Source organism: Bradyrhizobium sp. SUTN9-2 (assembly GCF_003122645.1).
In the GTDB taxonomy this organism is placed as follows: domain Bacteria; phylum Pseudomonadota; class Alphaproteobacteria; order Rhizobiales; family Xanthobacteraceae; genus Bradyrhizobium; species Bradyrhizobium yuanmingense.
Genome location: NZ_LAXE01000001.1, coordinates 2503281 through 2558725 on the forward strand (window position 1 = coordinate 2503281; position 55445 = coordinate 2558725).

At 57.6% G+C, this 55445-nt stretch carries 33 protein-coding genes and 2 pseudogenes; 22 read left to right on the top strand and 13 right to left on the bottom strand.

The window, feature by feature from the left end; all coding sequences use genetic code 11:
* Positions 1–269, bottom strand: a 269-nt coding sequence (gene tnpA, locus XF30_RS11490; protein ID WP_146207792.1) for an IS66-like element accessory protein TnpA, incomplete at its 3' end; no start/stop codon positions are given.
* Positions 270–622: 353 nt separating this feature from the next.
* Positions 623–2452 (bottom strand): NEL-type E3 ubiquitin ligase domain-containing protein, encoded by a 1830-nt coding sequence (locus tag XF30_RS11495; protein ID WP_109142755.1) that lies wholly within the window; start codon positions 2450–2452, stop codon positions 623–625.
* 2077 nt (positions 2453–4529) lie between these two features.
* Here XF30_RS11495 and XF30_RS11505 point away from each other — a divergent pair.
* Positions 4530–6785 (top strand): hypothetical protein, encoded by a 2256-nt coding sequence (locus tag XF30_RS11505; RefSeq protein ID WP_244608923.1) that lies wholly within the window; start codon positions 4530–4532, stop codon positions 6783–6785.
* 486 nt (positions 6786–7271) lie between these two features.
* On the opposite strand, the gene XF30_RS11510 is transcribed toward XF30_RS11505, so the two are convergent.
* The 3 genes from XF30_RS11510 to XF30_RS11520 form a co-directional block, all read right to left on the bottom strand.
* Positions 7272–8870, bottom strand: a complete 1599-nt coding sequence (locus XF30_RS11510; protein WP_244608924.1) for a carbohydrate porin — start codon at positions 8868–8870, stop codon at positions 7272–7274.
* A 1032-nt stretch (positions 8871–9902) separates the two neighbouring features.
* Entirely contained in the window at positions 9903–11240 is a 1338-nt protein-coding gene (gene hemN, locus XF30_RS11515; protein WP_109142758.1) for an oxygen-independent coproporphyrinogen III oxidase, read from the bottom strand.
* A gap of 79 nt (positions 11241–11319) precedes the next feature.
* Entirely contained in the window at positions 11320–11613 is a 294-nt protein-coding gene (locus XF30_RS11520; protein ID WP_349644140.1) for a LexA family transcriptional regulator, read from the bottom strand.
* Between the two features lie 38 nt (positions 11614–11651).
* On the opposite strand from XF30_RS11520, the pseudogene XF30_RS11525 reads away from it, so the two are divergent.
* From XF30_RS11525 to XF30_RS39795, 4 genes and pseudogenes are all read left to right on the top strand, one after another.
* Positions 11652–12707 (top strand): annotated as a pseudogene (locus XF30_RS11525) (IS630 family transposase).
* A 73-nt stretch (positions 12708–12780) separates the two neighbouring features.
* A pseudogene (locus XF30_RS11530) lies at positions 12781–13861 on the top strand (IS3 family transposase); the annotation flags it as partial.
* A gap of 1617 nt (positions 13862–15478) precedes the next feature.
* Entirely contained in the window at positions 15479–15829 is a 351-nt protein-coding gene (locus tag XF30_RS39230; protein WP_283811210.1) for an autoinducer binding domain-containing protein, read from the top strand.
* A complete protein-coding gene (locus XF30_RS39795; RefSeq protein WP_283811132.1) occupies positions 15730–16203 on the top strand; it encodes a helix-turn-helix transcriptional regulator in 474 nt (157 codons plus the stop codon). The genes XF30_RS39230 and XF30_RS39795 overlap by 100 nt, the downstream gene beginning before the upstream one ends.
* Before the next feature lie 260 nt (positions 16204–16463).
* On the opposite strand, the gene XF30_RS11540 is transcribed toward XF30_RS39795, so the two are convergent.
* From XF30_RS11540 to nodD1, 6 genes are all read right to left on the bottom strand, one after another.
* Positions 16464–16745 (bottom strand): hypothetical protein, encoded by a 282-nt coding sequence (locus XF30_RS11540; protein ID WP_109142759.1) that lies wholly within the window; start codon positions 16743–16745, stop codon positions 16464–16466.
* A 680-nt stretch (positions 16746–17425) separates the two neighbouring features.
* Positions 17426–17788, bottom strand: a complete 363-nt coding sequence (locus XF30_RS11545; RefSeq protein ID WP_109142760.1) for a NolY — start codon at positions 17786–17788, stop codon at positions 17426–17428.
* A gap of 1465 nt (positions 17789–19253) precedes the next feature.
* Entirely contained in the window at positions 19254–20264 is a 1011-nt protein-coding gene (locus tag XF30_RS11550) for a branched-chain amino acid ABC transporter substrate-binding protein (protein WP_244608925.1), read from the bottom strand.
* A 399-nt stretch (positions 20265–20663) separates the two neighbouring features.
* The gene (locus XF30_RS11555) at positions 20664–21377 is read right to left on the bottom strand and encodes a MerR family transcriptional regulator (protein WP_192893400.1); all 714 of its coding nucleotides are present in this window, start codon (positions 21375–21377) and stop codon (positions 20664–20666) included.
* Between the two features lie 900 nt (positions 21378–22277).
* Entirely contained in the window at positions 22278–23267 is a 990-nt protein-coding gene (gene nodD2 / locus XF30_RS11565; protein ID WP_109142761.1) for a transcriptional regulator NodD2, read from the bottom strand.
* A 642-nt stretch (positions 23268–23909) separates the two neighbouring features.
* The gene (gene nodD1 / locus XF30_RS11570) at positions 23910–24854 is read right to left on the bottom strand and encodes a transcriptional regulator NodD1 (RefSeq protein ID WP_109142762.1); all 945 of its coding nucleotides are present in this window, start codon (positions 24852–24854) and stop codon (positions 23910–23912) included.
* A gap of 821 nt (positions 24855–25675) precedes the next feature.
* Here nodD1 and XF30_RS11575 point away from each other — a divergent pair.
* From XF30_RS11575 to XF30_RS11650, 14 genes are all read left to right on the top strand, one after another.
* Positions 25676–26308, top strand: coding sequence for a NodA family N-acyltransferase (locus XF30_RS11575; RefSeq protein ID WP_109142763.1), 633 nt, complete (start codon positions 25676–25678; stop codon positions 26306–26308).
* Positions 26305–26964, top strand: coding sequence for a chitooligosaccharide deacetylase NodB (gene nodB / locus XF30_RS11580; RefSeq protein ID WP_109142764.1), 660 nt, complete (start codon positions 26305–26307; stop codon positions 26962–26964). The genes XF30_RS11575 and nodB overlap by 4 nt, the downstream gene beginning before the upstream one ends.
* A gap of 17 nt (positions 26965–26981) precedes the next feature.
* On the top strand, positions 26982–28358 hold the full coding sequence (gene nodC / locus XF30_RS11585; RefSeq protein WP_109142765.1) for a chitooligosaccharide synthase NodC: 1377 nt from the start codon (positions 26982–26984) through the stop codon (positions 28356–28358).
* Between the two features lie 11 nt (positions 28359–28369).
* Positions 28370–28999, top strand: coding sequence for a nodulation methyltransferase NodS (gene nodS, locus XF30_RS11590; protein ID WP_109142766.1), 630 nt, complete (start codon positions 28370–28372; stop codon positions 28997–28999).
* A gap of 13 nt (positions 29000–29012) precedes the next feature.
* A complete protein-coding gene (nodU, locus tag XF30_RS11595; RefSeq protein WP_109142767.1) occupies positions 29013–30722 on the top strand; it encodes a nodulation protein NodU in 1710 nt (569 codons plus the stop codon).
* A 1-nt stretch (position 30723) separates the two neighbouring features.
* Positions 30724–31644: a nodulation factor ABC transporter ATP-binding protein NodI gene (gene nodI / locus XF30_RS11600; protein WP_109142768.1), complete on the top strand. Its 921-nt coding sequence runs from the start codon at positions 30724–30726 to the stop codon at positions 31642–31644.
* A gap of 3 nt (positions 31645–31647) precedes the next feature.
* Positions 31648–32436: an ABC transporter permease gene (locus tag XF30_RS11605; RefSeq protein WP_109142769.1), complete on the top strand. Its 789-nt coding sequence runs from the start codon at positions 31648–31650 to the stop codon at positions 32434–32436.
* A gap of 326 nt (positions 32437–32762) precedes the next feature.
* On the top strand, positions 32763–34781 hold the full coding sequence (locus XF30_RS11615) for a carbamoyltransferase family protein (protein ID WP_109142770.1): 2019 nt from the start codon (positions 32763–32765) through the stop codon (positions 34779–34781).
* Positions 34782–34945: 164 nt separating this feature from the next.
* Positions 34946–36058 carry a nodulation protein NodZ gene (locus tag XF30_RS11620; protein ID WP_109142771.1) on the top strand — a complete coding sequence of 371 codons (1113 nt, stop codon included), beginning with the start codon at positions 34946–34948 and terminating at the stop codon, positions 36056–36058.
* Between the two features lie 697 nt (positions 36059–36755).
* On the top strand, positions 36756–37592 hold the full coding sequence (locus tag XF30_RS11625; protein WP_109145674.1) for an SDR family NAD(P)-dependent oxidoreductase: 837 nt from the start codon (positions 36756–36758) through the stop codon (positions 37590–37592).
* A 165-nt stretch (positions 37593–37757) separates the two neighbouring features.
* Entirely contained in the window at positions 37758–39572 is a 1815-nt protein-coding gene (gene nifA, locus XF30_RS11630; protein ID WP_109142772.1) for a nif-specific transcriptional activator NifA, read from the top strand.
* A 501-nt stretch (positions 39573–40073) separates the two neighbouring features.
* The gene (locus tag XF30_RS11635; protein WP_109142773.1) at positions 40074–40940 is read left to right on the top strand and encodes an electron transfer flavoprotein subunit beta/FixA family protein; all 867 of its coding nucleotides are present in this window, start codon (positions 40074–40076) and stop codon (positions 40938–40940) included.
* A 1168-nt stretch (positions 40941–42108) separates the two neighbouring features.
* On the top strand, positions 42109–43332 hold the full coding sequence (locus tag XF30_RS11645; RefSeq protein WP_109142774.1) for a GFA family protein: 1224 nt from the start codon (positions 42109–42111) through the stop codon (positions 43330–43332).
* Positions 43317–43994 (top strand): 2OG-Fe(II) oxygenase, encoded by a 678-nt coding sequence (locus tag XF30_RS11650; protein WP_109142775.1) that lies wholly within the window; start codon positions 43317–43319, stop codon positions 43992–43994. The genes XF30_RS11645 and XF30_RS11650 overlap by 16 nt, the downstream gene beginning before the upstream one ends.
* A gap of 1072 nt (positions 43995–45066) precedes the next feature.
* On the opposite strand, the gene XF30_RS11655 is transcribed toward XF30_RS11650, so the two are convergent.
* Both XF30_RS11655 and trpD read right to left on the bottom strand, forming a co-directional pair.
* Positions 45067–46359: a preATP grasp domain-containing protein gene (locus tag XF30_RS11655; RefSeq protein ID WP_244608926.1), complete on the bottom strand. Its 1293-nt coding sequence runs from the start codon at positions 46357–46359 to the stop codon at positions 45067–45069.
* A 1075-nt stretch (positions 46360–47434) separates the two neighbouring features.
* Complete coding sequence (trpD, locus tag XF30_RS11665; protein ID WP_109142778.1) at positions 47435–48448, bottom strand: anthranilate phosphoribosyltransferase; 1014 nt, start codon at positions 48446–48448, stop codon at positions 47435–47437.
* 1909 nt (positions 48449–50357) lie between these two features.
* Between trpD and XF30_RS11675 the strand changes: the two genes are divergently transcribed.
* The 3 genes from XF30_RS11675 (at position 50358) to XF30_RS11685 (ending at position 54354) form a co-directional block, all read left to right on the top strand.
* Positions 50358–50564: a hypothetical protein gene (locus XF30_RS11675; protein WP_109142780.1), complete on the top strand. Its 207-nt coding sequence runs from the start codon at positions 50358–50360 to the stop codon at positions 50562–50564.
* A gap of 1941 nt (positions 50565–52505) precedes the next feature.
* Positions 52506–52838: a DUF7694 domain-containing protein gene (locus tag XF30_RS40095; RefSeq protein WP_502696163.1), complete on the top strand. Its 333-nt coding sequence runs from the start codon at positions 52506–52508 to the stop codon at positions 52836–52838.
* 823 nt (positions 52839–53661) lie between these two features.
* Positions 53662–54354 carry a YopT-type cysteine protease domain-containing protein gene (locus XF30_RS11685; protein WP_244609093.1) on the top strand — a complete coding sequence of 231 codons (693 nt, stop codon included), beginning with the start codon at positions 53662–53664 and terminating at the stop codon, positions 54352–54354.
* The last annotated feature ends 1091 nt before the right edge of the window (positions 54355–55445 follow it).

Here is a 55445-nt window from a genome sequence, read left to right on the forward strand (position 1 = left end):
ATCGTCAACGGCACTTCGGTCAGGTGCCGCGGCGGCACAGACGGTCCGATCTCGACTGGCACGAACGGCGCCATACTCGTCTCACCGCGCTTGCAAAACTCTTTGCGCCACCCGAACAGCTGGCTCACATGAAGGCCGGCCATGCGAGCCACCTCGGAAACAGTGGCTCCGGGCGCGAGCGATGCTGCAACCAGCCGTTCCTTCTCATCTCGCGACCACCGCCGCCGCCGCTCGACCGATGTGATCACCTCTGCCCGCGAAATCGTCATAGCGCTTCTCCTAGGATTACCCCTAGGACCTGCAGCGCTCGCTTCCGTCAAACAAGGCGGCCGTCAACGGGCGTCAACGGAGGCGTACTGATGGAGAGTGGTGTCCAGCAACCAAACTGCCGGGGGCGTGAGAGGGGCAGCGCTTCGGCTGTCACTCCACGCTTAGAGGAGCTCGTTAAGACGCTCCATCGCTCGCGGCGGGACGCACTACTCCAAGCGTCGACCTGACCTACATCAAGCGGCAGCATGATAGACAGCAGCAACGCCGGTTTCTCGATCGGCGCTCCGCTGCACTCGCTGTGCATTACGCATTCCTCTCGGCCACAACCAGCATCCTACGGCAAAGGGGGGCTTCAGAGCGCGAGGCCGCGCTCATTGAGCACCTTATCTCTTAGGGCACCCTTGATCTCACGGGCGATCTCTTTGCGAATTGCGGCACCTAACACTCGCTTGGCATCTTCGACGAGGCCAGCTTCAGCCCCGGTCAGGCCTTGATCGGCGAGCTGTTGCTCCATTCGGCTCTCGAACTCCTTTCCCATTGCACCAATGAGCTGGTCCTGCGTCTTGGCGTGCTCTTCAGGTGCGATGCGGCGAATCACATCGTCCCAAGGCTGCCAATCCATCGCCAAATAGTCGGCAAATTCGGCCGCCTCCCTCTCACGCACGGATGCCTCTGCGCTGTCAACATCAGAGTCGGTAACCCCGGAGACCTCAAAGAAGCGCATGTCCGGCGCGACGTGTTGGAGTCCCAGCCGCTCGCGCAGTCTGTTCTGATAGGCAAGAAAGACTTCAACGGCGTCGATGTCTTCTACGTTGTCAACCGAGGCGAGCGAGTGAGCCTTGTCGCGCGCGATCGCCTCGAGCGCGTCCATGCGGAACATGACGCGCCCTAATTCGACGAGATCGGCAAGCCGTGCCTTGTTGTCATAGACGCCGTTCTCGACTTCCGCGATGAGGCGCACGGTCTGCATGCCGTTCCAAGTTAATGTTCTGCGATCCTCGCAGCTCTGGTTGGCGTCGCATGCCAGTTGAAAGTACTGGGCACGAAATTGCGGGTTGTTTGCCGCCTGACGTAGATCATTGGCCACCGATTTCCGGAATCCTTCATTGTCCGAGTTGACGGACTCGAACAGTTTGCCGAGGAAAAGCCGGTATTCCGGAGCGCCCGGCTCTTCTGCAAAGTTCTGCCACGCGGCAAGCACCTCCCGATCACCCTCCTTTGGATTGCCCTTCAACCATTCTGCGACTGTTTCAGCAAGAGCGTCCGCCTGCTCATCGTCTGTCCCGGACGATTCACTTTCGTCGTCGTGCGACAGGTGAACAGTCGGGCCGACATAACCCTCCGCGCTCAGGATTGTACTCAGGTTCGCCAGGACCTGCTCAGACAGCGGATTGTCCGTCAGAACTAGGGTGCCACCATCGCCCGAGGCCGCCAGCAGGTCCTGGGGCAGACTCGTCAAATGGTTTTGGCTTACGTCGAGAAACCGGAGCGAAGCTGGGAGAGCCGGCGGCAGATCCGTCAGTTGATTTTGGCTTACGTCGAGATACTCAAGCGTAGCAGGGAGCTCCACCACTAGACTCGTTAGCTGATTGTGGCTGATATGGAGAAATTGGAGCGAAGCAGGGAGAGCTTCGGGTAGGTTCAGCAACCGATTGTGGTTGGCGCAAAGAAAGCGGAGCCCGGCAGGTAGAACGGCAGGTAGGCTCTCCAGCCGGTTCGAGTTCACGTCGAGGCCTCTGAGCCCGGACGGGAGCGCGGGCAGGCTGCTCAGCTGATTGCCACTAACATCAAGACGCTGGAGCGAAGCCGGAAGTTCGTCAGGCAGATTGGTAAGCCGGTTGAAGGGCACCTCGAGCACGACGATTTCGCTTGGAAGCCTGGGCAGGCTGGTAAGGGACAGCGATTGGAGATCGAGCATGGCGTCTTCACCCAGAGCATTGACCCGCCTTGCCGCTTCTTCCCGGTCCTCGAGGGGGCCCACGTGCTGTTCAGAAGCCCAATTCTCTAGCGTCTCGTCTTCTTCGGCCGCCGCATGGGTTGGATGCCGGGCGTTTGCTGCGAAACCGGTCACGAATGCATCCCACTGGGCCGTCCCCCGCGCGTCTTCCGCCCCCTCTTGTTGGGAAGATGCAGAAGGAATGCCTTCGTCGGGCCGAATCTGTCCCGCCTCAAAAGGATCCATTTCACCTCCCGTACCACACCGGGCGAACTCAGCCCGCGACAACACCGTCTAGGACCTAGGACAACTTCTCTTTCGACAAGCTGACGGTTCTATTCGCAGTTACCGCAGCGATGGCATCGAACAGGCATGATTTCGGTGCAACGATTTGGAACAGTGAATCCATTGCGGCCCGTTGTCTCTGCCTACGCGTGTCCGCACCGACGCAGCCGCGGCTTAAACATGAAGCCCTGGGCGCGGCAACGGTGCGTTACCTCGGTGCCAGGCAAAAATCTCTTTTCGGCCGAGTGCCCGAAAAACAAAGAGCGGCAGGCGCTCGAACACTCGCCTCCGCGGCCGTCCCTTCACATGCCCAAGGCGATCGGTGCAACGCTGGTCTTTGCTAGCGGCGGCAAACCGAGTGACTTGGGCGTTTTGCAGCGCGACTCGTCAGCTGATCGACAGGTGGCCGTGCTAGCGGCAGCACGTTAGCGGTCCTCTGGATCTGTCGGTGAACGGAATGGCAGCAAACGTTGCAGCAGCATCGATCCATTCGCCGCCTCCAACTCATCTGAAGCTGAACCGCCTTCGGCCAGGACGGGCCGCCGCGGGCCCACGTGCGTCCGCTCGAATGATTGCGCCAGCCGCGCAAACTCCTGCTCCGCGGCCATGCGCAGCGGTACACGTATTTCTTAGTTTCTGAAGAGGGAGATAAGATGATGGACACAGGACAGGCACAGCGAAGCGCAGGTTTTGTCCCGGATATTTTTGAAGAAGGGGAGCAGGAAAGTTACCTCCGCGGCTTCAACCTGCGTTGACAAATTTGGTCGAAAGCTTGACAGGGTATCGGACCCCCAGCTCCGCGCGCGCGCGGATCTTGGACGAGTGGGTTGGCGAACAGGGGCAGGGCTCAGCGGAGAACCGCGGACAGGGGCGCTCACGAATGAGGGCTGCGGACCACATGCGCTCGCACTTGGTCGATTTGTCATCCCTGTCCTTAACCGCTTTGCCCAACGCCCTGCCGCCGGGACTGCTGAACCTCCGCGCCATGCACAACGAGTTAGGTAATCTGCCCGCTAGCCTCCCGTCCGGTCTCCGCGAACTATTTATTTGCCACAATCGGTTGACCAGTTTGCCGGACGCTCTTCCGGCGAGCCTCTATCGCTTAGAGGTCAGCGATAACAGGTTGACGAGTCTCCCAGCTAGCCTCCCGGCAGAGCTGGGGATTCTGAACGCAAATAACAACCGACTGAGTAGTCTGCCCGACGCTCTCCCGAGCAGCCTCACCTCACTCGCGGTTAGTGGCAATCAGCTGACCGAACTCCCCGGGTCCCTCCCGGGCGGTCTCGTTGAACTCGATGTCAGCAGAAATCAATTGGCCAATCTCCCTGAAACCCTTCCGAGCTGGCTGGAATCGATCGATGTCAGCGGTAACCGGCTGACCAGCCTGCCTGAGGACCTGCTACCGGGAAGTTTGAGCCGTCCGCTGCAGAACGTGGGCAGCCCTATGTGATCCACGTTTTCCCGGAAACGGTGGATGCTCAGTAAGCCTTGGAAAGGGACGTTTCTGCATTCGGGCGAAGTACCGGACCTGGTAAACCGCAGTAGGCCAATTCGGTCCCTCCCTCATAAGCGCAGTCGAAAGCAACAAATGGAAGCCCAGGTCACCAGAACGCGCCCGGTCTGCGTCAAGGAGAGGTCGCTGTCCGTCATTGAAGAGCACCCGCAGGATAAGCTCAGCGCCAAAGTTGCGGAGAAGATGCTCGTCACGCATGACCTTAGACATTGTTAGCGGCCGAGGAATTCCGGCCTGATGCTTTGAATTCCTCGCACAATCGATAGGACGATCCATGGGTATCGTCGGTTTACAAATTCGTTGACTGGAACAGGCTGGGCGAAGAGGTGCGAAAAATTGGAGCGACAGCGTCCTGTCGCCGGACGGCGGCCGATGCGAGTCCGTCAATCACGCAGCAATGCCCTGATCTCGTCAGCTTTTCGAAAGGTTGCGGCTACAACAATGGACAATGTGTTTCTTGCTAGACGATCTGCTAGCAGGCCGTACCGATTGCTGTAGGGCCTATGCAAACGTGAGGAGAGCAGGGTGGATCCGGTTGACCCATTCTTCGATTCAGGAGCCTGGATGCGGGAGTACGCCGCCCTGCAAGAGCGGACCGCGCAGAGAGGAGACAACCCAAGGGAGCACGCTGGTTTTGAACGGCAGCTGGAGGATTTGAGTCTTGATCCTTCTGATGAAAGCAACTCAAGTTCGCCCAATCGGGCTCCTGCGGAAGGGGGGCGAGCAGTCGGGCGGGAGGATTTCGGCGGTTCGATGCGGGTGCCGACGGACTTCGCTTTTAGGGAGAGTGCGCTGGGCGGCTCGCGCCGGAGCGTAGACATTCCCGGCTTCCAGCTGCCCGCTTCGGCTCAAGTGCCGCATTCCAGCTTGCGAGATGATCTGTTCAGCAGCGCGCGCTACAGCTTTCCGGACGCAGAGTCTAACGCGTCAGCCAAGAGCGGAAAAAGCGCCGGATTATGGTCACGCTTCAGGTCGGGAATCGGCAAGGTTTTTGGCGGGAGCAGCAGCGAAAAGTCCTCGCGCGACGCGGGACAGGACGATGCCTTTTCCACGAACCTTCGCATTGACTATGCTCGGCAGCCGGGCCGGACGCGCGGGGGGCCTGTCCCTGAGGCGGACGAGGCGCTGATAAAAGATTTTAGAAACAACGCGGCAGGTAACCTCACCGACGGCACGATCAAGAATGCCGCAGCCGATCTGCGCCATTTGAGCGTGTGCCTGAGCGAGAACGGCAGGCCCTCAATCGCGGATCGAATTGGCCGGGAACGGGAAAACTCGCAGCTGGCAAATCCGCGCGTGGAAAACCACCAGCTCGAAGCTGAACTCGATGAGGATGTCGACACCTACGCAAAGGACCGCGGCACGCGCATCAAAGCCGCCTTGAAGAAGCTCCGTGAGGTCGGTGCCGGGAACGCCCTGGCGGCTGATCTCCGCCGACTGGCCCCTCACGGCGCGGACGCCACCCTCATCGACATGTGGGCGGCCGCGGAAAAGGCGACGCGCAGGGTCGAGCCGGAGACGATCGATAGGCAAGCTCGCCGCATGTATAGGCTGAGTGAGTGGCTGAAGACGCATGATCGGCCGCCAATCGCTGGCCGACTTTCCACTCCAACGCTTGACCGGGATGTAGAGAAGTACAGGCGCGAAACCAAGGACAGGAAGATCAAACCTGATCTGGTCAGACTTGGCCGATACGAACAAATCATGGAGGCGAACAGGGCGCTTGGATTGCGGCCTCCTGAGGATCCGGGCCAGCCTTCTTGGGAAGCTGCTCGACAGCCGCACTCACTGCAGGAGTCTCCTGCGACGCCAGCCACCCCGAGCGAGCGAGCCTGGGATTGGCTTGGCGAGCAGATCCACGGGCCCACCACATCGAAGCGAGCGCCTAGCGATTGGCAGGCCGGTTCGTCGCAACAGCTTCCCGCAGCCCCGGCAACGCCGAGCGCGGCAGCCCGGGATTGGCTTGCCGAGCAAATTCACGAACCCGCCTCACCAGTGCCAGCGCCGCACTGGGCCGCGCAAGCTCATCCGCCGCTCGAGCTTCCTGCTACTCCGGCCACCCCGAGCCAGGGAGCCTGGGCCTGGCTTGGGCAACAAATGCAAGAACCCGCATCGCCGTCATCGGTGAGGCCCCGATCGTCCAACATCTACGGCGGTCTCGACTCTTTCGTTGATCTGGAGCCACCCACACCGCACGACCTGCGTGACGATGCGCGCTCTGCGCCAGCACCTGAATTTGCAGCCCCCTCGTGGTTCGCAGGACTGCCGGGTGCGCCTCCGGAGCTGCGGGATATCGGAGCGATCGTTGGGGCCGACTGGCGCCACGGCTCCAGGGCGGCTTCCGACGTATTGTTCGATGTATTGAGCAACATCAATCTGCTGCCAAACCAGTTCGGGCCTAGTCAGTTTGCGATCAATGGGGAGCGCTATTCCGCGACATTCGGGCCGGAAGGCCGCATGGATGTTCGCCTGATCCATCACCCGCGCGCTGGCGGAATAAACGACGCTGGCCCATCCCAGCCCCTCTATCGTCCCCCGCAGATCGTCAGGGCCGCGCGACCCGACGAAGGTAGAGTCGATCTCGGGTATTTGATTCGGGGCGGATGGGAGCACCGCGAGCGATTCCTGCCAGATTACCTTGTACGCGTCCTTGTAGGCCAGCGCATCATGCCCGAGGTTGGGCGCCCGACCTATTTTGAGATCCGCGGAGTGCCTTATAGGGGCGAGTTGGTGGAAGGCGAGGGACGCCGGCGCGTTCGAGTTTATCCCGAACCTGGCTGAGGAGTCAAACTTGGCTGCATTTCTAAGTGCTGGGCGGGCAGTTCGCGCGCGGCATTCGCTCACGTCGCGCTTGATGGGCCATGCAATCAATGTATTTAGATTGCAGAGGTGAGGCGTGACTTCGGCGGTGGTGCTGGCGGCCGGGTTATCGTGCGACAACTCCACTGCTCGTACTCAGACCTGAGGTTGGATTCGAAGACGACTGTCTCTCGGCACCCCCATGCAGGACCGCACGCCGCACGAAGCTAATCGGCAAGAGAGGGCATCAGGCTGGACAACATAGTACGCGCGTACCGTCGGCTCTCCACTCCTGCGACGGAATATGGCAAGGTTATGAGCTTCAGCCACCGCCGGGTTACCGGCTTCCCGTCAAGCCGAGCAACAATGTTTGCCTAGCGCAGATGCGGCGGATCCTTTCAAGAAGAATAGCCAAGCTCAAGTCCCTTGGGTCACGAGGAGGTCGTAGCAGAATGGCGGTTGCGATGATCAGAAGAATATCAACGTAGATAGCAACAGATTGAGCGCGTCTTTGGTTTGGGGAGTATGCGTGATGCTTGTGGGGTTATGAATGTATGACAGTCCCACCCCTGCATATATTCCCGGAGCGAGATGGGCGGTATATGTTCCGGTGATTGCTGTTGTCTCGCGATGCGCAAGCTGCCCGTGGGCGAGGGCAGCATCCACCGCAAATTTGCTCCAGTTCGTGTTGCTAGCGACGAGTGCAATCAGATCACTGGGCCGACTGTCAAATGCTCCCCTCGCGTAAAGACGAAGCTCGCAATACCGGCTGATCCTGTTCAGGTCCGGCGGAGCTTCCATAATGGAGAAGCCGCCATAGATGCCGCGCGATGGGGTCCCATCGGGGTCGTTCTGCCAGAACTGCCTGTCCGCAGCGATGTAGTGGAAGTTATTCCCGCTTTCCCTCGGTTGCTTGGGATCCGTCAAACTCGCGTACCGGCTGGTATTGAAACCAACGCCCGCCCGCAGCCAGGTATCGGGTACGCCGGGAGCTGCCTTGCTCTTGTAGCCGGCTTCATCAATGAGAAGAATGCCTGCATGGGGCGTGCTCCAGTGCAAGCCCGTGGGATTCTCAGTTATCTGGACATAGGGACCATCTGGACTAATTGAGCGCTGGACGGAGACCTTGTTGTACAAGCCACGGTCAAAATTGTACTTCAGGTTGACCGCAGGCGTCGGTGCAGCATTGGTGCTCATGCCCCCCTGGAACAAGGCAGCCATGTTCGATCCTGTAATCCCTCCGAACAATGTACCGGTGAATTCGTTTTGGTTTCTGAGATAGCCAAGTTTGAGTTCTAGCGTCCGGTCGAAGAAAGTTTGATAGTAGGCGAGCGTATTGAGCCCCACTCGATCTGGTCCCTGGCGATCCCACGTCCAGTGTTGCTGCTCGGCCCCCAGTACAATTTGTCCGTCGGAAACGCCAAACCGGCTGAGATCGTAGGTGACGATCATGAAGTTTGCCGATGCGAAGGTCGGATTCTGGCCCATATAGAGCTGATTTTCGATAGTGCTTCTGGCGGCATTCGGCAGCACGTTGTTTGCAAAGCTGTTGTGTGTCCAGCCCATGTAGCCGATACCGGCATCTGCAAGCGCAGATCTAACGCCGCCCTTGTCCTGATCGATCGTGTCCGCGGCGCCAGGTATGTTAAACCACACCCCTTTTTCACGCAGATTATCGTACCGTGCGAAGGGATCGACTGTCTTTTGCATTTTTGTCTGAGTAGCCCTGTCCACACTCGCGCGCTTTTCGAAAGGCACGCCGGGACTTGCTACTGGCGCCGGGGAGTTGATTGCCAGGTTGATCCGGAGCTTTTCGGCCGGATCAGAAGCCTTTCGTCTTGTGCTGGCCTTATGCGCAGGGTGGCTACTAGGCTCAAACCGGCTGGCGGTTTGAGCCAGTACGGAATTGTCGACCAGATAAGCTGCGAGCGAAACTGCGATGACAAGCCAACCTTGCTTTCCCCTGCGCCTTAGATTGAAGGATAGTGCGTTGGCCGCCGGGTATCCTAAACTCGTATCAAGAAGGCAATCACGCACGCGCACCTTGTTTCCATCTCTGTCGGCCATGCATAGATTGCGCTGCGGCCTGATCGGCCAAGAGTAATCTCTCAGCATTTTCGCGTCCGGATAGAGAGACGAGCTAGATCTCGAGCTTTCTGACGAGAACCGCCGACGCTTTGTAAAGCTGTTAGCTCGCGACGCGATCATCTGCTTCGCAACCATGCCTATGAACGACGCCGGTGCACCGAGAGCTAGCCTCGAGCGTTGGTTCGTCAAGACGTTAAGGACGAGCGCGCAGCGCCGTGCTGTCATGGATACAAATGCGCTGCGAATGTACACCTTGCTCACCGTGAGTCAGCCGATTTCGCGGTGAGGCCAGGCTTCTCGCAACGCTTCGTCGGTATAGGTGTCACGGAAACACGCGACAATCGCCGAGCTTGCCCAAGGCGCCTTTGAATTTGCGCGTCCGGCAAACACACCACTAGGTCTAACCTGATGGCCCGGGAGGCCGGCCGAACCAGCCATACAGCAGCTCTGCCGGCAACCGGCGAGCAGGTTGATGGCTCTGTTACCGCCGTTGTCACGGCGAAATCTGTATTGCATCCGGTCCTTGAGGTGCGCGGCGTTCGTTGGTCCGCTTGCCATGTATCCGTGATCTCAAGCAACCTGCCGGAATTGGGAGTTGAACAGTTGCAATGATAACTGGTCCAATCGGCCATGGCGGCTCGGCCGCTCAACCGTTGCGCCTAGGTGGCGTGTCCCGGATGAAGTTTGTGACGTCGTCAAGGCCTGAGGCGAGGCTGCTCCATCCAACGCAATCAGGAAGGCATCGAGTGGGATTTCGCTGACGCGCCACTGCGATCGAGACCACTCCGGCGCAGCTAGCGGCCGAACCCTCCCGCGCAATAGAGCGCGCCGGAGCGGCGGAATCCGCTGCGCCTGTCTTTAATCAGCCTCGCTTCTGATTAGCCCCCGATTTGAGGCTATATCTAACACCGCCGCTCCATCCTCGAGATCTGGCCTGTCCGTCGGCGGGCGCCTTTTGGATCTTCCCTCGCGAAGAGCTGAGATGTTTTGGAATCTGCTCACATGCGTGGCCTAGCTAATAGGGGTACGGTCGAGATAAGTGTCGAATGCGGCAGCAACTGCACGAACGACAAATCGGTGCTCCTGCTTGACCCGGACTAAACCCTCTTCAATGTCCACTATCCCGTCTTCGGCAAGCATTCCGAGCCGGCCTGCAGACTTGAGAAGAGGAATCGGATCAAATCCGTGAGCAGCACACATCGCTGGTATGTCGGCCTGCAAATCGCACATTAGACGCTCGATGATTTCGGCGCGGAGGCGATCTTCAGCCGACAGACAATGGCCTTTCGAGATTGCCAGGCGGCCGGCTCGAACGTGTTCGTGGTAGCGAGTGGTTGCGATCTCGTTCTGCACATAACCATCTCGCAAACGGCCGATGGCGGACGGACCTAAGCCGATTACGGTTTTGCAGGTATCAGCCGAATAACCGAGGGAGTTGCGGCGCAGTCGACCAGCTTTCTGCGCCAGCGCGAGTTCGTCGTTGGGCAGGGCGAAATGGTCGAGCCCGACCTGCTGGTAGCCGGCCGAGATCAGGGTATTTGCAATGGCTGCGGCTTGCTCAGCGCGGGCAATATTGTCCGGCAGCGCAGTCTCATCGAGATGGCGCTGGCGTTTCATATAGGAGGGGACGTGAGCATAGCCGAAAACCGCAAGCCGATCTGGCCGCATGGCCAGAGCTGTCCGCGCGGAGTCCACGCAGGACCGTACCGTTTGATGCGGTAGTCCGAAGAGGAGGTCGAAATTGATGCGGCTGATCCCATGCTGGCGTAGACTTTCGACGATAGAAGCCGTTAGCATCTCGCTCTGCATGCGGTTGACCGACCTTTGAACCACCGGGTCGAAGCTTTGCACGCCGATGCTCGCGCGGCTGACCCCGGCCGCTTGCAAAGTTTCTACCATCTCAGCCGTGACCCCACGCGGATCGATTTCTACGGCGATGGTAGCCGATTTGCTGAACGCAAAGCAGTGGCGCAGGAGTTCCATCAAGGGAAGAAAATCGCTCGGTGCAATGGTGGTCGGCGTCCCGCCGCCGAAATGCACGTCGCTCACCGGCAGGGCGCGCGGCACTTGCTCTGCGACCAAGCCTATTTCGTCTCGCACTGCTGCCAAGTAATTGCGGACCGGTTGCTCGCTGCGAGTGAGGCTTGTAGGGAAGCCGCAATACCAACAGATGGAACGACAGAACGGAACGTGGATGTAGAGCGATACGGGCTCGTCGGGCGGCAGCCGTCTCAGCCATGTCTCGCAAGTCTTGGCACCGACCGTCGCGGAGAAATCCTGTACGGTTGGATAGATGGTGTACCAAGGCAGGCGAGCATCGCAATACTTGTTCAGAAGGGAGGTTTGCAAATCCTAGCTTTCCAATGGTCAGGCCAGCATAAAGCTCACGGATACCCTCTCTAATGTCTTTGCGATATGTCAAACCCGCCTAGTGGTTCATCACAGTGATTTTGACGTTTTGATACCGAGCCATTCGAGGATGGGCAGGTTTTCGGGTGGCAAGAGCATCTCGATGCTTCGGGGAACGCCTGGCTGACGGCGAATGAAACCGTTTCGTTCGTAGGGTAACAATCATCTGGTGGACCGACGGCGGGCTGACGCGGAAATGGCGCTGCATGTCGGTTTCGGCGGGTGGGCGACCGAACATGTGCGCATAGGTGTAGATAAAGGCCAGGTAGTGCCCCTGCTTCTCCGTGAAGTGCGTGCCTGATTTTTGACTCATCGCTGGATTCGTCCCGGCCTCCGACAAGGAGGCGAAGCATGAATGTACGTTATAGGGTCGAATTAAGCCAAGCCGAGCGAGAGGAACTGACGGCGATGTTCGGCGGCGGCAAGCATGCCGCCCGCAAGCTGAAGCGGGCGCAGATTTTGCTGGCGGCCGATGCCGGTAGTTGCGACGCGAAGATTGTCCGAGCCGTCCGGGTCAGCCTTTCCAGCGTCGGCCGGACCAAGCGCCGCTTCGTGGAAGGCAATCTGGAGCGGGCCTTGAGCGAGGAACCGCGTCCGGGCGCAGAGCGCAAGCTGACCGGCAAGGAGGAGGCTCTGCTGGTGGCGACCGCATGCACCAAGCCGCCCGCCGGCCGCAAACGCTAGACGCTGACATTACTGGCCGACACGATGGTCAAGCTCATCGATCACGACAGCCTGTCGGGCGAGACCGTGCGTCGCCGGATGGCCGAGAATGATCTCAAGCCGTGGCGCAGGGACATGTGGTGCATCCCCCATGTCGACGGCGAATACGTCGCCCGCATGGAGGACGTGCTCAACCTCTACGCCGAGGCGCCGGATCCCGTCCGGCCGCTGGTCTGCTTCGACGAGACCCCCGTCCAGCTCATCGGCGAGGTGCGTCAGCCGATTCCGGCCGAGCCGGGACAGCGCGAGCGCTACGATTACGAGTACCGCCGCAACGGCACCGTCAATCTCTTCGTTACCTTCGACCCGCATCGCGGCTGGCGCAACGTCAAGACTACAGACCGCCGCGCCGCCGTGGACTACGCCCATTGCATGCGCGAACTCGTCGACGTCCATTACCCCGATGCCACGTGCATCCGTGTCGTGCAGGACAATCTGTCGATCCATACCGCCGGTGCGCTGTATCAAACATTTGCGCCCGCCGAGGCCCGGCGCATCCTGCGCCGCCTCGAATTCCACTACACCCCGAAACACGCCAGTTGGCTCAACATGGTCGAGTGCGAGATCAGCGTGCTTCAGCGTCAGTGTCTCGGCCGTCGCATCGACGACCCCAAAGCGCTCCGAAACGAGATCGCGGCATGGCAACGGCAGCGAAATAAGGCGCGAGACCGCATCAAATGGTGAAGTGGACCCCGGATTGTGGACCGGCGGCTTAGGTGGTGCGGATGCCGTTCCGTTTTGATAAACGGAGCGGACCATGAAGAAGACGAGACGGAAGATCGATGCGGCACTGAAGGCAAAGATCGCCTTGGAGGCGCTGCGAGAACAATCAACGGTGACGGATCTGGCGCAGCGCTATCAGGTGCATGTGAACCAGATTTATGCGTGGAAGAAGCAGCTTCAGGATCAAGCGGTTCGGGCGTTCGACGCGGGCGCTGGTCGGGATGGCGAGGCGGCCCACGAACTGGAGCTCGAGAAGCTCCACGCCAAGATCGGCCGATTGACGGTCGAACGAGATTTCTTAGCCAGGAGGTCCGGAAGATGAGCGCGCCGGATCGCCGAGGATTGCTTCAGCGCGATCATGAGAGTCTGTCGATCCGCCGGCAATGCCAACTGCTGAGCGTTGCGCGATCGAGCGTCTATCGGCCGCCGCGGCCGGCCAATGACAACGAGCTTGAGCTGATGCGACGGATCGACCAGCTGTTCACGGCCTGGCCGTTCCTGGGCTCGCGGCGGATGACGGCGATGCTCAATGGCGAAGGCTGTCGCATCAATCGCAAGCGCGTGCAGCGGTTGATGCGCAAGATGGGCATCGCGGCGCTGGGACCAAAGCCCAGAACCACCACGTCGGCGCCGGGACACAAGATCTTCCCGTATCTCCTGCGCCAGATGGTGATCGACCGGCCGAATCAAGTGTGGGCGGCCGATATCACCTATGTGCCGATCGGCCAGGGCTTTCTGTACCTGGTGGCGATCATCGATTGGGCGAGCCGGGCGGTGCTGACCTGGCGCCTGTCGAACACGATGGACACATCGTTCTGCGTGTCCGCGCTCGAAGAGGCCTTGGCGCGCTTCCGCCGGCCTGAGATCAGGGCAGCCAGTTCACCAGCGCCGCCTTCACCGGCACGCTAGCCGCCGCCGGCGTCAGGATCTCGATGGACGGTCGGGGCCGCTGGATGGACAACGTGTTCATCGAGCGGCTGTGGCGCTCTCTCAAATACGAGGACATCTATCTCAAGGGTTATTCGGATGGCCACGAGGCCAAAGCCGGAATCGCCCGATGGATCGAGTTTTACAATTTCCAACGCCCTCATCAGGCGCTGGAAAACCGCGCGCCGATGGCGGTCTGGCGGGCCGGTGCCACCGGCGCATTCGGCGAAGAGGCTGTGGATATGACGCTTCTCGCAAGCGAGAAGCTTGGACAACGCTGCGCGTTGCCCACATCCCCACAGCCACAACAGCAGCAAGCAAGAGTAGCGTAAAGTATTGGGAAGAATGAACGGCAACAGCTCCACTTAGCAAACCGGCCCCAGTGGTCCTCAGCATAGGGTCCACTTCACACGGTTGAGCGGCCGACGTGCCGGCGAGCCTGCAAACATCAATTGCTCATCCGCTGGCAGGTCGTTTCGGCACTCCCTGATCCCAAGACGGACTTGTAGATCTCTTCAGGAGCAGCTGAGCTTCCTCCGGCGGATTTTCAAGCCGTGCTTTCGAAGCGCAGGCTGATTTGGTTGCTTCCAGAGTTCGATGGATGCCTCTCGTCCAAGGCCGACGTGCCACGGAAGATAAGTTGCTTGCTGCATGTGAGCGAGAGGAGGGCAATGCTACAACGTGACGCGACGTGCGATTCAAGTCCGTTGGCGCAGCCGACGGAAACTCGTTTTGATCTCTAGTATCGAACGCATAAGCCTCAATTCCGCCACGCTGCTTGTCTCATTGCCACAAGCATCATCACGGATGTACTGATGATGTTGGGGCGAACCCGGCGCACTTTCAGCCCCGGCGAAGTGCGTCGGGGCGCCTTGGTTCGGCGTGCTTCTCGTTCCTGTCTAATGCAGCTCACCAACTCACACCGACTGTGGAGGTTTTGCCGATGGCAAAGGGAATCCTGGCCAGATGCATCAGACTGACACTTATTATGTGCGACAATCTCTATTCTGCTTCATCAGCTGAGTTGTCTACGTTATTTGAGATCGCCTTCGGCTATCGATTGGTGCCAGATCGCGCATATCTAATCCGTTAGCTTTCATTGTCGTCGCATCGATGCGATGCACCTGCAGCTCTCAATTTCACATGGGCCGCCCAGTCGGGGCGTCGTTCTCAATGCTGTGAGCTGCAGCCGTCTATGCAGGACCCTGCTGGGAGATCTTGCGCCTTTTCACCGCATGAAAATGCGTTCTCATTCTGGTATTCCGCTCCATTCACAATGGACCGAGGAAGTTTGTGGTTCGATAGGCCAATCGAGCCTGGAGATCCTCTTGCGCGAATGAGAGCTGAGCTTAGCCCGGCATCGAGGAGATTGCCGCTTAGCTTGATCAGTTGAAAGTTGGCACCCCATCCGACCTCTGTTGCACAACGCCGAAGGCATCGAACTCACTCGGGGACCGGTAAAAGGATAGTTATTGTGGCGCGGCTCGCAAATGGTGCTGTCGCCTTCCCTACTAATGTCTTGAATGCTTCAAGGCGCTGGACTCGCAACGTCCGCCTTTGAAGCGCTTTCGTCACGTTTGATTTTGGCGAAATCAACAGTTGGTACGACACTTGCTACTCTGAACTGGTCCTACTGTGACGCGCATGCAAAGTGTCCAGACGACATCTAATAGCGGGCGAGCGCTCAGACTCCGCGAATAACAAAGCGTCGAGTTCAGCTCATGGACTGGAATGTGGCTCCGCCGGAAATAAGCGCAACCGAACACGATGACCGGGAGCTCGATCGTGGTACTGAGGCGCCCATTATGGACCTCTTCAGTTTTACTGAATGTGCGAACCAGAATCATTCACTCAGGGCGCTGTTCGAGCATCTTGTAGGCTGTGCCACCAAGGAAGGCTTCAGTGAAGTCGCCTACGGAGCTCTCAACTTCGTTGATCCGCTTCGGCTGGCGGAGTATTCACCTCCGACTGTCGCTGTAAAGTGGCCGCCAGCCTGGTGCGACCGATACTTCAAGCGCAAGTACCATACTATCGATCCGGTGTCAGGCGGACGCCGATGCTTTCGCGGACGTACTTGTGGGATCAACTCGCCGACTACTACCAACTTCAATCGGACGAGAGACGCGTACTGGACGAGGCGAGAGAGGCGGGCCTGAAGCATGGCATGAGCGTGCCGTTGTTTGGCCCGTTGGGTCGGGTGTCCGTGGTGTCGTTTGCATCCGCGTTCGACGATGCTGACCCTCAGCACCGCATCGGTCATCTCAACGCGCTGGCCTGTCTCTTTCACGCCGCCTATAACGAGATCGCTCGTCCTTGCAACGATGGATGCGAGAGAAAAGTGGCATTGTCGAATCGAGAGATTAGCTGCGTGCGGTGGGTGGCAGAGGGTAAATCGTCGTGGGAAATCGGAAGGATCCTGGGAATCAGCGAGAATACAGTCAACTTTCATGTCAAGACTTCGATGCGGAAGCTGGGTGCAACTAGCCGAATTCAAGCGGTCGCTATCGCTATTCGCCTCAATGTTCTTTGAATGTTGAGGAACGTGGCTCCCACTGCAGATCCGTTGACCCATTTTCTGGCATGTTGAATATGGCACCTTAGGAGAGCTCGCAGATGCGACGGGGGTAGGCGGTTTCCCGGCGAGCGATACTAGCGCGCTTGCCTCTTTCCTCGCCCATTGGCTCTGGTTCCAGCTTCCTGGTCTTGGGGCGCCAGAACAGCTGGAGGCAAAAAGTCTGCGCGACCACACTCTGGCCCGATTAAACTATCGATTAGGCCCGTTAAATGCGTTTACCAGGCCAGACGCTCCCAGCGCCGCGCGTGCAAGCGCTGCTCGGCCGCCGGCGCGAGTTCAGCGCGCAAGTTGCGTATCGCCTCGTTTGCCAGGTTCAGGGTATTCCGTTCGCCGTTTCTTATCGAGCACTCAAGGTAAGTGCGCAATCGGCTATGAAGGACGGCCTTGAGATTATGTGCAAGCAACGGATCCTTCTCGACAAAGCCCCAAGCCTTGTCAAATGCGACGGTCACGACAGCATCTGGCACCGGCACTTGGTCGGAAGAAAACTGATCCATGTCAAACACTCCTCGACATCCTGATACAAGGGAGCACCTTCCCAAAAGCTAACGGAGATTTCGTGACGTATCTTCGCAAGCAAGACAATGAGTGCGCAGACTCTCGATCGAGCTGCGCTCGGTGCTTTTGGAGAGTTTATAGATCTTTGTTGAAGGTCAGATGACCGAATGTCGTATTCACAAGTGCAGTCGAATAATTCTGAAACGAGTTAAACGAGCAGGGATTCTAGCGCGCTTCTTTACCGTAGTGGCTGTTGATTGGCGTCGACAATAAATTGTGGATCTTCTTCTTGCAATCGGAAGATCCGCGCCAGGCCGGTCACGACTAACCGGACGTGATGAAAATGGATTGCTCCGCTGCGTTATTCAATCTGGAGTCAGGAAGCGGCCAAGGCTGCAATAGTAGCCGACCTCGGAACGCTTGGTTGAGGGTCTCAGTACGGACAGCTGGTGCGCCGTAACTGTGTCGTCCGCGGCGCAAGATAAAGCGAGCCTGCTCTCGAACATCGTCGCGAGCATTTGCGACATAGAAAGCTAGCGGAAGTGCCCCGCTTATGGACGGGCAGCCCATAAGCCGAATACCCTCGATCCCTGGTGCGGACGACCTTGGCACGGTTGTCAGTCCAACGATCAACGTGCGGTCAGCGCCGTCAACGTCCAGAAAAAAGTCAAATGAAACGTCAGTCTGCCGCCGCACGTGAAAAAATCAGCTTGGCGATCGTCATTCGATTAACGGAAGTTCGTAGCGCTGTTGGTAATGCCGCCACAGTCTGATCGAAGAGGCGTCCTAAAAACTGAAGGTCCTCGGGGTGGTAAACGCCACGGTCTCGTGACAGTCGCATTCGTCCGTCGCCGGTGCTCGGATCGCCACGCTGACCGAGCTCCAGCTCCGCCGTAATCATTTGGCTTATGAGTGCATTGAGCAGTCGGATCGCTTCGAGCTCGTTGCCTTGTTCACGCATGAGCGCCGCCACGATGTCGAGTTGCAGGTCGATGCGATCCGCGAGATCCTGGATGCGAGAATTGGAAGGGTCAAGTTCCACGGTATTTCTCCAAAGTGGTGAAATGCAAGACAGGCGGAATAAAGGTGTTGTTTCCCGTTCGCCAGACGGCGGATGCGTCGCCGGAAGGCGGCACACATGTGCCGCGAAAGGATTGCAAAGGGGAAATGAGCGAATATGGAAAAGCCGACAAGCGTTCTGGATGGGCCGGAAGTCTATTGGAGCGAGCCGTCCAGCGCGTCGGACAATTGCAGTGGCTCGAGTCGGACCGACACAGGTGGTTGTACTTCCTTGCTTGGAGCTGCCGCGACACGTGCTGGATTGTTGACGCTATCGGTCTGGTCAGAGCGAAAAATCCGGCCCGCTCCCGTGCAAAGGACAGGTCACCTGCCCGAGTTCTATGCTGCGGACCCATTTACCTTCGCCGAACAGTGTGCGTGAGCTGTCTTCTTGGAGCCGCAAAGTGTCATTGCAGGGGCGAGAGACGACAACCTGATAGATTGCGCGCCCACCTGCGATTATTCATCGCACTGCATTGCTCCGCGTATTTCGCTGTCGGACATTGCGTGATGCAGTCACGACAGATGTGAGATGGGCTGCGACCAAGCTGCAAGGAGTCATTGTCACGAGACATTCGTGGACTGTTCTTTCCGTAATCCGGCGTCGACTTATGGGGTGTTTGGATTGAATTAGTAAAATCGAAAGTGTTGATGGGAAGCATCCAGTTCGTTGATAGCGCCCGCGAGCAGTCTCGCCGCCTTCTCGGAGCCGGTCGACCGGTTTTTCCCACGGTCTAGGCTCAGAGCATACGGGATGTCGGGCAGGGCTGCTGCTCCGTTGATCCGTGACGATGATTGACAAAGCAAAAAGTCGCATGACTGCACGTTTGCGAATATGTGCCCAAGAAGTTCTGCATTGGTCCCAAGCCGAACAGAGAGGCAGGCAATGTCGGCACCGACTATCCGCCAGCCGTGGTTACCCGCAGTACCCGGCAATGGCCTATGTGGTGGGTCCTGATTGATCCATGCCGTCACGCTCTCTCCTCCCTGGGTGGAATTCGAGCTTGCGCGATATGATCAGTACAGGAGAATGCGTTCAATGGCGGTCCGGCTATCAATTTGATCGAAGTAGCGAACGCGCCTCCAGCTGAGCCATTGCGTGACTATAAACTCGTTAGCTTTGCGTTCCTCGTCCTGGAACCTTCAATCACTTGGCGGCAGAAGGGTTTTGCCATGCCGTCAAACTCGCCAGAACTGCAATCGATCGCTTCAGAGGTCGTGTGCTGCCGAACGGATCAGGACAACTGGGCTGCTATTTGTCAATCATCGGACGTAGCACCTCCGTCAGCTCGACGTTGGCTAGCTCTGCGAGCGCCGCAGCGAACGCGAAAAACGCTCCGAAAGCAGCGAGTATAAAAGAGCTGGCGAGTATCGCTGCGACAACGTTCTGGGGAGGTCTCATCAATTCGTGATACTTTGCGTTTGCGCGCGCCGGCGGTGCGTAAGAATCAGTACTTCTTGAGACGTTCAACACGGCCGTCGCGCCAGCGGTAAACCAAAAATCCAGAGGCCGAGTTGTCTCCCTTTTTGTCGAACCGGACCGGGCCAATCACGGTTTCGATCGGCCGTGAACGGAGTGCGATGGCGACGCGCTTAGCGTGGAAGGAGCCGCTCCGGTTGACCGCCTCTGCCCAGACTTGCACAGCTGCATAGGCATATAGCGTGTAGCCTTCAGCGGACAGGCTGGAAGCTTTGAGTCCAGCGACCGCGCCGGCCTCGTTGGCATTCCCGGCGGGATTGGGCATGAAGGTAAACAATGTTTCATTCCCGGCGCTGCCGGTTATGGCCCAGAATTCGGAGGTCATCAGCGGATCGTTCGCCATGACTACAAAGTCTGCTTTTGCTTCTGCTGCTTGGCGTACAAACAATCCGATTTCGGTATGATAGCCGCCAATATAGGCGACGCGCACTCGATCCCTTTTCATTCTTAAGACCAACGCTCTGAAGTCCCGTTCACCTGCAACGTAGCTTTGCCGACTGACTTTTCGTCCGAATCGATGAAGCTGGGCTTCAACCACGTCGGCAATGCCCTTACCAGCAGTGCTCTTGTCATCGAGCACCGCGATGTTCTCGTTGGGATGGTTCGCGTGAATGTACTCGGCGGCAACGGCTCCCTGTTGGTCGTCGCGGCCGCAGATCCGAAAAACAGTCTCAAGGCCGCGCTCTGTTAGCTGAGGAGTCGAGGAGCCTGGTGACACCTGAACGATGCCTGCTTCGGCGTAGATGTCGGAGGCCGGGATCGACGAAGAGGAACAAAAGTGACCAACCACCAACAGGACTCGCTCTGTCGCGAGCTTATTCGCAACCGCGACAGCTTGCCTTGGGTCGCAGGCGTCGTCGGCGACACTTAATACAACCTTCGTGTTATCGGGAAGTAGGCTCGAAGCGTTCAAGACCTTGACCGCCGCAGCTGCACCATCGCGCATTTGCGCGCCGAACGCGGCGCTGCTCCCGGTCATCGGGCCAGCCACGGCGATCCTTACTTCAGAGCCGCGCGCGGCCGGGGCGGCAAGAGCGCAGAACAGAACCGCTGCACTTGCGACAGAAGCGCGCCTCCTATTTGCCATTGTGAAGCTTCCGATAAGTGAACCGTAAGCACATATGATCAGACATTCCTGCAGGTTGAGATCGCTCTGCGCCAAACGTGCGTTGTCGAGCCTCCAATTGTGCTCGAGCCTACAATTTGACGTTACGTGCGGATCAAGCCCTTTTGGGGAGTCAGAGGCGTGGATCGGGGCGGGCCATGACCATCTGTCCGCTTGAGCTCATAAAGCTCTGGCCGCATCTGAGAGCGGCCGATCAATCTAGCGTTTATCGGCTCACCCTCAGCCTACGTGGTGGTACCGGCCAAGAACGCGTCAGTACGGCTGATCCTCCAACCCGCCAAGAGCCAGATCGAGATATTGCATCAGGCACGGATCCCAGCCAGCCAGAGCGCGGGGGGCGCTTAATCGTGCAAGTACCTTCAGGATCATCGAAACGCGTGAATCGGCCCCGGCGATTTCGCTAATCAGCAAGCGCGCTGCAACGGCGACAGCCTTTGCGCGTTCACCGCAAGGGTGCTCGCCGCGGTCCATGCAATCGCGAAGATCGTCGCGGATCCTGCGCCACCGGTCCTCACGCTCCGTAGCTAAATTGCAGATGCATCGGGACGTTTGACCACGCGTCTCGACGCGCGACATGGCATTCAGAGTGGCAGGCAGCTCATCCACACTTACTTGCACCTCGACGTCGATTGTCATGGTTCGCAAACGGTCGCGCAACAGAGTTGCTCGAGCGACTTGAAGTTCTATGCGCTCCAAATGTTTGCGCAGCAGGTCCGTGAGAGAGGTCGTGCCCTCCATGGCTTTCCGGATCTCGACAAGTGAGAAGCCAAGCTCACGCAGCGCGCGAATCTGCTGAACCCGCTGCACGCTTTCGCGGTCATACATCCGGTGGCCGCCGTCAGTACGCTCTGTGGCTGCTAGGAGTCCTGTGTGCTCATAATGGTGCAGCGTGCGAACCGTTACACCGGTCGCCTCTGCAAGTTCGCCAATGCGCCATCGACGCCTTCTTGGTGTAGGTCTGTTCATGTTGTTCAATTTTGAAGCCTACAACCTGACGTCACGTATGATTCAAGCTGCTTTCTAAGCTTCAGCCTGAATCGCCTTCCATTCTCCAGCGCGAAAGTGGTGACTATCCTTAGAATGGCGGCGGATCAACCCTGAGGGGAAAGGGTGATCAACAAGTTCGCTAGGCATGCCAGCTGAGTCTCGCCGGCCACTGTACGCTCCAGGATGAGCTTGGCGATTGCCGTGCGATTTTCTGGACTCCGCATCGATGGGGGTAGCGCGTCGACGGCGCCGTCATAAACTCGTCCGAGGGCAGAAAGCTCTTCTGGATCGAACACGCCGCTGGATAGCTTCAACCTTCAGCTCCTTGTTTGAATTGGGTCCAGGGCAGCGCACGTCGTCAAGACGTTTGGCCGCGGTAGGGCCAAAAGAAGTCATACCTGCGGCGCAGAGCGATGGAGATGCGGAGTACTGTAGAGTGATGCCATAGGGCCACACGCGAGCGCGGAGGTTTGGCTTCGTCTGTGTGATCGACGACCTCTATGCTCACGATGCATTTGTTGCGACTCCAAGGAGGTCGATCGCCTCCATTTATCGGGAGCAACTACTAACTCGGAGAGTTGACGACAGAAGCCCCGTGCCGGTCCTGCCTTCTCGAGAGAGCGCTCGGCGCCCAGTTGCAACGTAGCGCCTGGCCTAAGCGTGAACGTTCAGCTCCGTTCCTGTCTCTGAAGCAAGGCCAACACTCTGCGGTTCAGACATCGCGCCTAACGCCAATGCGCGAAAGATATAAAAGAAGCTCTCATAAATCGCGCGCCCGAAGCGTCCTTATGCCGCGACAAAGAGAGCGAGCCAGGCAGGTAGGATGGTGGGTGTGAGACAAGTGTTGGAACGTGAGGTTCGTAGACCTCACGAACGTCCTTACGGTGACGGCGAAACGGATTGTTCGAAGTTTCCGGCACTGCCCGATCCTCCCGGAGTGCTGGTGACCGGGTGCTCTTGTGCAGTTGCCATGCGCGTGGCCTCCTGGAGCAATATCTCCCGTATCCAGAGGCTTTCCGGGTCATTGTTGTGAAGTGCGGGCCATTGGACCGCTTCAGTGAAGACGGGGAATCGATCGGGAAGCTCAACAATCTGCAGAGGCATCGTCTTTTGGAAATGCCTCACGAGCCCTAATGGCATCGTGGCTATGCGGTTCGTCCCAACAAGGAGCGGCGGAATCATGCTGAAGCTCTCGACGAGAATGTCGATGCGCCGAGCGGGGCCGAGATCGATCAAAAATGATTGCTCAAATGGCGTCTGGGGGCCTCCGTGCTTAACTGCAACGTGACCCATCGACATATATCGATCGAATGTAAGCCGGCGTTGCAATTCCCTGTTCATGCAGCAGCCTACGCAGACGAGCCTCTCCTCGAATAGGGCAGCTCTGGGGTGCGCGCTGGACATAAGAAAATCCGGCAGAATAACAAAATCGACTTCGCCGCGGCGGAGAAGCTCCTCGTGCTCATCGGTCGGCGCCACCAGTTCGAAGCTGACGGCGGGGGCTTCTAGCGTGACGCGCTCCACGACATTCTTTAAGAATAAGACTGTTATGAAATCGGAAAGGGCGATCCTGAATCGCCGGCTCGATCGAGCTGGATCGAACACGTCACGCGCCATAATTGAGAGTTCAATGTGCTCCAGGGCCTGGCGTACAGGAGCTGCGAGCGCTTCCGTGCGCGCGGTCAAAACAAGTTCGCGCCCCCTCATTCCAAACAGTTCATCACCGAAGTATGAGCGCAACCGGGCAACGGCTGCGCTCATGGCCGGCTGACTGAGATTGATCTTGCGTGCCGCTGAGGTAAGACTGCGCTCACTTATCAGAGCATCCAGCGCGACGAGAAGATTTAGATCCAGACCTTTGAAGCGCATCTCTTCCTATCCGGCACAAACGTTCTTCCTGGGCAAAGCGTGCGCTTGCGGCCGCCTGGAGCAATCGTCTTGGCTCGCCCAAATGGAGGTCGGCTCAACCCTGCCATCGCGAAAGCGAAGCTCGCGAAATGACCACAAGAATAGACAGCCGGAGGTAAGCCAACCGCCAGTGGCAGGAAAGCGTCAGGAGCCTCCAAGCTGATTGGCTCGCCGGTTCCGGTCGACCACGGAGCTGGGCCCGTTCAGCTCTCCGACGGCGGGTCATTCCAGGGGCCGTGAGGCCGGGAGGTCCCGAAAGCGCTCCGTCGACGGCTGCGTCGTGCAGCGCTAGTCGCGACGGTCAACCTACAACCTGACGCAATGTGCGATTCAAGCCATTTTATCGGCCAAGCTAAAGATTTGTAATCGAGGCGTGTTCTAGCCGCGGTAGTGCCAAGGGTAGCCCTGGATGCAGTGCAAGCCCATCAAACCACACCTGGGAAGTCACCACGCTTACAACTCAAAAAAGTCTTCGCAACGGATCGCTGTATTGCGAGGTCGTGCCGGTGTCCCCCAGGAGACGCGGAAGCGAGGAAAAGGACCAAGCACGTCGAAGGCCCTGGAGCGTGCTTGGGATATTCGAAGCGGCAGCTTGCGGTGAGCCTAACAGCGCCTGCGAGTTGGAGGCTTTTGCTCACCAGATCCCATGTTGGATGCCTCCTCGAGCAATATCCTCCGCATCCAGATGCTTGCGGGGTCAGTATTGTGGAACGATGGCCACTGCACGGCCTCTGTGAATATGGGTAGCGGGAGAGGGGGTTCGATGATCCGCAGTGGCATCCGCTTTTCGAAGTGTCTGGCCAGCCGTAAGGGCATCGTGCCGATACGGCTCGTGTCTAACAATATGGGCGGAATCAGGCTAAAGCCCTGCACGACGACCTCAATTCGTCTCCTCAGACCGTGCTCAAGCAAAAACCATTCTTCGAGGTTCGGTCTCAGTGCCCGTCCGAACTTGGCAGTAACGTGCCCCATCGAGATGTATTTCTCGAACGTAAGCTGTCGGGACAGCTGCTTGTTCGTGCGGCATCCCACGCACACGAGGGTCTCGTCGAACAGCGTCGCTTTAGGGTGCGCACTCGACATGAACAGTTCCGGCAGAATGAGAAAGTCGACCTCGCCTCGACGAAGCAGCTCATCGGGTTCATCGGAAAATGGCAGCAATTCGAACCGCACGGCGGGAGCTTCTTGTGCCATGCGGTCCACAATTCTGCGGAAGTAAACGATCGTCATGAAATCTGAAAGAATGACCCTGAAGCGTCGACTCGACTGAGTCGGGTCGAACGCGTCGCGCGATATGATTGAGAGTTGGATGTGCAGCAGGGCCTCGCGAACTGGACCTGCAAGCGCCTCCGCGCCAGGTGTCGGGACGAGCTCGCGGCCTCTCATAGTAAATAGTTCATCGCGGAAATAGGCGCGCAGCCGTGCGATCGCAGCGCTCATAGCGGGCTGGCTCAGGTTAATTTTGCGAGCCGCCGCTGTGAGGTTGCGTTCCGTCATCACGGCATCGAGCGCAACGAGAAGATTTAGATCAAGTCCCTTGAACCGCATGTTGTGAGTCTATCCATGGTGTGGATGTGTTCTATCGAAACAATCGATTTTACCAAATTGCGGGATGTTGGATAGCAAACTGAAGTTTGAAGAACGAACCAGGCACTCCACAATGGTTTATGGTCGCTCAGGTGAGCTCAAAGAAAAGCTCCTGGACGTGCGAGCGCACCGCCGCGTCCGTTTCATGGGCGTCTACAGGCGCGGCGTGCGAGCCGTGTTGCGTCTTCGTGCGATGTGCGCTCGTTTCAGCGCCGAGCGGGGCCCGATAAACCTTCGTATGGGGCTGTCATCCGTTTCCATATTCGAGGTTTACCCGCGTACACTTGAGAGCGCTTTCAGCATCAATCTAGTGTCAGGGAATAGCGGCAGGCGCAGATTGCGGATGCCAAGCATTTCAGGCGCCATTCCAAACGGCTCGCCTGTCCAGCGTATTTGGGGTCTGTTTAAGATGTATAGGAGCCAGTGTGATCTGATGCCGCTCGGATGCGTCATCGATGAAGAATCGCGCGTCGGTGGCTTGCCCGCAACCGTCAATTCGCCGGACGGCGATGCAACGGAGGGCGCAAGCGCACCCTGGTGCAGACCGGTTCTGGCTAGTCCAATTGCCTCAACGGGGTCTTCCGCACGGGCATGGCACATCAGCAGGATGACGAGCGCGAACCGAGCGATAGCGCGAGCAGAGGCGAGGGGCGCGGATGCAGGCCAGCGGTGCCGAGCTCCGACAAAGAACAGTGGCGCATTGCAGTATTGATCGGCAGCCCTGCAGGTAGAGATCACGTGACCACCTCCCGTTCAATTCATCAGGCGCAAGGACGCTCGCCATGAACATTGCCGTATCCCCGACTGCGGAACATGCGTCTGCGCGCGCTCAAGTGCAGTGGAGCCTTCGTTGGGAGAGCGAGCTGCGGCTCGCCGATCATGCCGAGCTCGCGGAGTTCTTCCGCAAGAGTTATGGGCCCACAGGTGCGTTCAATGCGCAGCCCTTTGAGGGAAGCCGAAGCTGGGCCGGCGCAAGACCGGAGCTTCGTGCAATTGGTTACGACGCGCGCGGGGTAGCGGCTCACATCGGCCTGCTACGTCGCTTCATCAAAGTTAGTGAAGTCGATCTCCTTGTGGCGGAGCTGGGGTTGTATGCGGTGCGCCCGGATCTCGAAGGACTCGGAATAAGCCACGCAATGCGCGTGATGTATCCCGTACTGCAGGAGCTTGGTGTTCCATTCGGCTTTGGCACGGTTCGATCGGCGCTTGAGAAACATATGAAGCGACTGGTCGAAAGGCAGGGGCTCGCCACCCTGATGCATGGCATTCGCGTCCGTTCCACACAGCCGGATGTCTATCCCAATTTATCGCCGACCCGCCTCGAGGACGCGATAGTTGTAGTGTTTCCGCTGGGACGCTCGATAAGCGAATGGCCGGCCGGGACTGTCATCGATCGGAACGGGCCTGAGTTGTGACAGAGCACTCCACCCCATCCACTGTCCGCTGCGACTACGCTGACGTTAGCGGAGGTCGAGCTGTCTATTTGACCTTTGATGACGGGCCGAACCCATTTTGTACGCCAGAGGTGCTCGATGTGCTGGCGCAACATCGGGTTCCCGCGACATTCTTCGTCATCGGCACGTACGCGATCGAGCATCCGGACCTCATCCGACGAGTGGTTGCGGAAGGTCATGAGGTTGCGAACCATACGATGACCCATCCTGATCTATCCAGATGCGGACCTGCGGAACTACAGGATGAAGTGCTGACCGCGAGCGAGGCGATCCGTCTGGCGTGCCCGACGGCCTCGCCCAGGCATATGCGAGCGCCTTACGGCATATGGACGCAACAGGTGCTCGCAATGACGGCGAGCGCTGGTCTCACGGCTCTGCACTGGTCGGTCGATCCGAGAGATTGGTCCCGCCCTGGAGTTAATACAATTGTGAATTCGGTGCTGGCGAACGTTCGGCCGGGTGCAATTGTGCTCCTGCACGACGGGTATCCTCCCGATGAGGAGAGACTGTGCACCGATGAAACGCTGCGCGATCAGACCGCCACGGCCCTCGCATATCTGATCCCGGCACTACAACGGCGCGGGTTTGCAATCCGTCCACTTCCTCAACTTCACTGAACAAGAACTGACACCCAATGGACCTGCTCGCGACAACCAGTGCTGCCGCTGTTTCAAGTTATGCGGTACTCTCGACTATCTATAAAAGCGTGCAAGCGCTTTATGCCCGGCCGGCGATCAACTCCTCATTACAGGGCAGCTTGGCAAAAGCGGAGGTGGTCCTTCCCACCGTGGACGTCATCGTGCCATGCTTCAACGAGGATCCAAACACGCTCGCCGAGTGCCTGGAGTCGATTTGCAGTCAAGACTACGCCGGAAAGATACAAGTCTATGTGGTCGATGACGGATCTGCAAACCGCGACGTGGTCGCGCCCGTACACCAGATATATGCCAGCGATCCGAGAGTCAGTATCATCTTGCTGGCAAACAACGTCGGAAAGCGCAAGGCGCAGATCGCTGCGATACGCAGCTCATCCGGTGATCTGGTTCTCAACGTCGACTCCGACACGATACTTGCTGCCGACGTCGTCACGAAGCTTGTATTGAAGATGAGTGACCCGGAAATCGGTGCGGCGATGGGTCAACTGATAGCAAGTAATCGTAACCAGACCTGGTTGACCAGGCTGATCGATATGGAATATTGGCTCGCGTGCAACGAAGAGCGCGCGGCACAGGCGCGCTTCGGTGCTGTCATGTGTTGTTGCGGCCCTTGCGCCATGTATCGGCGTTCCGCGCTGACCTTGCTTCTCGATCAATACGAAGCGCAGTTCTTCCGTGGGAAGCCGAGTGATTTCGGCGAGGACCGCCATCTAACGATACTTATGCTCAAGGCGGGGTTTCGAACCGAATACGTCCCAGACGCGATAGCAGCCACAGTCGTCCCGCACAGTCTTGGGCCATATCTGCGTCAGCAGCTTCGTTGGGCGCGCAGTACCTTTCGAGATACGTTTCTTGCATTGCGCCTGCTCCCAGAGCTCGATGGTTATTTGACGCTAGATGTTATCGGGCAAAATCTCGGCCCATTTCTCCTGGCCATTTCAACTCTTGCTGCGCTTGCACAGCTCCTGATCGGTGGCTCTATACCCTGGTGGACGGGATTGACGATCTCTGCAATGACTATGGTCCGGTGCAGTGTGGCAGCGCTTCGCGCTCGCGATTTGCGGTTTATCGGCTTCTCGCTCCACACACCGATCAATATCTTTCTTTTGCTACCATTGAAGGCCTATGCGCTTTGTACATTGAGCAATAGCGATTGGCTATCGCGAAAAGTGACCAATGTGTCGGGCGAAGAGGAGAAACAGCGTGTCATCTTGCGCCGGAACGCTGGACGAAGTGCGGCTGGTGTAGGGGGGGGGCCTAATCCCGTTCATAAGGCGGGGTTAGCACACCGCCCATCGAGCCTGGCCGCCACGGAGAGTGTTTCCGGTCGCGATCGCTCGACTGCCTACAAATAAGTGGTCGGCTCATGACTCCGGACGCAAACCATCAGCTATTAGAACTAGAGTTGGCTGCCGACGACCCATGGCGCCTTGACGGTGGTTTGTTCGAGCAGGAGCGATACGCGCAAATGCTCCGGATGTCATGCGGCAGCGGAGTTACTGCGTCTGCCCTCGAAGTAGGATGCGCAGCCGGTGCATTCACGGAGTTGCTAGCGCCGCTATGCGAGCGACTTACCGTGGTGGATGTCATGCCGCAGGCAATCGAGCGAGCGCGATTGCGGACGAGTAAGTGGTCACATATTACTTGGGTTACCTGCGACATTCAGCGGTTCTCGACCACTGAGCAATTCGATTTAATTGTCGTGGCCGAGGTCCTTTACTACCTCAAAGACGTGGGCGAAATGCATGCGGCTATCCGCAACCTGGTGAGTATGCTTGCGCCAAGTGGCACTCTGATTTTCGGGTCCGCGCGTGATGAACTATGTCGACTCTGGGGGCATGCTGCTGGTGCTGAAACTGCGATCGCTCTCTTTAACGAGAGCCTGTCGGAGGTCGAGCGTCGACACTGCTGCACGGGGGGGGCGAACGAAGACTGCTTGATCGTCCAGTTTCGGAGGCCAGGCGCCTCGTCAGAACAATCTAACGTCGGTCATTAGGCCAGGAGGACGTATGCGCATCTGCGGAATAAAGCTGACACATGACGGAGCAATCGCTGTCATCGAAGACGGTCGGCTTCTTTTTTGTGTCGAGCAAGAGAAGCGCGGCAACGGTCCACGGTATCAATCCGTCGACAATCTCGATGCAGTCGTGCTCGCCCTGGCGGAGCATGGCCTGGATCCGCGGGATATTGATCAGTTCGTCATTGACGGCTGGGACGGGGAGAATGAATCGCAATTCCAGCTCCCAAGCGGAGCGGTACCGGTCGCGCTAAAAGGCGCGCCCTATGTCGAGCGTCATGCTGGGGGCCTCCTTGATCCCGTCGACGGCCTTGGCCTCCTGCTCGGCGGCAAGCAGTTTCCATATAAGAGCTACCCGCATGTCACGGGCCATATCGCGTCAGCATATAGCACCAGCCCCTTTGCAGCCGCGGGAAAACCCTCGTTCTGTCTGGTGTGGGATGGCTGTATCTTTCCGCGTCTTTACTATGTCGAACCACGCGGCGCTCGGTTCATTGGGGCGCTGTTTCCGATGATTGGCCACGCCTATGCTGCCGCGGGCCTTCACTTCGGGCCATACCGGCAGCCGAACCGCTCCAGTTGGGATCTGGGTATCGCCGGCAAGCTGATGGCCTACATCGCGCTTGGCTCCGTCGATGAAAGCATCGTGGAAGTGTTTCAGGAGCTTTACGAAACACGCTTGGCGGCCGACACGGAGCAGGCTCGCCGCTATCGCGAAGACATCAACAATGCGGAATCGTCTCTTGCAGCTATGCACGAATTCTTCGAGGCAAGCGCATTGCGCCTGGCGAACAAGCGAGCGGAGGACGTCCTCGCCTCGTTCCATGTGTTTCTGGAGCGTCTTCTTGTTAAGGAAATCGCGCTGCTTCTGCTAAGATATTCGTCGCTTCCGGGGGCGCGAAATCTATGTGTCGCCGGAGGTTGCGGTCTCAATATCAAATGGAACAGCGCGCTGCGCGCGACGGGATTGTTCGATGATGTCTGGGTGCCGCCGTTTCCGAATGACAGCGGCTCGGCAATCGGCGCGGCGTGCGGTGCTATGGCAGCGCAGAATGGCTTCGGGCCTTTGGAGTGGTCAGTTTACAGTGGTCCCGCCCTCCAGGAGAGCGAGGTTCCGGCGGGCTGGGAGGCCGCTCCTTGCAGTTTGAGTGAACTTGCGTCGATTCTTGCCGACAACAAGCCCGTCATCTTTCTTTCCGGCTGTGCCGAGCTTGGGCCGCGGGCGTTGGGCGGTAGAAGTATTCTTGCAGCCCCAACGAGCCCGGCAATGAAGGATCATCTCAACGACATCAAACGTCGCGAGCACTTCCGACCGGTGGCGCCGATTTGTCTGGAGGATCGGGCACCGGAGATCTTCAGCCCGGGCACGCCAGATCCTTACATGCTGTTCGATCACCAGACCCGGGCGAATTGGCGCGACAAGGTCCCCGCGGTGGTCCATCTTGACGGCTCGGCGCGGCTGCAGACAATTTCCCGCAACTCTCCTCACAAAATTGCCGCGCTTCTCGTCGAATTTGAACAACTCACGGGCATTCCGCTGCTCTGCAACACGAGCGCCAACCTCCACGGACGGGGATTCTTTCCGGACGCTGCGGCAGCTTGCCAATGGGGGCGTGTCGAGCATGTTTGGTGCGAGGGCATGCTCTGGAGCAAAACGGTCGTCAAGAGGCCATCGTCCACGGAACGACTTCTGTCAGCCTAAGATGAACATGTCCACTGTGGCGATCGACCTTGCCGGCGTAAAAAAGTCATTTGGCGACAAGCTTATCGTCAACGACCTGTCGTTCTCGGTCGCGCGCGGAGAGTGTTTCGGACTGCTAGGGCCGAATGGAGCTGGCAAGAGTACGATTGCGCGCATGCTCCTCGGCATGATTTCGCCCGACGAAGGCAAGATTACAGTCCTCGATGAGTCTGTGCCTTCCCGCGCTCGTGCGGCGCGTACGCGCGTCGGGGTGGTGCCGCAGTTCGACAACCTCGAGCTCGAGTTCACAGTACGAGAGAATCTGCTTGTGTTTGGCCGCTATTTTGGCATGAGCGCCCGCAGGATCGAGGCGGTTGCGCCCTCGCTGCTTGAGTTTGCGCGTCTTGAAAGCAAAGCGGACGTGCGTGTCTCCGAGTTGTCCGGTGGCATGAGGCGGCGGCTGACGCTGGCGCGTGCCCTGATTAATGATCCACATCTACTCGTGATGGATGAGCCGACCACTGGCCTCGATCCGCATGCACGCCACCTGATTTGGGAGCGCCTGCGGGCCCTTCTTGCTCGTGGCAAGACGATCCTCTTGACCACTCACTTCATGGAAGAGGCCGAGCGCCTGTGCGATCGCTTATGCGTGCTTGAGAGTGGATGCAAAATCGCAGAAGGCAAACCAGACGCCTTGATCGACGAGCATATCGGCTGCAACGTGATTGAGATCTATGGCGGTGATCCCAATCAACTCAGAGAGCTGATCAAGCCTTATGCGCGGCATATCGAAGTGAGTGGAGAGACGCTTTTTTGTTACGCGCGACATCCGGAGCAAGTCCGCGTGCACCTGCGCGGGCAAGCAAACCTTCGCGTACTGCAGCGCCCTCCGAATCTCGAAGACGTGTTCTTGCGTTTGACCGGGCGCGAGATGGAGAAATGAGCGATGGATGATGGTTATGCGTCGGTGATGCCGGCTAACGCGTACAACTGGATCGCGGTATGGCGACGAAATTTCCTGGCGTGGAGGAAAGTCGCGCTTGCATCGCTTCTCGGCAATCTCGCAGACCCCATAACCAATTTGTTGGGCCTTGGCTTTGGCCTCGGACTCATCGTGGGACGGGTTGAGGGGACTTCGTACATTGCCTTTTTGGCGGCCGGTATGATCGCAGTCACTGCGATGACATCCGCGACCTTTGAAACCCTATATGCGGCCTTTGCTAGGATGGGTGTCAAGCGCACCTGGGAGGGAATTCTATTCACACAGCTCACGCTCGGCGATATCGTTCTAGGTGAGTTGGTGTGGGCGGCCAGTAAGTCCGTTCTAGCGGGGACAGCAATCGGGATTGTCGCTGCAGCGCTGGGCTACGCATCCTGGACGTCCATTCTTTGCGCGATACCAACAGTCGCGCTTACGGGTCTTGTCTTCGCCAGCCTCGCAATGGTCGTCATATCTCTCGCGCCAACTTACGATTACTTCGTGTTTTACCAGTCGCTCGTCCTTACGCCCATGGTGTTTCTCTGTGGCGCGATCTTTCCGGCGAGCCAACTGCCTGACTCATTTCAGCACTTTGCGGGCTTGTTGCCGCTCGCTCATTCGGTCGACCTTATTCGTCCAACGATGCTTGAGCGCGGAGCGGACAGTGCCGCCCTGCACGTAGGTGCGCTCTGTGTTTACGCTGTCTTGCCCTTTTTCGCGTCGACGGCACTATTTCGGCGCCGCCTGCTGCGCTGACGTGAGATGAGGGAAACGGAGAAAGTGCCATCGATTCGGTGTCATGATGCGCTCTGCAGTAGCTCGGGAGTGACCTGGTCTGTTGCAGCAGCTTCTGAAATGACCTTAAGAGGCCGCGATCGAACCAGCTCTACGGCCGCCTGTTCAGTCGATCGGTGTCGGATGCCAACACCCCCATTTCTGCGCGGCCTGTCGCTAGGCCCGCCAAGACGGACCTTGCAAAGTCGTGTTGTGCTGTCTGGTCTGCGAAGGGGGGAAGTATGAGTGTACAGGTTAGGTCGGTGGGACGGACGTTGGCGTTCCCATCAAAACGAGTGGAGAACGGAATGTTGTGCCTGGGACTGAGTGGTGGCCTTGACAGAATCTATGAAAGCTCTCCGCAGCTGCCGAATACATTTCTTCACGATGGCGCTGCAGTCCTTGTACAGGATGGGCGTGTAATTGCTGCTGTCGAAGAGGAGCGCCTCAACCGTGTCAAGCACTCCAACAAGTTCCCCAGCAATTCGATCCGATACTGCCTTTCTACGGCAGGAGTCGAACTTGGCGAGATCGACCGTATCGCGTTCTACGCGACTGAAGCCTATTGCAAAACCATGCTCGAGCGTCTTTCTGTTTCTCAACCCGTTACGTTGGACGCAAAATTGTTGCTGCGGCAGCTGCTGGCACGGGAGTTCGGGGCCGAGCTCGATCTGTCCCGGCTTTCCTTCGTGAATCACCACGAAGCGCATGCCGTGAGCGCGTTTGCCATGTCCGGATTCGAGCAAAGTCTCGTCTTTGCGGTCGACGGAGGCGGCGATTTTCTCTCAGGCTTATTGGCGGTAGGATCTAGCGCCGGAATTGCGCAACTTGCAAGTTTCCCGGAGCATAATTCCCTGGGGCTGTTCTATCTCGAGACGATTCGATATCTCGGCTACGGGATGTTCGACGAGTACAAAGTGATGGGGCTTGCACCGTATGGTGATCCCGATCGCTATCGCGAGCTCTTCGCGCAGTTCTATGAGTTGTTGGATGGCGGTGACTATCGCGTTCACCTGGAACGAATCGGACCGGCCCTGGTCCGCAACATTCAGGTTCGGCGAAAGGGACAGCCATTCACCCAACAGCATCGAGATGTCAGCGCGTCGCTGCAGGAAGCGCTGGAGCGGATTGTGTTTCACACTCTGCGGCACCATCGCGAAGCGACGGGCATGACACGCCTGTGCCTAGCTGGCGGGGTGGCCCATAATTGCACGCTGAACGGAAAGCTCCTTTATTCCGGTCTGTTTGACGACATCTTTGTTCAACCCGCGGCGCACGATGCTGGTTGCGCACTCGGCGCTGCATTGATGGTATCAAACGAGTTAGGCAGGCCAGCGCCGCGCGAGCGACTGCCGGACGTGTATTGGGGGCCGGATCTTGGGAACGAGCAAGCCGTAGAGTACGAGCTCAACGCATGGTCAGGCCACCTCGACATTCGACGAAGTGATGACATTGCGTCCAGTGCGGCAGACTGGATAGCAAATGGCGCTGTAATCGGCTGGGTTCAGGGCCGCTCTGAGTTCGGCCCACGTGCGCTTGGTAACCGTAGCATTCTCGCGGACCCGCGGCCTGCGGAAAACAAGGACCGCATTAACGCGATGGTCAAGAAGCGCGAGGGCTATCGCCCCTTTGCGCCATCTGTACTAGAGGAGGATGCGAGCGAGTTCTTTGAGCTCCCGAACGGTACGCGGCAGCTCCCGTTCATGAACTTCGTGGTTCGTGTGCGTGAAGCCAAATGCAGCATGCTCGGTGCGATCACGCACGTCGATGGGACCGCGCGGCTGCAGACCGTATCGCGTGAGACAAACCCCACCTATTGGGATGTAATTAATGCGTTCAAGAAGCGAACCGGCATTCCGATTCTTCTGAATACCTCATTTAACAACAACGCCGAGCCGATTGTGCAGTCCGTGTCAGATGCGATCACCGCGTTCTTAACGACTGACCTGGATGGACTTGTTGTTGGCCCGTTCCTCGTCAGGAAGCGGCTAGCATCACTGCAGGATTGGAGTGCGCTGGGCGTGTCATTGCCGCCGTATGCATCCCTTCATCGTGTTCGCTCCTACACAGCGCCAGATCGACAGGAAACGGTCTGCGAGATACGCACGGGACATTCTAGTATGCGAATCTCAGCTGAGCTTTTCGAGATCTTGATGCGGATCGAAGGCGAGGCGTCACTCGGGGGGCTTTTCGACGCAGCCATGCTGGACCACGCCAAGCGTGAAGACCTTGTGAAGGAATTGCGGCTCGTATGGGAGCTGCGGGGCGTTCGCCTTCATCCGCTGCGCGGCGCTTCGGGCCACAATAAAGTGCAAAACGGAACATAGCCGTAAGTCATGAGCATGGCCACGCCTATCCCTGCATGTGAGCGGGCCAGTCCATCTGACGCACAGAGGGCATTGGGCACCGGACTTCCGGCAGGTCGATGCAACACCGCTGAAGAAAGGACAGAAAGTGTTGAGAGAACGCGGCCATCACGGATAGCCCTGCTATGAAGTTCTACCGACGCAGCTCGCCGGCACCGCGATTTCAGACCGTGACGCCGGGCAAAAAGATACCGGAGATGTCTTTATCGATGTCTCTTGTCCAACCAGGAGCGCGGGAAAAGGCAATCGAGATGGGTAGCGATTCGATGAATGATCGGTTTGTAGTATCCCGACGACGTACGGGGTTGGGCGACTGTCTGTGGTCACTGGCGGCAGCTTGGCGCTTTGCAAAGCAGACGGGGCGGACGCTAGCCATCGATTGGCGGGGGTCTTGCTATCTTGATGAACCATTCACCAATGCCTTTCCGGTCTTCTTCGAACCGGTTGACGACATTGCCGGCGTGCGGGTGATTTGCGACGACGACATCAATAAGCGCTCGTTTCCGGGACCATTCTTTCCGGCATGGTGGAATAAGCCATCTCTCGATTGCGTCTATCGCCCGGACGAGCAGATCTTCCGGGAACGCGACCAACTCGATCAACTGTTCCAAAGTCAGAGGGATTGTGACGCTAACACGGTGGTGTGTGATGCCTGCCTGATGTGGCGCTGCGATCAAGAGGCGGAGCGAGAGATCTTTCGGAGTATCAAGCCGCGAGCTGCAATTCAGGCGCGGATTGATGCTATCTACCGCGAGCACTTTGAGCCGTACAGCGTGATCGGCATTCATGTCCGGCACGGTAACGGTGAGGACATTATGGGGCATGCGCCCTACTGGGCGGACGCGGAGCGCGCCTTTCGACAGGTCTGTAACGCCGTTGACAAGGCGAGGGCGTTACCACATGCGAAGCCTGTGAGGGCGTTCCTGTGCACGGACAGCGCGCTCATCCTTGAGAAGGTTTCGGCAAAATTTCCTGATGTGTTTGCGATTCCAAAGCAGTTCCAGGCGCCTCACGCCGGCCCGTTGCACAACGCTGCTCTTGGAGCCGAGGGTGGCTTTTCTGCCCTCACTGAGATGTATCTTCTTGCGCGCTGCGACACGGTGATCCGTTTCCCCCCAACGAGCGCCTTCACGCGCTATGCGCGTCTCTTTTCTCCACGCGTTATAGAATTCGATTTGAACGATCCGAGCAGGTTGATCTTGGTCGAAGACAGCTCGCAAGAGCTGGTGGTTTCATGAAAGTTGTAAGCCGCTTGATCAACGTGATTGCCGCTCCTCGCATCCAAGAGTGCTGCCAGTTCTTGTATGCGCGGCAATCGTCTGCTCAGTGTGATGCTGTTGGCGCGAACTCACAGCAAGAACAGAACGAAGCCAAGGCCCAGTGCCTTCCATTAAGCCGTGACGGCGATAACAACTGCCCTAGAGTGCTGCCAGCGTAAACAGACGGAACAGGTCGTCCTCATCCTTCGGGCCAGCCAGAAATCGAAGCTAATCAGTGCTCGAGCGTGGATAAACGTATCCGTACGCCAGCGATATCCCAGTTCTGCTCAGAGCGACAAATCAAGATCGACGATTGACGAATCTGACGTGCGAGGCTGGTACGTCAGTTTTGGAGTTAGGGCGGCAAAATGACTATGGTTGCTCCCGAGCGATCTTTGACTTCGGCGAGGCGTCGACCAGCCGCAGGTTCATTCGGTTGCGCGATCAAGAAAGCGAGCGCGGTCCGTACCCCTGTGATGAAGCAGGCAGGTGTGCTAGAGAGCTTACGTAGCTGATTTGCCATCGTGGTTGTCACAAAGCACACCCACGACTGTCTGAAATCCGCCAAGTGTACCGCGTGCGCGACGTTAGGACGCAAAACGGAAGGGATTTACCTGCACCGCAGTGGCGCAAATCCTGCTACGCGTGCGCCGGCGTAACAGTAGAGGAGGCGGGCTTGGGTCTCGATCTGCCGAATGACAATCTGATTAGAGAGCCGCTGGCCGAAACACATTTTGATTGCCTCGTTCACGCCGATAAAGCGCGCGATGATCGTAGAGAGCAGAAGGCGATGTTGCTCACCGGGGCATCACGCGGAATTGGTCATGCCACTGCCAAGCTGTTCTCGGAGGCGGGCTGGCGCGTGATTTCTTGCGCGCGCCAACCTTTCGACAGCGAGCGATGCCCCTGGGAGGTAGGGAATGACGATCATTTCCAGATCGATCTCAGCAATCATCGAATGCTGCCGCGTGCAATCACCGAGGTCAAGAAGCGCTTGGCCGGTGCGCCCTTGCACGCGCTGGTGAATAATGCCGGTGTCTCGCCGAAAACGCCCACTGGCGATCGGATGACGTCGTTGACCACGTCCGCCGAGACCTGGATGGGGGTGTTTCATCTTAATCTAGTGGCTCCGATCCTGCTGGCGCAGGGTCTGTTTGACGAGCTAAGAGCCGCGTCTGGATCAATCGTAAATGTGACTTCAATCGCAGGCTCACGGGTGCACCCATTCGCCGGTAGCGCCTATGCGACGTCGAAAGCGGCGCTTGCGAGCCTCACACGCGAACTGGCCTATGATTATGCGCCGCATGGCATTCGCGTGAATGCGATCGCGCCCGGCGAAATCAAGACCGACATGCTGTCGCCAGACACGGAAGCTCGTCTCGTGCCAAGCATCCCGCTGCGCAGAGTGGGGACCCCGGATGAAGTGGCCAAGGTTATCTTCTTCCTGTGCTCGGATGCGGCGAGTTATGTCACGGGAGCCGAGGTGCCGATCAATGGCGGGCAGCATTTGTAAAGCCGCCGCTCAGGCGGCCCAGCTGACTTGTCCTGCAGCGGCACGACGCGGACACGATCCGCAAAAAGTGAAACGAGGGCACATTGCAAGTGTGGTGTCGTGCCATAATCAGGTGTCACGGTTCTATGTCATCTCGTCAACACTTGAGGCTAGATCGAGAGTGACATGCAAAACGAAGCTCGCCAATCCCAACATGGCAACAGGGAGGATAATCAAGACAACGGAGAGAGGCTCATGCTGCATATCCCATCCTCGGAACGACCTGCCTCGCAACCGGAGCCGGAGCGTAATCCCTCGGGGCAGCCGTCGTATGAGAGCGCGCTGGCCGGCATCTTCGAAATATCGAAAATAGTCAGCGCTCCTGGTCGGCTCGAAGTCACGTTGGCCAAGGTCCTTGGCCTCCTGCAATCGTTCGTGCAGATGCGACACGGCATCGTCTCACTATTAGACCATGACGGCATCCCAGGAATTACAGTTGGCTCCGGCTGGAGCGAAGGCAGCGACGAACGTTACCGCACGTGCCTGCCGCAGGAAGCAATCGCCCAGATCGTGGCGACAGACAGGCCTCTTGTTGTCGAGAGCGTAGCCGACGAGCCGGCCTTCAGCGCTGCGGACCGGGAGCTTCTCGGCGCCTCCGACAGCATGCCCGTATCGTTCATTGGGGTTCCTATTCGTATTGATCCGAGGGTGGTTGGTACGCTGACGGTAGACCGTATCAAGGACGATAGTTCCAGTCTTCAGCTCGAGCACGATGCGCGGCTGCTCGTTGTGGTCGCCAATTTGGTGGGGCAAACAGTGAAGCTACATCGCTTGTTGGCCTGCGATCGCGAACGATTGTTAGTGGACAAAGACCAGCCACAGAAGATCGTTGAGCTTGGGATGGCCGCTCGCGAGCGCAAGAAGCTTCACGCCCACGGGATCATTGGCGACAGCGCCGCGCTGAGCGGGCTGCTCGAGAAGATTGCGGTTGTAGCCAAATCGAACAGCACGGTTCTGCTACGTGGCGAATCCGGCACCGGCAAGGAGCTCGTAGCCAAGGCCATTCACGAGTCCTCGTCCCGTGCTAAACGACCGTTCGTTAAACTGAATTGCGCGGCGCTGCCTGAGACGGTTCTGGAATCGGAATTGTTTGGCCATGAGAAAGGTGCCTTTACCGGTGCGGTAAGCTCGCGCAAGGGGCGGTTCGAGCTTGCTGACAAAGGGACGCTATTTTTAGATGAGATCGGAGAGATCTCAGCTCCGTTCCAAGCGAAGTTGCTGCGAGTTCTGCAAGAGCAGGAGTTCGAGCGCGTCGGCAGCAATCACACGATTAAGGTCGATGTTCGAGTCATAGCTGCGACCAACAAGAACCTTGAAGAGGCCGTGGCAAGGAGCGAGTTCCGCGCGGACCTCTACTATCGTATTAGCGTAGTTCCATTGTTACTGCCGCCGCTGCGCGAAAGACGCAGTGATATTCCGCTGCTAGCCCGAGAGTTCCTCAGAAAGTTCAACAGCGAAAACGGCCGTACGCTCACCCTGGAGGCCAGTGCGATTGATGTGCTGATGAACTGCGGGTTTCCGGGAAATATTCGCGAACTCGAAAACTGCATCGAGCGAACAGCGACGCTGTGTACCGGGCCGTCTATTGTGAGAAGTGACTTTGCATGCTGCCAAGGCCAGTGCCTTTCCATGATGCTCTGGAAAAGCACATCGGACGACAAGACCGACCTGGCGGTACCCATGCGACCCTTGCATGCAAAGTCGATCACTCCGCTAGCTCAAGCCACGTCGCCACCGCTGTCTGTCTGCGAACCGGCCCCACTGGCACCTGCCGGCACAGTTCTCGTTGGTGGTGCGAGCATGACCGATCGCGAGCGGGTCATTGCGGCCATGGAGAAATCTGGCTGGGTGCAGGCCAAGGCAGCGCGCCTACTCGGACTAACCCCGCGCCAAATTGGCTATGCGCTGCGGAAATACGGAGTTGAGATAAAGCGGTTCTGAACGACCACATCCGCCGGAGCCGCTACTGCCAAACAGATACGTGAAGAATGATCCCGAAGAGGCAATCTACGCAATCGCAAGAGAAGCGACCGGCCTGCGGCAACGACGTGGCGCGCAACATGGATTTGAACGCCATGAGTTACAGAGCCTCACCTGCTGGTCATACCATCGCGAAACGTCCGTAGCTCGAACAGGGAACAAGCTATCGTCCCTATTCTACGGACGAGTGAGCGACGGTGCTTAACCTTCGATAACCAAATGTCAGCAGAGGTTGTGCGGCAGTTATCCTGCGAGGATTCCTTGGTCTCTCGGCTGGCGTGCCGAGCGGAACGGTGTTGTCGGTGCCCTGACCTGTGTCGGCATTCGTTCGTTAAGAAAAAGCGGGCTGGAGCGCGCTATCGTCCCATTTAAGCCTTCGCCAGCGAACCGAGTCCAGAACGGCGGCGGTGGTACAACACTTGCTGTTCTCTTCGCAGCTATCGCAACTTTTGGAGCAACATCGTGCACAATGTCGTCTGCATCAAACAAGTTCCGGACTCGGCGCAAATTCGTGTTCATCCCGTGACCAATACAATCATGCGTCAGGGAGTGCCGACCATCATCAACCCATATGACCTCTTCGCGCTCGAGGCCGCGCTTGAGCTGCGCGATCGGTTCGGTGGCGAAATTACTGTGCTTACCATGGGACCGCCCTCGGCAGAAGAGTCCTTGCGAAAGGGGTTGGCTTATGGTGCCGATCGCGCCGTCCTACTCACCGATCGCTGCTTTGCGGGCTCCGATACACTGGCCACAACGTATGCACTCGCAACTGCCATCCGGAAAATCGGTAAGGACTATGGCCCGACAAATCTCATTTTCACGGGAAAGCAGACTATCGATGGCGATACTGCGCAGGTTGGGCCTGGCATCGCAAAGCGAATGGGCGTAGTGCAGCTAACTTACGTTGGGAAGATCAGATCCTTGGACGTCGCCGCTCAAACGATTGAAGTGGAACGACGCTGCGAAGGTGGTGTGCAGGTGTTGCAAACCAAATTGCCGTGCCTCATCACGATGCTTGAGGCGACAAATCAGATCCGGCGCGGCGCGATGGCGGATGCCCTGCGTGCCGCGCGTGCCAAAATCGTGAAATGGAGCGCGCAGGAAGCCGGTGTCGAAGACACCTCCAACTGCGGGCTCAAGGGCTCGCCGACGGTCGTTAAGCGTGTGTTCGCTCCCTCTGCACGGGCCGAGAGGGCGGCGCTGGTTGAGGCCGCCGAGCAACCGGCGCAGGCGTTGATAGACGCAATTTTCTCGCTTCAACCGAAGCTCGAAACCGATCTTGCGGCACTTGCTCGTGACGCCCGATCTGGAGAGTCCAGGCCATCATAGTAGAGACGCCCCAGGAATGTATCATCGCCGCCCCCGTGTCGAAGACCGCGCAAGATGTAGCCACGCATCTCGGCCAGCTACCAATAGGGTCTGCCTATGGTACCGTCGAACTCGCAAGCAGCCGGGGCCGCATGCTCCGTCGATCACACGATCGATGCCCAGAGTCGCGCGGGATTGTCGGGGCACAGGCAAAGAGGCCTGCGCCTGTTCCAGGGGCACCGTTCGGCCGTGTTCGACGACGTGGAAGGCTATTGCGTCTTCCCGTAACGGTCACGAGCGAACACGGAATAGTCAGCGATCCGGGTTACCGTACTGGCGCTGCCGTCTGCACCCAAAAGCGCTGTCGCTAGCTTCGGGCGCAAAGTCAACCTATGCGTCGCCAAGCCAATCTCCGCGATTGAGCAGACCTGTACGCATGTGAGCGGCCGCTGGCGCTTCGCTGTTTGCTTTCTGACAGCGACGCGTAGCCTCTGACACTCGCAATGAGGAAGCGTCACTGCCGTTGTATCAAACTTGTTTAGATCTTACGAAGCGATTTCAAGAGTTGGCATGATGATTGCTGTGAGTCACTAAGAAGTTAGAGTTGTAAATCGCGAACGGGAAGAACGGGCGAGGGTCGCTTTGAGATGCTTTGTGCCGCCCAGGAGCGGTATGACACCAGGGACCAAAGGCCTTGAGAGCATCATACGTACAAATTGGAGTCTACAATGCTGTCCCAGGCTCACGGCAGTTCGGCGAAATGGGGCGAGCGGCAACCGCGATGGCTTGATCCGTTCGCCCAAGATCGCGAAAGCTGCACGCGTGCCAAGCGGCCAGGCACGCCACTCGCGCACGCAACATTAGCGTCAAAATGGCGTGGGCGGCGCAGTATCCGTTTTGAGTCTCCGCGCGAATGCTGATCGTGGCGGGCATTGCGGCGTCGGACTGCTGGTGGAAAGGAATCCGACCGGATTCCCCGCGCTCCAATAATGAACGCATTCCCTTCGATGCTCATGAGCTGGACCGAGCATACCGCTGTCTGTCATCGCGAAGGAAACTACCAAAAGTTCGTCCGGAAGGTGAACGCAGTCATGGTCCATCGAAGCCAATGAGCCCAGGGCGGTTAATAGATGGCCCGGACACGAAGTTGCTTCGTCAAAGGACCGTTCTTCTCATCTGCAGGGGTTAAATGACATCTCAAGCGTCTCGATTTGCCGCGGATCAGCCTCCGAAGATTTGCTACGAGTACTTGACCGAGCAAGCGCGAGCCTTGTTCGGCCCGCATCCGTTCGCCTCTCAGTTGTCCGAAGATCAGGTCGCCAGCCTGCTGCCCGAATACCTGGCGATGTCACAGGCGTTCCCGTACCTGCAGGCGGGCTCCCAAAGGGACCTCATATTCGATGCAATGCATCACAATCGAGATATTGCGAGAGACATTGAACTGACCAGCGTGGTCGCGAACTTTATCTGTTGGGATGAGACCGGCGGCCACGGCCGAATTCTCCAGGGAGGCAAGGCCGCGCTACCGGATATTCTGTTGACAGAAAACTTTCACTCCAACCTGTTGAAGAAAGATGCCTCCCAACTACTCGGCCGAGGGATACTGCCCAACTATAGCTCTAAGACGAAGCAGTATCTGCATTCTCTCTACGCCGGATTGTCATCGAAAGACTCCCTCGTTCGTTGCGCTTACATGGTAGCTTTTGAGCTACATGCTGCGGACATGATCCAGTCGCTGTGGACTACTCTGGCCGAAATGTTTAAAGTGCAGCCGGACGATCTGGAGTACTTTCGCAGCCACGTGGGCGGAGAAGATCCCGCGGAGAAGTACCACGGAGAAATGACAGGCCGGCTGATTGGTGAAATTGTGCAGGCTGACCGTAGTGATCGCTTCTTGGATGAATTCCTCCGAGCCTATCGGCTCAGCGTCCAGTGGTGCCGCGATCTCATCGCAAATGCGGCGCGCACGGGAGATGATCATTCGGAGATCGAACATCATGGCCGTTGCCATTGTGGCTCTGTCAAGTTCTACGTCAGAGCGCCGCGAGAGCTCTCTGGAGTTCGTTGCAATTGCTCGATTTGCCAAATGTCTGGGTTTCTCCACTTGCTCGTCACTGGCGATAAGCTACGCATCGAGCGCGGTGAAGACCTCCTCACGACATATCAGTTCAACAAGAACATTGCTCGGCACACGTTTTGCCGGCTTTGTGGGGTAAAGCCATTCTATAGGCCGAGGTCGAACCCCTCCGGGTTCAGCGTAAATATTCGATGCCTGGATAGAAGGACGATCGCACGCGTAAGAATAACCGAGTTCGATGGCGAGCATTGGGAGCGAGCATTCGTCTCAATGCACAAGGACCCGGAGTCCTGCTTCGAAGACCAAAGGAGTGAGCTCGAATGGCGCGCGCAATGAGTGATAAATCCCGCCAGCTTTCAGAAGAAATGCTGACAAAGTACCGCATAGAGCTGTTAGTAAAGGGGACGGCCGTTATTGCCCCCCAGATATTATTCACTCAAGCCGACTTGACCAAGATCGATCAGCTGCAGGCTGAGATTGCCGAAGAAGAAGTGCGGGAGGGAGATGCCGGCGACTTGCACAGCGTCTTTGTCAAGCGCGTAAGGGTAGATCCACCCGGCCGCGCGCCTAGCAACGTGAGTGGTACAGCTTCAGGGCTGATCATGGAGCTACTAGAAAGTAAAGACCGCAGCTTCGCCCTTAGACAGATCTTCGGAGCATCCTCAGATTACGTGGTTCGCCGATGCCAAACGCATCGTATGCCGCCCGGTTCTTTCGTGGGAATCCATTTGGATGCGAAGAGTGATCCGGACTTTGAGTACGCGGTGATTGTGCAGCTAGCGAGAGACTTCGAGGGGGGGGAGTTCGTAGTATATCCTACCGGGTACGAACAGCATGTATTCCGACCACCATATGGCTCCGTGCTTGTCACGACATGTAAGGTACGGCATGAAGTAAAGCCGGTGTCGAGCGGGGAACGCCGATCTCTCGTCTACTTCTGTTCAAAAAGGGGCGGCGCAAACCGCCGGATCATCGAAAGTTCTACCGACCGGCTATGAGGTAGCGCGCCTGATATGAGTCTCTGAGTACCGAGTGGCGGGCGAGCTCTCCGGGAAATTCAAACGCTTTCACATCTTGTGGTCAGTGTTTCTCGTAACGTCTACGACAGTTCTGGTCGGCAGCCATGGTTAACATTGGTCCATGTACAGGCCACCACGCGCCCTCCGAGCAAAAGTTGCTGGCTGGTCATGGCCATCTTATTGCTGGGTGAAACCAGGGAGGGCGCTTCGGCGCTGCGCGATGCTGTATTCCGGGTAGCGCGGGGGTTCGCAGATGGTAGTGGCGAGCCTCTCGATTCCCAAGATGCGCCTCTTGTCAAGGTGGTAAGGTCGGGCACGCATCAGGCGGATGATGGCTCGACTACAAAGAGAAGCTGGGCATAGCCGAGCGTTTTTACGACACGGGCAACGATGCAGCAGCGTTAAGAAGGCCGGCGAGCGTAGCGTCCTTGCCGGACTCGGTCGTATGCGCGCCTCGCGCGCTACGGGCGGAGCCAGCATCGTTCGCAAAGCCAGACCAATCCGTTCCCATTAAGCGGAGGTCTTGAGAGTATACAGGTCGACTATCATCAACGAGAACAAGTGGGAGGTCTCAGCTGCCTACAGTATGCTCTTGCTGTTGGTAGCTTGGATGAGCATCTGCGTAACAACTCCAGCCAGGGATGGCTGCTCAACTTTCCGATCGGTCGATCGACGAAGATCTATTCACTATAAGGTCAGCCCTCATCCTCACCCGAAGATTGGTGACGTACTCGTGCAGTTGCGCAAGTCCGTCGCTCCAAACGGAGCCGCTTGATCATGACTCTAATCACCACCGACAGAATGTCGGGTTGACGGACGCAACGCGCTTAGCGGATGCCGTTGCGCAGGACAGCCTGTTGCAGCGATCGATCAGCTGGATGAGAATATTTCCCGCGCAAGGTCACGATCATTATCCGACGTTTAGCATTAAGGATAAACCTAGCCTCTCGCCCTGGCCGGCGCTGCAGTGAGTGAAGCCAGCCGCCGCGCCGAACCTATTTGCTCAGGCCGTGCCCTTGTATTTTGGGGGGTGGGAAAACGGATGTGTTCGCTAGGACCTTAACAGTCGGTGTTGCTGATCGTGGGCCGCGGCCCTGTCGGGCGCAATCACAACGCACTCCACGGTACCGGCCTGTTTGTCGGCGGCAAGCGGGATCACGCCTGCCTTACGTTTGCGGTCGAATAGCAATCCCTCTTTGAAGAAGCGATCATGCGCCGCTTGAAAGGATGGTGATCGCACATTTCTTACAGATAGAATGACGTTGCGACTGGAATAGTCGGGGCCTAGCAGCCGAACTGCAATGTTGTGTAACACCGAGCCGCCACCCCAGCGGCCGTTCGCTTCATTGAACAGCAACCGTCCGTCTTTGGCGAAAATAGCGTCGATATTGATCATTCCGCGATAGCCGAGGTCTCTCGCTAGCGCCACAAATCGGTAGGCATGCTCCTGGGCAGTCAACCATTGCTCGTTCTCTAGATCGCTGGGAAGCTCAAGCCCTGTCCAGATGAGAGCCCTTTCGGACCGATCTGGGCTTTTATGCAGGCGTATGTTTCCACTATTGATGAAAGCAATTGATGCATCATCCTGGATTGCATACTCGAGATAAAACAAGGATCGGGCCAAGTGGTACGATTCAACGACCAGCGTCTTACACGATGCTGTTGTGATCTCGGAGTAAAGCGCGTCAGGATCAAGCGAACGCCAGGAAGTCCACCGAGTATCTCTGGCTCCAGGTAGGGGATCGCTTTTACTGCTCGTCAAAATGACATTTCCGACCCCTCCAGCTCCATTATCCAACTTCACGATGACCCTGCCGGTCTCGGATTTGAGGTGAGTGACTGCTTTTAACAGTCCATTTGGATCTGTCGCGACACATCCATGAGGGATCGGAAGTGCGACGCTTGTTGCCAACTGACGGAAGTGACTCTTGCGATTCAGTAAATCAGGACCGCGCTGCAGGGCGAAGTCGTCGCCAATCTTTGGTATGCTTAGTTTGGCCGCCAGGTGTGCGACGCCTTCAGTAAAGTAGCAGGGGTACAATCGCCAGGTGGATTGTTGACGAATATGTCTTTTAATTCGCGCGACAACAGTCTCGGACAGCAACGCGTAATCATTGAGGATGGTCGGCTGGCGGCCCGTTGGTACAAGCAGGCGAAGACTCGATGCATCGAAATCGAGCGTCGCGCCAATGAAGGATAGCAGATCCGCCGGGATCACTACCGGGGAGACGATTAGGTCGCCCTCCTGAGCAAACCACGCTGAACGGAATGCCGAGTTGGCGGCCAGCGAAAGTTGAGCCTTTGTCAGATGGACGCCTGACATCTGAGGCGTACCGGCATTCATAATTAGGATCCGCGGCATTCGCGAACCTCCGGGCATCTGGACTTGATCAGGATGGGTTGGTTATGGCAACCACGGTCGAAGGGTTTTGCAGCGAGTTGCGATTGCGGCGATGGCCATCGGGGATAAGGAGCATGACCAGCGATCGGTCCGCGGATCTGACCAGCTGAGGCATCCGAAGTCCTTCACACCCATATACGTAACACCTCAAGAGCCTACGATTTAACGTTACGTCAGGTTCAAGCCCCTTTTTGCGGACCCAATGAGAACGTGGCCAAGCTCATGCCCGAAGAGGGCGCGCGAAGAGCTGGTGTCGCAAGCATCAGCGGTGCCCTGACGGGGAAGCCTGTGGACGAGGCCTTTGAGGATCGATCCCGCGAATGCGCCGGAGGCGTGTCCAACGAATGACCCCAGTCGCCGAGTTTCGACGAAATCTAGAGTTGGCCAGGGTGCGTATGCGGGCCATCACCATCGATGACCAGTCCGACAAGGCGAGATGAACGGCGCGAAGCAATCGTCATCGGAGCCACCGCTGAACGAGCGAGCAGCTCGAACCCAGTCGTGGCCGCAAGGATTTTGAGCGTGGGCGTAGAGCGCGGCCTGCTAGTGTTCCCTCCGTATGTAGACGGCATACGGACCTAATTGTCTCTCAGGAGAACACGCCGCTTTGCTTCCAGAAGATGCCCATCCAGCGTCTCGTGCAGCGTACGCCGCAGCTCCGGCGGGATCGAGCTATCTGTATCGATCAATTCTCGAAACTTTCGAATGATGTGTTCTATCGTTGCGATGGTTCCAAGTGTTTCAATCCTCTGCCAGGGCATATTCGATTGTCTCCTTTGGCGCGTTGCCCACGCTTCGTCGCCGGTCCTCACCTCAACGACCGGGGCTCGAACAGCCTCTGGTGCATCAAACGTTGGCTGTCGGGCTAAGTGTTCAGCGCGAGCTGTTTTGACCTGGACTTGCGCAAGCGGCGCTCCCTGAGAAATCGGCACAAGTAACGCGCATTCGCGGCTGCAACAGTGTTCTCGCGAGTAAGCCACTATTGATCGCAAGGTTGCGGCATCAACGAGCTCGGCTGTCAGGCGTTCGAAACCGCGATCAACCGATTCAGTCGAGCGGCTGCAGCGCCCCGATCAAGTGATTCTTGTCCGAGCGCCACGCCTTCCTCTAGGTTCGAGGCCCGCCCGGCCACCACCAGTGCGGCCGCCGCATTCAGAAGGGCGGCATCACGAAAACGACCTGGCAGGCCATCGAGCACGTTTTGTAACGCAAACGCATGAGCCTCGACATCACTGCACTCCAGCGCATCGGCGCGGTAGCGGGGGAGCCCGGCTTCTTCCGGCGTGACTTCGAACGTGCGGACTGTACCCGCCTCAACCGCAGCAACAAAGCTTGTGTCGGTGAGGGATAAATCATCGAGCCCGCCCGAGCCATGAACCACCCATACCGAATCGGCACCAAGGTTCTTCAAGACTTGCGCCAGAGGCTGCACCCATTCGGGAGTCGACACTCCAAGGATATGCCGCTTGACCCCGGCTGGATTCGACAGAGCCTCGATTAGATTGAACATCGTGTGGGTTCCAAGTACGCCCCGGATCTGCCTGATGCGCTGCATCGCCGGAAAGTCGGGTGACGCAAACACGAAGCCAATGTCGGCTTCGTGCACACAACGTGCAATTGACTCTGGCTTGAGATCGACCTTTACGCCGAGGTGCGCCAACACGGCTGCCGTGCTAGAGCGCAAAGACGCAGCGCGGTTGACATTCTTGGCGACGGGAACGCCGACGCCGGCGACGATGAACGAAGCGCACGTCGATACGTTGAGCGAAGACATAACGGTATCGCTCGTACCAGCGATATCGATGGGATCACATTGCGTCTCGACCCTTGGCACTATATTTCGCATTGCGGATGCGGCGCCGGTGACTTCTTCGACCGTCTCCCCGCGGACCCTCATCCCAATCAACAAGCCCCCGATTTGCGAGGGAGTTGCGTCGCCGGACATCATGCTGTCGAAGGCTGACGCGGCCTCATCGCGGGTCAGAGTGGCGCCGGTGGCAACCTTACCGATGATCGATTTAAGCGGTTCCATCGAACTTTATACGTTCCTTCCAAACTAGGGTCCGTCCGTTCAGCCAGGCCCCTTCACAACCGGGTGCGCTGCTGCAGCTGCCGGTCTATCCGCACTCGCTAAGCCGCTCGATTCCCGGAGGCGGGCGTCGGATGAACGTGGCGTCTGGCGACGCTACAACCTGACGCTACGTGAGGGTCAAGCTCTCTCCATTCGGTGGGGCTCTTGGTGATGCGAGGATTATAGCTCTGTCTCGCGCCCGCTTCCTGTCGAAGTTCCGACCGATCACAGGGCGCGGATTTCCGGTGCCGCCGTGGCGGAGCCGCAGAGTGGCTTCCGCACGTGCTGTGAATATGTCGATGCCAATTTCAGGCTGAGCTTAGCTCGCTCTACGAAATGATCCCATGCCACTGTGATGAACCTGCGCATGACAGCCTCCAGGGAGCGATGGATGCGTCCGTTGACCGGCCCCGCATGAAGTGGTGAGCCGTTCGGTGAACCCTTATGTGACGTGTTGTAGGTCAAGCTGGGACGACTTCTGGAGAGGAGTAGGAGGGACAGGTCGCAGCATCTTCACCTCGATCCGCTGCTCTTATTGCCGATGTCCCGCCCGGAGATCACGTAGCGACATTGCTGACTGAGACGATCTTGTTTGGATCTGAGGCAGGCAGTGATAGCGGTACGATCTGGTATGTGACTGCTACAAAGTCGGAATACGTCTCCCATGCAGGCCTCTTTCTCGTCTGCGGTCGGCGTTCGATCACTCGCCTTGACCGGCGCAAGCATTACAGTTGCCATTGCCAGGCCTAGGGCGATATCGCGGTAGTAGAGTCTGAGGTGCGGAGCCAACTGAATTCGTTGCTTTTGCATCATGAAATTCCATCAATTTGGTGGAGCTAATTATGGTTCTTGTTGCCCGGAACGCATCACGTGCAAAACGGGAAACAGGCGGATCTGCTTAGCTGTCTGCAAGCTCGTTGCTCTACTTTTGCCGTTCTCACTGTAGCGGGCTCGTCATTTGTCCAGGACGACAGGAAACGACACCATGCACGTCGGCAAAGCCTTACGAAGGGCGAGGTACTAACATCCGCGCCGACGCACCAGATGAACGTCTTGGAGTTGCTGATGATTGTGCGGCCAGTGCATGCCTCCATGTCTCGAGGAGTGCTTGAGTCTGCCTGGCATGACCTGAGGTACTATGGTCAGCCTAGTCGCCGGCCGATGAGCGACGGCGGACTCGCCACGATGCCGCTCGAACCGGCCCTGGCCAGCTCTGGCGAAGCATAGAGATCAGAAGGCGCGGATGTGCTTATGTCGCTGTTGATGATGCGCTCGGCCTTGCAAGAGCGACCATGATGACGGGTTGAGAAAATGTTTGGTGTCATCGCGCTTCTTTTCCACTATATTTGAAGAGGTTGGGCGGGGTTGTCTGTGAGTTAGGTTGCGTCTTGCGTCGGGTCAGGGAAGACTGCGGTGCTCGGACCCTGGCCGCGCAGACGTCGTAACCCGCGATTAGTTCAGCAGAAGCAGGAGTAGCATTCGAGGAATCGGGCGCAGGCTCGCGCCTGGATGACGTGAGGCTCTCTGTTCGGTCGTCCCGGTCTATTGTGGATACTTGAGGCATTCCAAATGCACGTGAACACTGTCACTCGACTGATTGTCAGAGGTGATCCCCACTTGTCCAGAACCCTACAATCTAACGCCACGTGCGATTCAAGTCTTTTGGTGGGAGAAATGGTCTGAAGCTGTAGGTGGCTGTTCATTCTTCGTATGAGCATCGACTGCAATACGCATTCGTCCGTTTCTGAATGATTACTTTGGACTGGGGCTGATGCTGCTCCGGTAGCCGGCGCCACGAGCGTCGCTCCTACGTGATGATACGGAGTGTCGCTGTCGCAATTCGTTGATCTAAGGATTGCATGCTCTCGGCATGAATCCGAAAAGTAAACTGTACCAGCCCGATCACTGGCGAGGCCGCGCGGAAGCAACGCGAAAGAAAGCGGCAGCGCTCATCGACGGAAAAGCCAAAGACAAGCTGCTTAAAATTGCATTGGAGTACGACAAGTTAGCGCGGCGTGCCCACGTGTGGCAGATGCGGAAGAATGACGACGATACGTGGCCTGAGCAAGAGCTGTAACGTCGGTACCGTCCTTAGCTCAGCCTGTCGATCTCAAGCCGACCTAATGGCTAGGTAGATATCGGTCAGCAAGCAAGTAAACTGCCGCCTGTACGGAGCATTGAGAGAGCCAGAAGGAAAGGCACCTGACGTCCTATGCCACACGCCCGTGAGGGCCCAGCCGGCCGCTTGGCCTACGTTCCTTTCACCTTGTTTTGGCAGCTTCTCGAAAGCTAACTGTCACATAAGGGAATACGGGCCCTAGTCCTCACTTGCAGTCGATCCGTTGCGCCTCGCTTTGAATCCCGGATGCCACTCGCCGCAAACGCGTTGAGCTCCTAAAGGTCAATTTGGCGCGTCCTCACGCTGCAGCGGCACATCAGTGGTGCAAATTCGAGACATCTGGGTAAGCCGAAATGTCCTTTGCGTCCGCCGGCGCAGCGCACTCAATGTCCAGGTAGCAGCGCGAAGCGCCCTGGCACCAGTTTGTTCGCAGCGGTGGCAGCCCGCGATCGCGAGAGGCGCCAGAAGTCCATCGGGCGTTTGCCATGCGCGAGAGTGTTTCACAAGAACGCCGCGATGACTAAGTAGATCCCGGCCCAAAGCAGCGTATTTATGAGGAGTGCGGCCAGAAGCCACAAGTTCCACCTTTTCTGGGGTCGCCGGGAGGGACGATCGGCGCCGAAATGCATGATCGTTGGGTGCTTTGTTGCGCGCCAATTAGTCGTTTGATTAGGCTGAGCGCCGGTCAATAGAAAAATGCCAAGCTTTGCATGCCTCCTATCACTCATAAGTTAGCAGTCCTCTTTTCATTGGGCATCAGAACCGATGTTCGTTGCGGCGGCCGTCCGGCCGATTCATTGCTCGTGCACTTTCGCTACAGCGAGGTCGCGTTCTGTCAGCACAGCAAGCGACATGCCACGAGGTAGAACCTGCTGCAGCGCTTTTGATACGGTCGATTGGTGACACGGATCCGTTGCGCGACGTCTGAGTCGCGACATTCATGTCGAAAACAACACCCGCATTAGCGACAAAAGGTGAGCGGTTCGCGAGCGCCATTCCATTGACAACGCGTTAGGAGCTGCCTCTCAGTGATGCGGGAAAAATCGGGCGACATTCGCAGTTGCAGTCGATGAGATCGACTAATCATTGTTCCTGACCGTTAGCTTACGACCAAGACAGCAGGTGATCCGCCGAATGGTTCAGTTCAAAGAACGGGCATGCCTGCGTCCGCGGCTGTGTGTGTGCCGATTTGGACGCCATAAAACTGAACCATTTTCACATAAATGGCGAATTAGGACTGTTCAGCCTTGGCGAGGAGGTCGTCGAGTGATCAAGTACTCTCTCACGAAGCAGCAATGTCACCCCGATCTATCTGGTGCCACTACTGGTTTTGCGAGCATCATGAGATCTAGATGTCATCGCCAATAAGGGAGCATGCCATGATGAAGACGAATTCATTGAAGACGAGGTGACGCGTCAAGAGTCGCCGATTTCGCCTGCTCAGCCAGGATGGGCGCTATGCTGGCAATGAGCGGTGAATACTGCCTGGTATCGATGACAAACTGGCTTCGCCTCGGAGAGACTTAATGACAGACTTACACGAGTAGCGGGAGGTCCAACCGGCGCTTCAATTCGCCCAACGCGCAGATATTGGTACCGCTCATGCTAAGGCAACCGGCGGACTGAGGCCGCAATACGCCTTAAAGCAATAATCGAAGGAGAGTGAGTGATGACAGACATCTACGGCTTTATCGGATGGCGCGCTGTGGATTGGGTTAGGAACGCTGGGCGGAGGACCGAGCAGGTTAACTTGTTACGAGACAACGTCATCTACGTAGACTTCAGGGCTATCCGAGAGGCGAAGGAGCGGCCGTGCGAGCGAAGATGATAGAGAAGCTGGAGGGCGGCCGCGTGCAACACGGCCGGTTCGCTACTGCTCCAGGGTCAGGCCCTTGCGGTATGTTCCTTGTGCAGGGGCCTTGTGGGTGTGAACTTAAGATAAGTGCATTTGTCCGTCCTGGCTGGGAGCATGTCGCTGTTTCTACCCCGCGGCGCTGTCCGAATTGGGACGAGATGTGCTTTGTGAAAGACCTGTTCTGGGATGAAGAAGAGTGCGTCATGCAACTGCATCCGCCACATTCGACGTACGTGAATAACAGCCGCTATTGCCTCCACTTGTGGAGACCCACCTATCGAGACATTCCGATGCCGTCCCCAAGCTTCGTAGGCGTCGTTGGATTAAGTCCCTCAGATGCGGCAACGTTGTTCGCGCGAATGAGCGCGACAGCATGACGGCCTGAGCTAACAAAAGTCCAGCAGAAGGTGAGGTCGAGCAGGTGCACAAGCACAGGCTCGGTCTCCCGCAATGACGTGTCACATGCGAGTGTATGTCGGGCTCGCTTGACTGTTGTAAAGTGCAGGCCGGCTGAACCCGAAATGCCGCCGTCAAACAGGAGCGGCTAACGGCACACTGAGTCGGCGAGAGAAAATGTCTGCGCGACTTGTTGTAGAGTTAACAAGATCGTAACTTGTGTTTAAACCGGGTTTTCAGATCTGTGCTGAAGGTGCGTCAGCCGCAACAACAGCATCTCACTGGCCGATGGCCGATCACGGGGAGCGAATTGCGCACTTTGTGGAGGCGAGGTTGCGCCGGCCGACCGGCGCAACACGATAAAGGTAAGATCGACCACCAAACCGACGGTCGCGCTGTCCAGCGTAGTCATTATCCCGAATGCATCTGCAGGTCCGAGCTCGCCCTCGGTAAGCGTGCAAGAGTCACTAGCTATTCGGCCATCACCTCACACCTGCAGCCGCGCTAGTGAGCACGCAAGATCGCGCAACCAATTGGCCGTAGCTTCCCAAGGCTGTTTGGCGGTCAGCTCTTCGTCAGTTTGCTGTGATATCATCCGCGGCAAGATGTAGGCAGCGCGCTCCCTCTGAGGACGCGCGCCGAAGAAGCAGGTGAACCAGCATGTATAATCAAGTCGATGGCCAGTACACATGGGTTATTCAAGCTGACGGATCGAGTAGGCCCGCAGACAGTAACGAATTTGCGCAAACACTCAGCCAACTCGCGCGACGGGAGAGCCGGCCGTCCGGCGAATTGTTCGACAGAATGGGGCTCTGCTTCAGCAAGCCACATACCTCAGATGTAATCCTTGATAGTCCAAGCACCTCGCGCCACAGCATATCCTCTCTGTCCTCGAGCTCCGAGTCATCCTCGGCAGCTAGCCCTGTTCGCTCTCTATTCGATTGCAGGACTGCTGAATTGCCCGAAGCGAATGTCAGCGGAATCTGTGTTGGATTGGTAGCGGAGTGGCTCCTAGACCTCCCAAGCAGCCCGTCATCCCGAATGAGGGCTCTGCTCCCGGATACTGAAAAGCACCGCTCAGCAGCAAGCCGGCAGGAACAGTACGAAAAGCTCAAGGCTCAATTGAAAAACGATGGGGCGGAAGGGTCTCGCGACCTCCAGGCAAGAAGCACAACGCTACGCCACGCTGACCTGCAACCGTCTGCTGAAGAGACGCGATATAGGTTTGATACATCTTCGTGCATTGACCGGATCGTGAAGGAGATCACCAAGGATGAGTCCATGTATTTGGTCAGGATGCGTTTCGCCGCAGGTGGCGCCCACATCATTGCGACAGTGACGTCGAATGGAGCGACGACCCTCTTTGATCCCAACTATGGCGAATTTGATGTTCCGTCGGATCGGGTCGGAGGGTTGTTCAGGAGTCTTGCGGAGCGCTACAGGAGCCCCCCGAACAACCTTGATATATTGACTGTCGCCACACAAAGGATGACATGAGGACTTTATAGGTTGCAACGGACCTCGCTGGATGCCACCGCACGGAACTTCATCGGTCGATGCGCGACAGCCGCGGCGCCTACCATGGTGCATTCGCCACGGTGTTCGGATGTTGGACCCGTGGTCTGGGCGGATGCTCTCTGGAAGTAGTGCAGAGAGGGGGAGAATGTTTAGGCGATACAGGTCGTCAGATCACTCAGATTTGAGCCCGCGCCCTCGCCGCCTCAAGGCCAAAATGGCCAGCGCTTGCACTCGAGCAGGATCGATGGCCTGTTAGCTAACTTCCGATGCCCGACCCCCAATCGCGCACAGAGCTAAGGTTTGACTAGGCACCCACAGAGCCGGCACACGCCGTTAGTTCGACTGCTTCGGAGTCCTGGCCGGCCCTTTCGATACTGAGTCGCCAACCGAATAGCTGCAGCCGACGACAATTGCATGCAGTCGTGCCGGCGGCCAAACCGAGTCCTCACTCGCCACGAGCTCCGCAACAATCCGCGCCTCTCGTCGCTGCACTTCCCGTAACGTCCGGCTATTGGTGAAGACCTCATCCACGATCTAGCTCAGTGGCAACACTACGCACTGCGTCCTTCCACGTCTCGCGGTTGAACTGTGCCGCCGAGCTGGACTACAAAGCCATTTGAGAAGTGACCTTGCCGAATAGTGCGAGTGACATTCTTCTCCTACGGAACAATCGCATGCGGCATTTAGCTTGATCTGGAAGACCGTCGCCCGGTAGTGCCGATCTGATCCCAGTCTGACGCCCGAAGCAACCGGCGCGCGACACGACGTTGGTCGGACTGGATGGATCAGATGTTCTCTCTGCCACGCTCGCACTACTGGTTGAAGTTAGCAGAAACGTGACTCGGCGCCAAAATCCCCACGCATACTCGGGGCAAGCGCTGTCCCTACCACGTGCTGCTAACTTCAACATCGATGTAGACGGGGGAGCTTTCCGAAAGCTGACGAAACCGACGCGAAGCATCAAGCGAAAGCGGGCCGTGTGGGGGAGGCCCTCCTGTTTTTGAACCCCGCCACCCGCCTAGCGAAAGGGTCACTTAAAAGTATGGTTGAGTACAGACACAAGCTCTTCT

Excerpts from the sequence above, each read along its gene's own strand:
- nodD1 (WP_109142762.1), bottom strand. The coding sequence starts at position 24,854 with ATGCGGTTCAAGGGACTTGATCTAAATCTTCTCGTTGCGCTCGATGCC.
- trpD (WP_109142778.1), bottom strand. The coding sequence starts at position 48,448 with ATGGAACCGCTTAAATCGATCATCGGTAAGGTTGCCACCGGCGCCACT.
- XF30_RS11655 (WP_244608926.1), bottom strand. The coding sequence starts at position 46,359 with ATGAATGCCGGTACGCCTCAGATGTCAGGCGTCCATCTGACAAAGGCT.
- XF30_RS40095 (WP_502696163.1), top strand. The coding sequence starts at position 52,506 with ATGTTCCTTGTGCAGGGGCCTTGTGGGTGTGAACTTAAGATAAGTGCA.
- XF30_RS11575 (WP_109142763.1), top strand. The coding sequence starts at position 25,676 with ATGAACATTGCCGTATCCCCGACTGCGGAACATGCGTCTGCGCGCGCT.
- XF30_RS11685 (WP_244609093.1), top strand. The coding sequence starts at position 53,662 with ATGGGGCTCTGCTTCAGCAAGCCACATACCTCAGATGTAATCCTTGAT.
- XF30_RS11615 (WP_109142770.1), top strand. The coding sequence starts at position 32,763 with ATGTTGTGCCTGGGACTGAGTGGTGGCCTTGACAGAATCTATGAAAGC.
- nodU (WP_109142767.1), top strand. The coding sequence starts at position 29,013 with ATGCGCATCTGCGGAATAAAGCTGACACATGACGGAGCAATCGCTGTC.
- nodD2 (WP_109142761.1), bottom strand. The coding sequence starts at position 23,267 with ATGCGCTTCAAAGGTCTGGATCTAAATCTTCTCGTCGCGCTGGATGCT.
- XF30_RS11520 (WP_349644140.1), bottom strand. The coding sequence starts at position 11,613 with ATGAGTCAAAAATCAGGCACGCACTTCACGGAGAAGCAGGGGCACTAC.
- XF30_RS11650 (WP_109142775.1), top strand. The coding sequence starts at position 43,317 with ATGGCGCGCGCAATGAGTGATAAATCCCGCCAGCTTTCAGAAGAAATG.
- XF30_RS11645 (WP_109142774.1), top strand. The coding sequence starts at position 42,109 with ATGACATCTCAAGCGTCTCGATTTGCCGCGGATCAGCCTCCGAAGATT.
- XF30_RS11510 (WP_244608924.1), bottom strand. The coding sequence starts at position 8,870 with ATGGCCGACAGAGATGGAAACAAGGTGCGCGTGCGTGATTGCCTTCTT.
- nodC (WP_109142765.1), top strand. The coding sequence starts at position 26,982 with ATGGACCTGCTCGCGACAACCAGTGCTGCCGCTGTTTCAAGTTATGCG.
- nifA (WP_109142772.1), top strand. The coding sequence starts at position 37,758 with ATGCAAAACGAAGCTCGCCAATCCCAACATGGCAACAGGGAGGATAAT.
- XF30_RS39230 (WP_283811210.1), top strand. The coding sequence starts at position 15,479 with ATGGACCTCTTCAGTTTTACTGAATGTGCGAACCAGAATCATTCACTC.
- XF30_RS11620 (WP_109142771.1), top strand. The coding sequence starts at position 34,946 with ATGAAGTTCTACCGACGCAGCTCGCCGGCACCGCGATTTCAGACCGTG.
- nodS (WP_109142766.1), top strand. The coding sequence starts at position 28,370 with ATGACTCCGGACGCAAACCATCAGCTATTAGAACTAGAGTTGGCTGCC.
- XF30_RS11540 (WP_109142759.1), bottom strand. The coding sequence starts at position 16,745 with ATGGATCAGTTTTCTTCCGACCAAGTGCCGGTGCCAGATGCTGTCGTG.
- XF30_RS11550 (WP_244608925.1), bottom strand. The coding sequence starts at position 20,264 with ATGACCGGGAGCAGCGCCGCGTTCGGCGCGCAAATGCGCGATGGTGCA.
- XF30_RS11605 (WP_109142769.1), top strand. The coding sequence starts at position 31,648 with ATGGATGATGGTTATGCGTCGGTGATGCCGGCTAACGCGTACAACTGG.
- XF30_RS11675 (WP_109142780.1), top strand. The coding sequence starts at position 50,358 with ATGAATCCGAAAAGTAAACTGTACCAGCCCGATCACTGGCGAGGCCGC.
- nodI (WP_109142768.1), top strand. The coding sequence starts at position 30,724 with ATGAACATGTCCACTGTGGCGATCGACCTTGCCGGCGTAAAAAAGTCA.
- XF30_RS11555 (WP_192893400.1), bottom strand. The coding sequence starts at position 21,377 with ATGAACAGACCTACACCAAGAAGGCGTCGATGGCGCATTGGCGAACTT.
- XF30_RS11495 (WP_109142755.1), bottom strand. The coding sequence starts at position 2,452 with ATGGATCCTTTTGAGGCGGGACAGATTCGGCCCGACGAAGGCATTCCT.
- XF30_RS39795 (WP_283811132.1), top strand. The coding sequence starts at position 15,730 with ATGCTTTCGCGGACGTACTTGTGGGATCAACTCGCCGACTACTACCAA.